Source organism: Flavobacterium psychrotolerans, assembly GCF_003097635.1.
Lineage (GTDB): Bacteria > Bacteroidota > Bacteroidia > Flavobacteriales > Flavobacteriaceae > Flavobacterium > Flavobacterium psychrotolerans.
The window spans coordinates 57,672-115,342 of the sequence record NZ_QCZI01000008.1 but is presented as its reverse complement, the minus strand read 5'-3'; the positions used below and the strand labels follow the sequence as shown (position 1 = coordinate 115,342).

Sequence of the window (57,671 nt, the reverse complement as noted above, 5' to 3'; positions counted from 1 at the left end):
ACGGAAACCGGCACGTTTCTCTAAAACGGCTAAGATCATATTCAGTCTTTTGGCGTTATAGCCCGTTGTACTTCGTTGTGGGGTTCCGTATACTGCCGTGCTCACTAATGCCTGAATTTCAATCATCAACGGTCGCATGCCTTCTAGTGTGGAGGCAATTGCGGTACCTGAAAGCGTTGCGTCTTTATGGGAAATCAATATTTCTGACGGATTGGATACTTCTCGCAAACCGCTTCCGAGCATTTCATAAATTCCCAATTCGGCCGTAGAGCCAAAACGGTTTTTCAAGGAACGCAAGATGCGATATACGTGATTTCTATCGCCTTCAAATTGTAGAACGGTATCTACCATGTGTTCCAGAATTTTGGGGCCTGCGATGTTTCCGTCTTTAGTAATATGGCCAATTAAAATTACGGGGATATTGGTTTCCTTAGCAAATTTGATTAATTCGGCAGTGGTTTCCCTAATTTGGGAAATGGTTCCGGGTGACGCTTCGATGTATTCTGTATGCAAGGTTTGTATCGAATCAATAATGACAATTTCGGGTTCAATTTCTTGAATTTGCCTGAAAATGTTTTGCGTTTTGGTTTCTGTGAGAATATAACAATTGTCACCATTTGTCGTAATTCTTTCTGCCCGCATTTTAATCTGCTTCTGGCTTTCTTCCCCAGAAACATATAGCGTTTTGTAAGGCAGTTTTAATGAAATTTGGAGTAGTAAAGTGCTTTTCCCAATTCCGGGCTCTCCGCCCAAAAGGATTAAGGAACCCGGAACGATTCCGCCGCCGAGCACCCGATTTAGTTCACCGTCACGCGTGTCCATCCGAACTTCTTGAGTCGAATCGATTTCATTAATTTTTAACGGTTTTGAGTTTTTTTTGGTTTCTGAACTGGCCGATTTCCAAACCGACTTTTCTTCTTTTTGGATAATTTCTTCGGCTATTGTATTCCATTCTTTACAGGAATTACATTGCCCTTGCCATTTGGCATATTGTGCGCCACAATTTTGACAAAAAAAAGAAGTTTTTACTTTTGACATAATGGGTTTACTTTTTCATAAGTTCTTCTTGTTTGCTGAGCATCATGTCTTTGGTTAAATCTCCAATTTCTTCTTTTTGAAACGCATTTTGATAGGACTTAATGGCTTTCCTATAATCGTCCATTTTTTCATACATGGTTGCCAAGTGAAAATCGCTGAGCATCGTTTTTGGGTAATTTTTCTTCGCCAAATCTGACAGTTTGCTAAATTCGCCGTACGCTTTGTTTTTAAGAATTGCGGCTTCTATGGCTTTGAAATCATTTATGCGAATGGGCATTTTTATTTTTAAAGTTTTTTCCAGTAAATCATATTTATTTATTAAATAGTCTACATAACCAGAAGGAAGAGAGGCGATTTTTTCTGTAAATTCAGAGGTCGAAATGGGTTGGAATGTGGCAAAGATAGTATACAAAGCATTTGGAATGGAATGCAGCACTAACGAATAATGTGTTGCACCTTTAAAATCATCAAATTTGTAGTTTAGAGTTGGTTTCTTGAGGACTTTTATAGCATTATCAAGGTCTCTTATCCTAGTTTGCATTTTTTTGACATCGCCATCAGCCGTAGATTGATAGTAAAAAATAGGTTGGTTTATTGCCATCAATCGATCCGGTATTTGTTCTTCCATTCCTTCCGGCAATTCTGGGCTTAAGGAAATATAAGCATTGAATATAGGTTGATCTTTATAGAGGAAAAAATTCAAAAAACCTGCTGTGGTGTCGTGTCCCACTATAACTTTAAATGGTGCAATTCTGTATTTTTTTTGGATGTAGGGCATTAATTCAGTACTTATAAAATCGAAAAATTTTGCGCCTTTATCGGCAGGCAAATTAGTTTCTTCATCAACGGTACAATCTGCTTCGCGTTCGTTATTTTTATTTTGACTGATTCCTACGATAATGACTTCAGGCAAATCATCCCAATAAGCGCCATAATTAAGCGCTCCTTGAAACGGATCAAATAAGTAGTCTCCATCCAGTAACACTAATAATGGATAGCTTTTTCCTGATTTTTTTTCATAAGAAGCTGGCAAACCAATCGAGATTTCCCTGTCTTCTTTGAGTACCGAAGACGAGATGGTTTCTATGGTTTTTTGTGAAAAAAGGTTGATGGAACTAACAAAAAGCAGCAGTAAGAATATTTTTTTCATATAACATTTGGTTGGTTGTTTAATAGCTTTTCAAAAACACCAGCAATGTAATGAATTATTTCTTTCTATTAAATATTGGTAAAAATAAAAAAGACAAGGCTCCAACAACTAGCACCAATAGCATCTGTGAAGTCCATACAATCCAGCCAAAGGCGCTACCCGCAGTTTCTGAAACGGCGTAAAAAAGAAGTATTTTTGATATTAAAAAAGGGTAGGAACCAAAACCGCTATTGGTAAAAGAGATGGCAATACTGCCCACGACAAATGCGGTCATAATCGCGCCAATGGATAAATCACTTGTTTCCGGAATTACAAAAAGGGTAATGTAGAACGTAAAGAGGTACGAAAACCAAATAAACGCAGTGTGCAAAAGATATTCCACCTTCTTTTCCATGTGAAGGATACTAAAAACACCTTCTTTTAATCCTGAAATTTTTTGTTTGATTGTTTGTACCCATTTTGCTTTTGAGTAGAAATAAATTAAAAGTAAAATGGCAAATATCGAAAAGGATAAAACCCCAAAAAACAACAATTTTCGAAAAGGGATTTTGTCCAAAATAAATGATTTTACAATGTCGAACTGTAAAAAAACAGCCAGTGCCATAAAAAACAGCAGCACCAACATGTCAATAATTCTTTCGGCCACTATTGACCCAAAACCTTTGTCAAAAGGGACGTTTTCGTATTTTTTTACGATTAAGGCTCTGGAAATTTCCCCAGATTTTGGCACCGTTAGATTCAGTAAATAGCCAATATTCACCGCCATGAAATTATTGAAAAAAGAAGTGCTATACCCCATGTGCTCCAAAGTGAATTTCCAGCGATAGGCTCTGGAAGCATTGCCTAAAAAAGCTACAACCAATCCCATGTAAATATAAGAATAATCAGCGTTTTTAAAGTAGCTTTTTATTTCGATTATCTGCTCTGGAGTGAACTTATTATAGGAATAGACAATCAAGAAAACCCCCAATAGAATTGGGAGAAGAATGGAAAGCCATTTGCTGATTTGTTTTTTCAAAAGACTAAGTTAAAGAGTTGTCTTTTTCATTCGGAAAAATCAATGAAGGCTTGAATGTTTTTGCTTCCTCAAAATCTAAAATTCCGTAAGCAATGATAATGATGATATCGCCTTTTTGAACTTTTCGGGCAGCTGGGCCGTTGAGCGTAATTTCACCACTGTTTCGATTGCCTTTTATGGCATAAGTCTCAAGTCGTTCCCCATTATTGATGTTGACAATAGCCACCTTTTCACCCTCAAGAATATTGGAAGCTTCCAGCAAGGCTTCATCAATGGTGATACTTCCGATATAATTTAAATCGGCTCCCGTTACCGTAACACGGTGAATTTTCGATTTTACGACTTGAATTTGCATAAGGCAAAGATAATTAATTTAATGAAATCGTATCAATCAATCTGATTTTGTTAACAAATACGGCTATAAATGCACGGTATTTTTTGTTGTTCTTTTTTCTTAGGCAAGGTCTTAAAGTAATCTCCTCTGCAATTTGGAAATATTCTAATTTAAAGCTTGGAATACTATTAATTTTTTTGTCCACCCAATGAGTGATAGCCGTTGCACTATTAGTTTCAAATTTTATTCTCGCTTGTAGAATGGTTTTATAAATTATGGCAGCATCTTGTTTTTCTTTTTCGGACAAGCGTTCATTTCTAGAGCTCATAGCAAGTCCGTTTGGTTCTCTAAAAATAGGGCAGCCCACCACATTTACGGGAATTTTAAATTTTTCGACTAATTTTTTTATGATTTGTAATTGCTGGAAATCTTTTTCGCCAAAATAAGCATTCGTTGGTTTTACAATTTCAAAAAGGCATTTTACAATAGTGCCCACTCCGTCAAAATGTCCCGGCCTGAATTGACCCTCCATCTGATTTTCTAATCCGTCAAAATCAAAATGCTGAGAAACGGTTTTCCCTTGGTAAATATCATCGACCGCTGGTGCATAAACAATGATTTTATCCGAAACGGTTTTGATTTTTTCGAGATCCTTTTCCAGTGTTCGGGGATAGTTGGATAGATCTTCGGAATTGTTAAACTGGGTAGGATTAACAAATATACTGACGACAGTAAAGTCATTATTCAGATTGGATTCTTTCAATAAAGACAAATGACCTTGATGTAAAGCACCCATTGTTGGCACAAACCCAATAGTGGTTTTTGAATTGGAAATTGCTGTTAAATGCGCTGCTATTTCGACCTGCTTATTGAAAACTAACATATGTATCGTATTGAAATGGGTGCAAACTTAAGATTATTAGTTATTAACTGCATAAATTTTCGTAAATTTGCACTGTTTTTGTTGACAATTAAGTAAAGTAAATTATAATATGGAGGAAAAGAGGATATTATACGTATCATCTGAAGTGGTGCCTTATCTAGCTGAAAATGAAGTTTCATTGATGTCTTATGATGTTCCGAAAATGATTAATGATCAAGGTGGACAGATTCGGATTTTTATGCCACGTTATGGAAATATTAATGAAAGAAGACACCAGTTGCATGAAGTAATTAGACTTTCTGGGATGAATTTGGTAGTCAATGATATAGATATGCCATTAATTATTAAAGTGGCTTCTATCCCTAAAGAACGAATTCAGGTTTATTTTATAGACAACGATGAATATTTCAAGAGGAAAGCAACTTTCACGGATGAAGATGGTGTCTTATACCCCGACAATGACGAAAGAGCGATTTTCTTTGCTAAAGGCGTTGTAGAAACGGTTAAGAAACTTAACTGGGTTCCAGACATTATCCATGTTCACGGCTGGATGGCTGCCATGTTGCCTATTTATATGAAACATTACTACAAAGATGAGGCTTTGTTTGCAAACACTAAAATAATTACTTCGGTGTACAGCCAATCTTTTGAGGGGAATTTGGATATAGAAATGATCAACAAAGTGAAATTTGACGACGTTCCTGGTGAAGCCATTGCTGATTTAGAAATGCCAAATTATGAAAACATAATTAAAGCTTCTATCTTGCATTCTGACGCGTTGATTATTGCTTCAGACAACCTGTCTTCAAGTTTAACAAAATTTATAGATTCTTCAGGAAAACCTTTTTTACCTTTCACACCGAAAGATAAATTCGCTGAAGCGTACACTGCCTTTTATAAAAGCATTATCCTATAAATAATTTTTTTAAAGACACACATGAACAATAATTCATTTTTAAAACACATTCTATTTGCTCTAACTGTGGTCTTTTTGGCTTCTTGTGACAGAGACTTTAATTCAATAGGAACAGACATTATCGGGGCAGATAATTTTGCTTTTGGCACGCCAAAAGCATATGATGTTGTTGCATTCAATCAAAATTCGGGGGTCGTTCAATCCAGCAACCTCCCTACAAACGCATTGGGAATTTACTATAACCCCGCTTTTGGCACAACAACTGCCAATTTTGCGACTCAATTAGAGTTATCTACCGTAAACCCTACCATTGATGCTACCTTACTGCCCGTGATAGAAAGCGTTGTTTTGACAATTCCTTATTTCAGCACTAAAACAGGTCTAAAAGATGATGGAGTAAGCGGGATTTATGAATTGGATTCTATTTACGGACCAAAAACTTCAAAACTAAAACTTGGCGTTTATGAATCGGGCTATTTTATGAGAGATTTAGATCCGAGTACCCAGGAAACCCAACAGTATTACACGAATCAGAATTCTCTTTTTGACAATGTTAAAGGGCCACTTTTAAACAATGAAGCCGTTGCAACTCAAAACGACGAATTTATTTTTAGTGATGCGGAATTAACAGAAACTGTAACGGCTACAGATGGGACGGTAACCACCACTAGAACAGCTCCGGGAATGAAACTAAATTTAGACACCACTTTTTTCAAGAATAAAATTATTGATGCTCCATCCGGCAAATTGACAACCAATGATGTCTTTAAAAATTATTTTAGAGGACTGTATTTTAAAGTGGAAAAATCAGGTGCAGCAGATACAAATCTGGCAATGCTTAATTTTAAAGGGGGAACCATTACTATCAAATACAAGGAAAATACCTCTGCTACCGTCAAAACAAGAGTTGATAAATCCATAATCCTTAATTTAACTGGAAATTCGGTAAATTTATTGCAAAATGATTATTTGTCGAGTTATACTGATGGAATTGCATCACCAAACCTTACAGATGGTGACCCAAGATTATTCTTAAAAGGAGGAGAAGGCTCTATGGCAGTTATCAATCTTTTCGGAGGTCAAGATCTAAAAGGATTGGATTCAGATGGAAATCTAACAAATATCCCTAATCACGTTTCGGATGATTTGGACGAATTAAGAGCCAACAGTTTGCTCATTAACGATGCCAGCTTGACGTTTACTATTGATAATAATTCTATGAGTAATGCTTTGACAAGCGAGCCAAACAGAATCTATTTATATGATTTAAACAATAAAAAACAATTAACGGATTATACTACTGATCTAACAACAAGAACGGCTCAGAAATATAACAAATATATTCACGGTGGAATCATTGAAAAAGTGGCGGGTAAGGGAACTCAATATAAGATCAAACTGACCAACCATATTCGCAGTCTCATCAAAAACGATACTGTGACTAATGTTAGATTGGGATTAGTCGTTACGGAGAACATCAACGACGTCAGCAATAAAAAACTTAAAAACAGTTTCAACCTTCCGGGAATTTTGGGCGGGAATCCGTTTGAAGTGAAGTATTTGCCAACTTCCTCGGTAATGAATCCGCTGGGAACTATTTTATACGGAAGTAACCCAAGTGTCCCAGAGGACAAAAAATTGAAATTTCAAATTTATTATACAAAACCTAATTAATCAAAAATTATGTGTGGAATAGTAGGATACATAGGATTTAGAGAAGCGTACCCGATCATTATTAAAGGACTGAAAAGACTGGAATATAGAGGGTATGATAGTGCGGGATTAATTTTATTTGACGGTTCTGATTTAAAACTTTCCAAAACAAAAGGGAAAGTTTCAGATTTGGAAGATATATCAAAAGAGATTACCTTAAACGGAAATATAGGAATGGGTCATACCCGTTGGGCAACACACGGAGTTCCTAATGATGTAAACTCACATCCCCATTTGTCTAATTCTGGAAATTTGGCTATCATTCACAATGGAATCATTGAAAATTATGCTCCATTAAAAAAAGAATTAATAAAAAGAGGCTACATTTTTCATTCTGATACCGATACCGAAGTTCTGGTTAACTTAATTGAGGAAGTTCAGAAAAAAGATAATTTGAAATTAGGGAAAGCAGTTCAGGTGGCATTAAACCAAGTAGTCGGAGCCTACGCGATTTGTGTTTTTGACAAAAAAAATCCTGACGAGATTATTGTTGCAAGATTAGGTAGCCCACTGGCAATAGGCGTTGGGGAAAATGAATTCTTCATAGCTTCGGATGCTTCGCCATTTATTGAATATACATCAAACGCCATCTATCTTGAGGATGAGGAAATGGCAGTTGTAGGGCTCAATAAACCTTTGAAAATTAGAAAAATCAAAGACGATTCATTGGTCGATCCTTATGTACAGGAATTGAAAATGAATCTGGAACAAATAGAAAAAGGAGGTTACGATCATTTCATGTTAAAAGAAATATTCGAACAACCCAGTGTAATTAAAGATACCTATAGAGGAAGACTTCACGCTAATCTTGGTCTTATCCAAATGGCTGGTGTAGAGGATAATTTAGAAAAATTCCTAAATGCAGAAAGGATTGTAATAGTAGCTTGTGGAACATCATGGCATGCCGGTTTAGTTGCTGAATATATCATTGAGGAATTTGCCCGGATATCAGTAGAGGTTGAATATGCTTCCGAATTTAGATACAGAAACCCAATTATCAACAAAAATGATGTTGTAATTGCCATATCCCAATCAGGAGAAACGGCCGATACTCTTGCGGCAATTAAATTAGCTAAAGAAAAAGGAGCATTTGTATTTGGAGTTTGCAACGTTGTAGGGTCCTCCATTTCTAGAGAAACTCATGCCGGGGCATATACTCATGCCGGCCCTGAAATTGGCGTGGCTTCAACGAAAGCATTTACGACTCAGATTACCGTTTTAGCCATGATTGCTTTGCGCTTGGCAAAAGCAAAAGGAACACTTACCAATTCCGATTTTCACAGGTATCTTCAAGAATTAGAACTTATTCCTGATAAAGTGGCAGAGGCATTAGGGACAAATGATAAAGCGAAAGAAATTGCTACCATCTTTAAAGATGCTCCGAATTGCCTTTATTTAGGTAGAGGATATAATTTCCCGGTGGCTTTAGAGGGAGCTCTAAAATTAAAAGAAATATCCTATATTCATGCAGAAGGCTATCCCGCTGCAGAAATGAAACACGGTCCAATCGCTTTAATTGACGAACACATGCCTGTTGTGGTTATTGCCCCAAAGCAAGGACATTATGACAAAGTGGTAAGTAACATTCAGGAAATTAAATCAAGAAGCGGGAAAATTATTGCAGTGGTTACGAAAGGCGATACGCAAGTTCGTGAATTAGCGGATTATGTGATTGAAATTCCAGATACTTCGGATGCCCTTTCACCCCTATTAACTACAATTCCATTGCAATTACTCTCCTATCATATTGCAGTAATGAGAGGATGTAACGTAGATCAACCTCGAAATCTGGCTAAATCAGTTACTGTAGAATAATTTACAGTTCCATTTTTTATAAAAAGCGTTCGCCTAAAGTGAACGCTTTTTTTGTGAATAATTTAAATTTATTCCTGTTTTATAGGCGTGCATACCATTTTACATATTGATTACCCATAAACGTTAATAAAAATTTAAAAAACGAAGTGATGCTAAATAACTAAAAATCATCAAAATAAATGGCAATTATCAAATAATATTGGCGCTTTTTTTAATAATATTAAAAAAAATTGTACTTTGGCGACATAAACCAACAAAATCACAACCTAATGAAAGTGTATTTATTTATTTTGTCATTGTTTTTTTTCGGCATTACTTTCGCTCAAAACACAATTTCAGGTTCCGTTACCAATGGTAATAAACAGCCTATTTCTGAAGCCAATATTAAAATTGTTGGTGGTGACGCTAGTACAATAACCGATAGCGATGGTAAATTTATTTTGAATTCTTCCAAAAAACTACCCTTTACTATCGAAGTTTCCAGCGTAGGTTATGAATCTCAAAAGATAAGTATTTCATCTGAAGATCAAAAAATAAATATAAAACTCACCAATGAAGAAACACGACTGAATGAAATTGTTGTTTCTGCTTCAAGAACACCAGAAAAAGTAAAAGAATCCCCCGTAACCATCGAGAGAATGAGTATTAAGGATATCAAAAAAACAGCTTCACCATCCTTTTATGACGGTTTAGAAAACCTGAAAGAGGTTCAAATGAATACCAGTAGTATGTCATTCAAATCCATAAACACGCGTGGCTTTGCAACCGTTGCCAATACGCGTTTTATGCAGTTAGTGGATGGCATGGACAATTCTTCTCCATTGCTGAACTTTGTTTTAGGAAACTTAATCGGAATTTCTGAAATTGATGTTCAAAGTGTAGAATTGTTACCCGGGGCATCCTCAGCTTTGTATGGTGCCAATGCATTTAATGGAATCTTATTCATGAACAGTAAAAATCCATTTACAAGCCAAGGGATAACTGCTTATGCAAAATATGGTCAAACCAGTCAACATGCTGCTGGCACAAACGATTATTATGATTATGGAATAAGAGTAGCTCATGCTTTTAGTTCAAAATTTGCTGCAAAAGCCAATTTTAGTTTCATGAATGGTACCGATTGGTACGCAACAAATTATAATGATATAACAGTTAACGGAAGAGATAGAAGCCACTATGGCTATGACGGAATAAATGTTTATGGAGATGAGGCGTCAGTAAGAATTAAGGCAGCAACATTGCCAAACGATAAGATATCAAGAACAGGTTATAACGAAACGGATTTGACAGACAATAAAGTAAGTAATGCCAAAGTTGATTTCTCTTTACATTTTAAACCGTTTGCCAATGATTTTGAAATCATATGGCAAAGTAAGTTTGGTATTGGAAATACCGTTTATCAAGGAGCAAGTAAATATTATTTAAATAACTTTTTTATGGAGCAACATAAAATCGAATTTAAAGGCAAAAACTTTTTTGTAAGAGGCTACACAACTACAGAGGATGGGGGGAATTCATATGACATGACTTTTACTGCTCTTAACATCAATAGAACTTGGAAAGCAGATAAAAACTGGTTTACTGATTACGGAAAAGCGTATGCACTATCAACTTTATTATTAGGGCAAACGCCAAATGATGCACATAAAGGAGCGAGAAATTTTGCTGATTACAACATTTCGCCAGCCGGTCTAGGATTAACACCTTATGTAGATCCTGCAAATCCAACAGCGGCAAATGGAATAAGGTATGCAGCTGGAACGCCGGAATTTGTTAAAGCATTTAAAGATGTTACTTCCAACCCAAATATATTATCCGGTTCGAAATTGGTTGATAATTCAAGAATATACCATTCCGATGCCAATTATAATTTCAAAGATGTTGTTAAATTTGCTGAAATTCAAGTTGGAGGTTCTTATCGATTGTATGAATTGAATTCTCACGGTCGAATTTACACAGATGCACTAAGCTCAATTAATTATAATGAATATGGAATCTACACTCAAGTTCAGAAAAAATTAATGGAAGACCGATTAAAATTAACAGGATCGGTACGTTATGACAAAGCGAAAAACTTTGACGGTAATTATTCTCCAAGAATTTCATTTGTATATTCGGCAGGAGAACAAAAAAGTCATAATTTCAGAGGTTCATTTCAAACCGGTTTTAGAAATCCAAGTACGCAAGACCAATATATTGGTTTTGATATCGGAAGTCGTGTCCTAATTGGTTCTGCTCCGGACAATTTAACAAGGTTTTCTGAAACCAGGGGGAATAACATCAACGGCAGTGGCGAAATATCGACTTTAGGACAAATCGAGCTAAATGGTTCAAATACCAAAACTTTGAATGGATCTGACGCTTATTATAATTCATACACAAAAGCATCTTATGCGGAATTTGACGCGACTTATCCGACAAATCTTCCACTAGCGGGTTCAATAAATTCTCCAGGTCTAGCAAATGCTGCTGCTTTATTGAAAAAAGCAAATGCACCATTAGTAAAACCAGAAACTGTAAAATCTATTGATTTAGGATATAGAGGTAGTTTTGAAGGCTTTTCTTTTGATATTAATGGCTATTATAATATCTATAATAATTTCATAGGAAATCTTTCTGTTGTAACACCGTATTATGGTACAGCTGTTGATGCCCCAGACACATCAACAAACCATTCGGCTTACGCTCTTGCCGTAGGGGATTTCAGAGAATACCAATTATACACCAATACCGACATCGAAATCAAATCCATGGGTCTTGGAATTGGACTTTCGAAAAAAATAATAGCCGATTTTGAATTAGGAGCAAACTACAATTATTCTCAATTTGATTTCGACCAAGCCAAAGATCCGAGTTTTGAGGCCGGCTTCAACACTCCAAAACAAAGAGTGAAAGTGTCTTTAGGGAATGATAAATTATTTAAAAATTTCGGATTTAATGTTAGTGGTAGATGGAATAGCCAATATTTATGGCAATCTACTTTTGCTGATGGTATGATTGCTGAGGCAACTGTAATTGACGCACAAATTAATTATAGCATTCCAAAATTAAAATCGACGCTAAAAATTGGAGGCGCTAATCTTGGCGGAAAAGAATATGCCCAAGTATTAGGAGCTGGTGCAATTGGAACGCAAGTTTTTGCTTCTTGGACAATTAATCCTTAATTAGTTTAGTCAAAATATATAAATATAAAATTATGATGAAAAATTTCAAATGGCTATTATTGGTTTCGTTAACCTTTGTAGCATGTAATAATGATGATGCAGTCACTACGGTTTCAAATTCATCAGACGGGTTACCACTTACAGCGGGAACAGCCGATTTCTCAAAATTTGTTGCCTTAGGGGATTCATTTGCAGCAGGATTTAGCGATAATGCATTATTCAAAACAGGGCAGGCTGGTGCCTATACCAACATTATGGCGCAACAATTTGCACTTGTTGGTGGGGGCGATTTCAAAATCCCATATACGAAAGACGATATTGGAGGGTTTTCAATGGGTGGAAACCAAATTCCACAATTTCCAACAAGATTGTATTTCAATGGTGCAGCTCCCGTTAATGTTTCGGGGGTTACAACTACTGCAATTACCGACCATTTAACTGGGAGTTACAACAATTTGGGGATTCCGGGCGCAAAAAGTTTTCACTTAACATATTCGGGCTACGCATCTGCAAATCCCTATTTTGGAAGATTTGCTTCATCCACGACTGCAACCGTTCTAGGAGATGCTTTGGCACAAACGCCAACTTTCTTCTCTTTGTGGATTGGCGGAAATGACGTTTTAGGATATGCCACAAATGGTGGGGTTCCAACGTCTCAAGATGCAACCTTAGGAAATGATATTACACCACCAACTACTTTTGAGGCGGTATATACGGGAATGGTGACCCAACTTACCGCAGGTGGACGTAAAGGTGTTGTTGCAAATTTGCCATACGTTAATACTTTGCCATATTTCACAACAGTGCCTTACAATCCGCTACCACTTGACGCTTCCACTATCGCACTTTTGATGAATACTACAACCGGTTATGGAAAATACAATGGAGGAATCCAATATGTATTATCTCTTGGTTTAATCTCACCAGCCGAAGCAGCTAAAAGAACCATCGCGTTTCATCCAGGAAATGGCAACGCTGTTGTCATTGAAGACAGTTATTTAACTCCTTTAACTGCTTATGGAATACCGTCATACAGACAAGCAACTTCAGATGACTTGGTTGTTTTGCCTGCCCGAAATTTTATTGGAACAACAATTGGAGGAAATCCATTATATGTAAACGGTGTTTCAGTTCCTCTAGCCGATAAATGGGTACTTTCAAAAGAAGAAATTGACGAAGTTCGAACAGCGACTGATGCTTATAATGTTACCATACAAAACAATGCCACCACAAATGGATTGGCATTCGTAGACACTAAGGTAATCATGAATCAACTAATTAGCGGTGGAATCGTAGCCAATAGTTTTTTAGTGACATCTGCTTATGTAACCGGCGGAGCGTTCTCTCTTGATGGCGTTCATCCAAGCCCAAGAGGTTATGCTTTGATTGCAAACAAATTTATTGAAGCCATTAATAAAAAATACAGTTCAAATCTAAAGGGTGTTAGTCTGGCAGATTATAGAATTTTATATCCTGCTTCTTTGTAAAAAGAGCCAAATGATATTTCCAAAAACCACCGCACCCCAATGTGGTGGTTTTTTTTGTTTAACAAACATTTTCATTGATTAAATTCCTGTTTGCAAACAATGCTTCAAAAATTACTTCATTTTTTATAGAAAAAGTATTGATTTTTATTTTATAAAAAATTACCTTTGCGCTCTTAAAACATACACAGTCGATTCGTTTCGACTCATTGTCATTCACAAACCTGAATAGCTGTTTAATAAATACATACGTAATGTCAAAAGTAATAGGAAAAGTTGCCCAAATTATCGGTCCAGTAGTTGACGTTGTTTTCAACGGTAAGGATGTTGAACTTCCAAAAATATACGATTCGTTAGAAATCACAAAAAAAGATGGTACCTTATTAGTACTTGAAGTACAATCTCATATTGGTGAAAACACAGTTCGTACAATATCAATGGACTCAACAGACGGTTTGAGCAGAGGTTATGAAGTAGTTGGAACAGGAAACCCAATAAAAATGCCAATTGGAGCAGATGTTTACGGACGTTTGTTTAACGTGATTGGAGATGCAATAGATGGTTTAGGAAATTTACCCAAAGATGGTGAAAACGGAATGTCTATTCACCGTCAAGCCCCAAGATTCGAAGATTTATCAACTTCTTCTGAAGTTTTATTCACAGGTATTAAAGTAATCGATTTGATTGAACCTTACTCAAAAGGGGGTAAAATTGGATTGTTCGGTGGTGCGGGTGTTGGTAAAACAGTATTGATTCAGGAATTGATCAACAATATTGCTAAAGGTCACGGTGGACTTTCTGTATTCGCAGGAGTAGGAGAAAGAACACGTGAAGGAAATGACTTACTTCGTGAGATGTTAGAGTCAGGAATTATAAAATACGGTGAGGAATTCATGCACTCTATGGAAAATGGAGGATGGGATTTGTCTAAAGTAGATATGCCAGGAATGAGAGAGTCTAAAGCTACTTTCGTTTTCGGACAAATGAATGAGCCACCAGGAGCTCGTGCTCGTGTGGCACTTTCAGGATTGTCTATTGCAGAATATTTCCGTGATGGTGCAGGTTCTGATCAAGGGAAAGACGTTCTTTTCTTCGTTGATAATATCTTCCGTTTTACACAAGCAGGTTCTGAGGTTTCGGCACTTTTAGGTCGTATGCCATCTGCGGTAGGGTATCAACCAACGTTGGCTACTGAAATGGGTGCGATGCAAGAACGTATCACATCTACAAACAAAGGTTCTATCACATCGGTACAAGCGGTTTACGTTCCTGCAGATGATTTAACGGATCCGGCACCAGCAACAACATTTGCCCACCTTGATGCAACTACAGTATTGTCTCGTAAAATTGCCGAGTTAGGTATTTACCCAGCAGTGGATCCATTGGATTCTACTTCTAGAATCTTGACTCCACAAATTATTGGTGATGAGCATTATGACTGTGCGCAAAGAGTAAAAGAAATCCTTCAAAAATACAAACAATTGCAAGATATTATCGCGATACTTGGTATGGAAGAACTTTCTGAAGACGATAAATTAGCAGTTTCAAGAGCGAGACGTGTACAGCGTTTCTTGTCTCAGCCGTTCCACGTAGCAGAACAGTTTACAGGTTTAAAAGGAGTTTTGGTTGACATTAAAGACACCATCAAAGGATTCAACATGATCATTGACGGAGAATTAGATCATTTGCCAGAAGCAGCTTTTAACCTTAAAGGAACAATTGAAGACGCTATCGAAGCAGGAGAAAAAATGTTGGCAGAAGCTTAATTAAAGGACAATTAACAGTTGACAATTGACAATTATCCATTGTTAATTATCAATTATCAATTAAAAAATATGTTATTAGAAATAGTATCACCCGAAGCAAAATTATTTTCAGGAGAAGTAACCTCGGTTTCTCTGCCGGGAGTTGAGGGTAGTTTTCAAATATTGAATCACCATGCGCCTATAGTGGCTACTCTAAAAGAAGGCGTTATAAAAATGGTTGCTCCAAGTTTTCTTTTTAATAAGGAAATAGAAGGTGAATTCACTAAAGTAAACGATCAAAATTACACACTTGCCATCACCTCTGGAACCATTGAGATGAAAGACAACAAAGTAATTGTTTTAGTAGACTAAATAAATTCGAAATAAAAACAGAAAGCCAAGCATTATTGTTTGGCTTTTTTTATTTTTGGGTATGAAAGAAAGAAATGAATTTGAATTAATTGTTTCTCAGCCAAAGAATTCACTTTGGAAAATCATTGTTTCGGGTCTATTCTATGCGTTTGCAGTGCGTGCTATTCTATGTATTGTATTTTTACAGCATTATTCCAGACTGGATCCAGATGAAGCTGAATTTTTTAATAAGAATATTATGGTAGCGATGATATGTCTTGTTGGAGGTATTTATTTTTCTGTAAGACTTACTATCTTAATTGATACCGCCAATAGCAAATTAATTTCTAGATATTTCCTTGGGTTTTTCTCTGTCAACTTCAAAACTGAAATTCCAGAACTCAAATATGTATCAATTTCCAAAAATGAAGACGAGATTTACCTAATTGACCTTTGGTATAGAGCCAATAAATATTATAATATGTGCTATTCAGAAGAAAAAGATTTAGCCTTTAAATTTGCTGAAATGGTTGCTGAAAAACTGCACATCAATTTTCTTGATGCTACCGAAAAAGGAAATTCTAAATGGATAGAAAAACCAAATTCATGAAAAAATTCCCGAAAAATCTTTCAGAAAAACTAGAAATTCGAAAACAAAACAATGCTTTGAGGCAATTGCAGTCAAACAACAAGGGCATTGATTTTTCTTCCAATGATTATATAGGATTTGCTAAATCAAAAACCATTTTCGACAAAACACATCGATATTTAACCGATAATAACTTCATTCAAAATGGTGCCACCGGTTCCCGACTAATTTCCGGGAATCATTTGCTTTACCAAGAAACAGAAAATTACATCTCCAAATTTCATCAAAGTGAAGCAACGTTAATTTTCAATTCCGGATACGATGCCAACGTTGGGTTTTTTAGTTCCGTTCCCCAAAAAGGGGATTTTATCCTATACGATGAATTGAGCCATGCTTCCATTAGAGACGGCATCCAATTGTCTCATGCTAAGTCCTATAAATATCAGCATAACGATTATGAAGATTTAGAAAAATTGCTTTTACGTTGTCAAACCCAACTTGTCGAAATCTACATCGTTACCGAAAGCGTTTTCTCTATGGATGGAGATTCTCCCGATTTGGAACAATTGGCACAACTATCCCAAAAATACAATTGTCGATTGGTCATCGACGAAGCACATGCACTGGGTGTTTTTGGAGCAAACGGACAAGGATTAGTACAAGAATTGCAATTGCAGAATAGTTTTTTTGCAAGAATCATGACATTCGGAAAAGGATTGGGTTGTCACGGCGCTGCAATATTAGGTTCAGCGACTTTGAAAGAATATTTAGTGAATTTTACACGCAGTTTCATTTATACAACAGGACTTTCGCCACATTCCGTTGCTACCATTTTAGTGGCGTATCAACATTTGGAAAATGGAACAGATATTCAAAAATTACGGGAGAATTGCATTCATTTCAATCAGGAAAAAAATATATTGGGGATAAAACCTCTTTTTGTAAGAAGTAAATCGGCCATCCAGTCAGCTATAATACCCGGAAACGAAAAGGTGAAATCCATAGCCAAACAAATCCAAGACAAAGGCTTTGATGTGAAGGCAATCTTATCGCCCACCGTTCCTGAAGGGCAAGAGCGTTTGCGATTTTGCCTGCATAGTTATAATTCAAAGGAAGAAATTTCTGAAGTCTTGGGATTGTTGCGTACTTTAGCGCTTTGGGAAACCGATATTGCATCCATCCCAGAATAATGGAGAGGATAACTTTCATATACGCATATATATAGTCAAAAATTTGATCTCTTATGGGTTAATTCTTTCAATATTACTATTATGACTTGCTCTCAAAATCAAAGGTTTGAATAAAAAATAAGGACATCAACACCAAGATTTTTACTAATTTTTTTAACATTTGTATCAATAATACATTAATTACTAACAAAAAGCAATTGGCTCTCGGAAAATGTATTTTGTTAAATATTTAAAAAAATATTTAAAAACAATAAATATCTATAACTTTATCCCCGAATTAAACTTAAAACCAATTGGTTTGAAAGATTTTACCACGTTTTATGCAATACAAAATTACCTCTTCATTAATGAAAAAGACATTTTTTATCCTATTTACACTATTATTATTTAGCTATTCATTTTCACAAACATATACCATGAACAATGGCGCAAATGGTAAAGTGACTAAATGTGCCGGAGTGTTTGTGGATAATGGTGGTATAGGGTCAAAATATTCATCCAATCAGAACAGCACAATAACTTTTTGCCCAACTTCTCCAGGCGATAAAATTAAAATTAGCTTTACGTCTTTTGAAACACAAGACCTAGATAATAATAATAACCCTACCGATTATTTGGATGTTTGGTATGGAAGTACAATAGGCACGGCAGGCACACAGAACGAAAGCTTTTCGGGAAATCTAGCTGCTTTTACCATTACATCTACAAGCCCTGACGGATGCATCTCCTTAAAATTCACATCGAATGGAACTAGTACCTTTCCTGGTTGGGTTGCAAACATCTCTTGTATCACGCCGTGTACCACGCCAATAGCCGCAATGGTAAACACTACAACTGTGGATGTCTGTCCTCCTTCTTCCACGAACCCAGGCTCCTTGTCGATTCCTTTTGATGCTTCAACTTCAACGACTGCTTCGGGGAATATTGTTAAATACGAATGGGATTGGGGTGACGGAACAAAATCTATAACTTCAACTGCAAAGACCTCCCATGTTTTCCCTAATTTAGGGATTTTTATCACTAAGCTTAGAGTCCGAAATGACAATACGAATGTTGATCCTCTAGGATGCCAGAGCACCAATTCGGTTACCAAAACGATAAGAGTAATGCCGTCTCCCATTTTTACCGGATCTTCTGCTAGTACGGTCAATATTGCATGTGGCGATTCTACTACTTTGGTTGCAGCTGTTACCTCCCAAACCATATCACAGCAAACCCCGAGTGTAGTGTCTGGAACCGTAAGTTTACCTGATGGCTCTGGAGATAGTTTTACATTAGGAATTGATTATGCAGGGTTTTTCCCGGTTGGATCGACTGTTACTTCAGGATGCTACCCAACTTTGAAATTTAATTTAGAACATTCTTACGCTGGAGATTTATCTATAGACCTAATTTCACCTTCGGGTCAAACCGTTCGGGTATTTACCAATGATGGGATTGATAATGATAATAAATTTGGAACTTGTGCCAATACGAATGATGATGGTGTTCCTGGCTGTGGCGCAAACTATACTGTTGTGAATTCTGGAGGTTTTAACTGGCCTTCAGCTGGAGCTTCGGGGACAACTAGTGCAACAAAAACGTGTGCTAGTTATACTGGAAGCTGTGGATCAGGATCCTATTATAAATCACAAACCTATAACTCTGCAAATCCATTTTCAGCATTCAATGGTGCTGATTTAAATGGTGTTTGGACCATAAAAATTACAGATAATCTGAAGGATGATGATGGGACTCTATTTAGTTGGTCCCTTGATTTTCCGCAAACTTGTTATGTAAGTTTAGCGACAGTAACCCCAAATATAGCGACAGCAACTTGGTCGCATAGTGGTTCGGGACCAGTTATTCCAGCTCAGACAACCACTAGTTCTGTAATTACAAATCCTGGACCTGGGACATGCCCATCTCCAGGACCGTGTTTGGGAAATAAGCTAACAAATTCTGTCTCCGTAGGACCTTTCCCTACAGCTGGTACTTTTGTTTATAATTCAACTGCTGTTGACCAATTTGGTTGTCAGTACGTAAATCCAGTTACGGTTAATGTGACGTGTTCATCATGTCCAACTGCAACAATTAAATATGCTGCAAACTCTTTTTGCGTTTCTGATACAACTGCACAAATTGTTACGTTAACAGGGACTGGAGCATTTCTAGTAGGCACTTACAGTTCAACTCTCGGATTAAAAATAGACCCAATAACGGGTTCCATTACCCCAAACTTGAGTACTGAAGGAATCTATACCGTAAAGTATACTATTGCTACAAGTGGTGGTTGTCCAGCATATACCGCTTCTACAATCGTAACTATAAATGCAATACCAGCACCACCTCTGTTTAAGATAATCCAGCCTTCATGTGCATTACCAACTGGTACTGTTACGATAACAGGCATAATAGGGGAAACATACAGTTTTGATTCGGGGGCTTATAACACGACCTTGGTGTATGGCGGATTGGTGGCAGGATCTTCTCATACTCTTCAATCTAAGAGCGTAGCGGGTTGCATTTCAACGGTTGCCAATATTACTTTAAACACACCAGCAACAGCACCAGCAATTCCAAATGTTACACTAACTGAGCCAACTTGCCAACTTGCCACCGGTACCGCAACAATAACCGCAATTGCTGGAGAAACATATAGCTTTGATTCAGGGGCTTACTCAATCACATTAACCTATAGCGGATTAGCGGCTGGTTCTTCCCATACGGTGTTTGCAAAAAATGCGGCTGGTTGTATTTCATTGGCTGCCAATATTACTTTAAAGTCACAACCTGCATTGCCAAGCAATCCAGCCATTACAATTACACAGCCTACTTGTACATTTGCAACAGGTACGGTTACGATAACCCAGATTGCTGGAGAAACCTACAGTTTTGATTCTGGTGTTCACTCCTCCACATTAATCTATAGTGGATTAATAGCTGGTTCTTCCCATACCCTAACCACAAAAAATACATTGGGTTGTATATCTACAGTTCTCAATATTCCAATTAATACACAACCCGCAACACCAACAGCACCAATAGTTGCACTAACACAACCTGACTGTGGAGTGGCAACTGGTTCAGCTACTATTACACAGGCTATGGGAGAGACTTACAGCTTTGATTCCAGTGCTTATTCTTCTACATTAACCTATAGCGGATTGGCTTCAGGGTCTTCTCATACTGTAAAAGCAAAAAATACTTTTGGTTGCATTTCAACAGCAACCACGATTGTAATTAGCGCTCAACCCAAAACACCAATAGTAACTGCGACACCCAAATTGAAATCTATCTGTTCTGGAAGCGCTACTGCTATAGCGCTATCGAGTACCGAACTGGGGACAACTTATATTTGGAATGCAATCCAAACCAATGTAAACGGAGCTGTTGCTGGTTCCGGTGACACCATTGCACAGGTCTTGACAACCGTAGGAAATAAATCTGGAGAAGCGGTTTATGCCGTTACCCCAACCGCAAATAGCTGCAGGGGAACAACACTTCTAGTGGTTGTAACGGTAAACCCAATACCCGAGGCTTCAGCCAATCCTGCGCAAGAAACCATTTGTTCCGGAAATGCTGCCAACATTACTTTGACAAGCAATGTCGTAGGTACTGCCTTTAATTGGACTGCTGTTCAAACAGACGTTTTAGGGGCCATTTCAGGAAGTGGTAATATCATTGCCCAATCACTAAGAACGGCGGGTAAGATACAAGGAAAGGTGGAGTATACGATAACACCAACCATTAACGGTTGTACGGGAATACCAATTATCGTAACGGTAACAGTAGACCCTTCACCAGAAGTTTTTGCTTCTTCAGGAACTGTAATTTGTAGCGGAGAGTCCTCTAACATTACATTATCTCCAAATATTCCCGGAACTACATTTGCATGGACTACTACACAAACAGGTGTAATCGGAGCAACTCTAGGTGCGGGAGATGTGATCGACCAAATTCTTGAAGCAGACGCGAACTTGGGCACAGCGGTTTATACGATAACGCCTAGTTTGAAGGATTGCGTTGGAAAATCCATAATGATTACCGTAAACGTAAATCCGGCACCGTCGCCAGCAATTGCAGAAGGCATAATTTGTGTAGATCAAGTCACGAACAGTACCTTTAAATCCCATACTTTAGCCACTGGTTTAAACAACACCAAGCATGATTTCGAATGGTTTTTAGACGGGGTTCTTATTGATGGGGCAGTTGCGAGTAGTTATGAAGCTACAAAAGTTGGAAATTATTCTGTAATCGTGACGAATACCTTAACCGGTTGTGTTTCTAAAGAAGTGCTTGCCACAGTTGTTGCCAACTATCCAGCAGACAATCCTTTTTTGACAACGGTAACTGATGCCTTTACACAGAATGGCATTATTACAGTAATGGTAGAAGGCGGAACTGGTCCGTTCCTTTATCAACTGGACATGGGAGCGTTCCAAAGCGATAATGTATTTACTGGAGCAAGCAGTGGATTGCATACTGTGACAGTCGTAGATCCCCAAGGATGCACTAACATGAGCCAAAAAGTGACGGTCATTGACTATCCAAAGTATTTTACACCAAATGGAGACGGAATTAACGACACTTGGAATATCGGAGCATTAAACGACCAACCCAATGCTATTGTCTACATATACGATTCATACGGAAAACTGATTAAACAAATCAGTACCGAAGGACAGGGATGGGATGGGACCTATAATGGAAAACCATTGCCTTCGTCCGATTATTGGTTTACAATAAACTATTTAGAAACCAATACCAATAAATTATTTAAAGCGCACTTCTCGTTGAAAAGATAAAATTCAAAACGGCCATTACAAAAAAGAGCTCCCAAAAATTGGGAGCTCTTTTCTATATGTGACTGCAATAATTACCGCTTTAAAATCTCTAAAACAGTGCCTAACATCACATTGGCTCCAATGGTTAAATCCTCATAAGAGGAATACTCTAATGGGTTGTGGCTGATGCCGTCTTTGCAACGAACAAATATCATTGCGTAATCGCAGGCGTAAGATAGAGCCAAAGCATCGTGGAAGGGGCCACTCATCAATTCAGGTGCATCCAGATGCAGTGATTCACATTCATTATGAATAATTTTCTTCATCCAATCGGCACAGTAACGCGGGTCGCTTTTGGTATCTTCCGAAATTTCATAAGCCAATTGGTGTTTTTCTGTAATGGCTAAAATTCGATCTCTCAATTGCTTTTCATAACGGTTGCGTCGCTCCAAATCAATATCCCTTAAATCGATTGTAAAGGTGACTTCTTCCGGAATAATATTTCGGGATGCGGGGAAAACATTTATTGTTCCCACTGTTCCCACAGTTGGAGCGCCAGGAATTTGAGTAGCAATTTCGTTTACTGCAACAATAATTTCAGCAGCACCTACCAAGGCATCTTTCCGAATAGGCATCGGTACAGAACCAGTATGTCCCGCCATTCCCTTCAGTTTTATTGTCCACCACAATGGGCCTGAAATTCCAGATACCACTCCGATGGGTTTGTGTGCCATATCCAGCACAGGACCCTGCTCAATATGCAATTCCAGAAAGCAAAAAATGCTACCCGGTTTGTATTCTGATACTTTGAATTGGGTTACATCGCAACCAAAATCAGTCAATGCTTGTGCTCTGGTAATGCCATCTTTATCGGCTCTTTCGAGTTCACCCTCTTCTAATTTTCCTAATATACCGCGGGATCCGAACAATCCCTTGTTGAAACGCCAGCCTTCTTCGTCGGCAAACGAAATGACTTCGATGCCTCTTTCTGGTTTTATCCCATTTTCCGATAGGGTGGTTGCCACTTCAATAGCGCACAAGACTCCGGCAACGCCATCAAAACGCCCCCCGTAGGGTTGAGAATCCAAATGGGACCCCATCATTAGTATAGGCAATTCTGGGTTTGTGCCTTCTAATCGGCCAATCAAATTCCCGAAATTATCAATGTGCGTGGTCATTCCTGCTTCCTTCATCCAGGAGGCGGCAATTTCAAATCCTTGTTTTTCTAAAGTCGTGTGCGCAGGACGACAGGTACCCGTTTCCCCTATTTTTCCAATAAGGCTCATGGCTTCAAAATGTTGTTGTAATCGTAAAGAATTTATTTTCATTTTAAAATTTATTATGATCAGAACCCTATCAGTGGGAGTTCGACTATTAACTTGTATTTCTAGGCTTTTCTAGCTGCCATGAGACTACTCTTAAACTTTGTATAGGTATAACCTACATAATTTGTAGGTTATACCTATACTTTATGCAAGTTACACCTATACTTCATATAAGTTACACCTACACTTTATGTAGGTTATGCCTATACTTTATATAAGTTATACCTACACTTTATGTAGGTTAAGCCTATACTTTATATAAGTAACACCTATACTTTATGTAGGTTATGCCTATCCTTCAAAGGCTTTAGCTGCATTTATATATAAAAAAAGCTGTTTTTAATGATCGTTCAACGGCAATCCTTGTGCTTGCCAGTCTTTCCAGTTAATGTACTCTGGAGCCACACGATGTTCTTCCATGGTGATGCAGTCTTCTACTGGGCAAACCAATTTACATAAATTACAACCCACGCATTCTTCTTCTTTAACGGTATAATTGTTATGAGGATTCCCTTTCTCAATATTGATGGATTGGTGAGAGGTGTCTTCACAAGCAATGTAACACAAGCCACAGTGAACGCATTTGTCTTGGTCTATTTTAGCAATATGGTGATAGTTGATGTCCAAATCTTCCCAATGGGTGATTTTTTCTACTGATTTTCCGATGAAATCTGTTGTTTTTTCGTATCCTTTTTCATCCATCCAATTGCTCAATCCTTCACACAAATCTTCCACTATTCGGAAACCGTGCGTCATGGCCGCAGTGCAAACTTGTACCGAAGTAGCTCCCAAAAGCATAAACTCCGCTGCGTCTTTCCACGTACTAACCCCGCCAATTCCGGAAATAGGCACTCTTGATGCTACGGGATCTTGAGATACTGTAGTCAACATTTTTAAAGCGATTGGTTTCACGGCTGGACCGCAATAGCCTCCAAAAACACTTTTCCCGGCCACGTACGGATTGGGCACTAAAGTATCCAAATCGATACCCGTTACACTTTGAATCGTGTTGATTAAACTCAAGGCATTAGTTCCGCCTTCTACTGCGCCACGTGCTGTTGGTACAACGGAGTGTACGTTAGGAGTTAATTTTGTGATCACGGGGATCGTCGCTTTTTCCATAACCCATTCCACCACCATTTTAGCAATGGCAGGATCTTGGCCTACGGCAGCTCCCATTCCTCGTTCAGTCATTCCATGCGGGCAACCAAAATTCAATTCAAATCCCATCGCCCCGGCGTCTTCACATTTCATAATGAGTTCATGCCAAGATTTACGATCGTTATCCGCCATTAGCGAAACAATCATCGCACGATCGGGAAACATTTTTACAACTTCTAAAATTTCTTTCAGGTTAATTTCTAAAGGTCGGTCGCTGATTAATTCAATATTATTGAATCCCATCATGCGTTTTCCTCCATAATTTACAGAAGAGTAACGAGAAGAAACATTTTTTACTTGAGACCCTAAGGTTTTCCATACTACCCCGCCCCAACCTGCTTCAAAGGCACGAACGACATTAATTAGTTTATCTGTAGGTGGCGCACTGGCCAGCCAAAAGGGATTTGGTGATTTTATTCCTAAAAAATCGGTGGATATATCTGCCATGTTTTTATTTTTTTAATGTTGAATTATTTAATTAATAGAAAGAAAATCCATGATTGATTTTGCACCGTCTTTTCCAGCTTGTACTGCATCGACTACTTCTCTTCCGCCATTCACGCAATCGCCTCCGGCAAAAATGCCTTCTAAATTGGTAAGAGATTTGTCTTTCACGTCGATTTTTCCTTTGCTGTTTTCTATTTTATTGCTGTTGACCAATGTTTCAAAAGGCATTTGTCCTGCCGCTTTGATGATCATGTCTACGTCCAGCGTAATGGTTTCCCCGGTTGCAACTGGACTTCTTCTGCCACTGGCATCAGGCTCGCCCAATTTCATCGTGTTGCAAACCAATTGGGTTACTTTTCCGCCCACGCCAAGCACTTCTTTCGGAGAAGCTAACCAAATGATGTTGCATCCATCCAGTTTGGCGATGTTCAACTCATGCTCGGTACACGGCATTTCTTCTTGTGTTCTTCTGTAAAGTAAAGTAACGTCCTTTGCTCCCAATCTTTTGGCTTGTGTAGCGGCATCAATAGCTGTCATACCCATTCCGATAACGGCCACTTTATCTCCCACGGCAATCGACGAATAATCGTTGGTTCTTAATTCATAAATAAAATTAATCGCATCAATAACCCCGTCCAAATGTTCTCCTGGAATTTCAAGTTGTCTGGCTAAACCTACTCCAAAAGCCATATATACCGCATCATAGTTGCGTTGCAATTCTTCCACCGTAATGTTTTTTCCTAACTCTTGGTTGTATTTGATGTCAATGCCTCCAATTGAAGTAATATAGTTTACCTCATCTTCACAAAATTCTGGCGTTACTTTGTAAGCGGCTATTCCGTAAGTCATCAATCCGCCCCCTTTACTTTCTTTTTCATAAATAGTGACATCCACTCCTTCTCTGCTCAAGGTGTGCGCACAACTTAATCCAGCAGGTCCCGCACCAACAATAGCCACGCGTTTCCCCGTAGATGGTTTGCGTTCAAACAACTGCCATTTATTATCCATTGCTTTTTCGGTAGCATAGCGTTGTAATTTGGCAATATGAATTGGCGTTTCGTGCATGAAATTATACACACAGGCTCCTTCACATAATTTTTCAACCGGACACACTTTACTACAGCCCGCACCCATGATGTTGGATGAAAAAATAGTATGTGCCGAACCTTTCAGGTTGTCTGTGGCGATTTGTTTGATAAATTTCGGAACGTTAATAGACGTTGGACACGATTTCATGCACGGAGGATCGTAACAAAATAAACAACGGTTGGCTTCTATCAATGCAGCATCTTGTGTTTCAAATGGCGGATGAATATCCGAAAAATTCAGCTCGTATTCTGGAGCGGTTAAGTGATTGTTTTTTATACTCATATTCTTCTAGTTTAAATTTTTTTGGTGGTATCTTTTTATGTGTTTGTATTAAGGTGCTGTAATTTCAGCATAGGTTTCGGGTCTTCGGTCGCGATAGAATTGCCATTTGCTTCTAACCTCATCAATTAAATCCAAATCGAATTCGGTTACCAACAATTCGTCTTTGTCTTCCGAAGCACAAGCGATGATTTGCCCAAGTGGATTCACGAAATAAGACGTTCCGTAAAAACGGCCCAAGTTCCATGGTTTCTCTTCCCCAACCCGGTTGATGCATCCCATAAAATAGCCATTGGCCACGGCATGCGCTGGTTGTTCCAATTTCCAAAGATATTGGGATTGTCCCACGGTAGTGGCAGATGGATTAAATACAATCTCCGCTCCGTTTAACCCTAAACATCGGGCGCCGTCAGGAAAATGACGGTCATAGCAGATGTAAACGCCCACTTTGGCGTACTTGGTTTGGAAAACAGGGTAGCCCAAATTCCCTGGCTTGAAGAAAAACTTCTCCCAGAAACCGCCCGTTTGCGGAATGTGATTTTTGCGGTATTTTCCCAGATAGGTTCCGTCAGCATCAATAACGGCGGCTGTATTGTAATATACTCCAGCCTGTTCTTTTTCATATATCGGAACAACAATTACCATGTTGTATTTTTTGGCATAGACTTGCATGCGTTCTGTTGTAGGGCCTGGAACCGTTTCTGCCGATGCGTACCAAGCGCTGTCTTGTCCCGGGCAAAAATAGGGTGTGTTAAAAATTTCCTGAAAACACAAGATTTGAACGCCTTGCCTTCCCGCTTCTTCAATATACGGAATGTGTTTCTGCATCATTGCTTCCATGATTTCAGCAATCGTCCCTTCACCTTCCGTTTTCGCCAAACTCAATTGAATGAGTCCTGATTTTACTATTCGTGCCATCGTATATTATTTTAGGATTGCGATTTATATTTTTCCCTCTACTTTATTTCTCTTGATAAAACGGCCATATCCTTTAGCCACTTTGCATTCATTGTTATCAATAACCACTTGACCTCTAAGTAAAACGGTTTTTACTTTTCCGGTTAATTCCCAACCTTCATAGCCGCTGTAATCCACATTCATGTGATGCGTTTTGGCAGACAGCGTGTGTTTTTCATTGGCATCAAATAAAATAATATCAGCATCGCTACCTACAGCAATCGTTCCTTTTTTAGGGAACATCCCGAATATTTTGGCAGCATTCGTACAGGCCACTTCAACATATTTATTCAAGGAAATTTTTCCCTTATTCACGCCTTCACTGAAAAGCAATTCCATACGGTTTTCTACTGCGGGATGGCCATTCGGAATTTTAGAAAAATCGTCTACACCTATCAGTTTTTGTTCCCACATGAATGGGCAATGGTCGGTTGCTACCACATTCACCAATCCTTGATTCAAACCCGCCCATAGGGTTTCTTGGTCTTTCTTTTCCCGCAATGGCGGACTCATGACCCATTTCGCCCCTTCAAAATTTTGTTCATATAAAGAAGCATCCAAAATCAAATATTGAATACAAGTTTCCACAAACACGTTTTGATTTCTTTTAGTAGCGTCTCTTACTGCATTCAATGCCCCTTCACAAGTTAAATGCACAATGTAGCCCGGACAGCCGGTATAGTTGGCCATATCGGTAAATCGTCCGCTTGCTTCAGATTCGGTTACTTCGGGTTGGGATAAATAATGATATAGTGGAGAAAGTTTCCCTTCGGCTCTGTGCTTGGCAATCAAAAAATCAATCATGTCCCCATTGGTCGCATGCACATTAATCAAACCGCCGTGTTTCTTTACTTCCTGCATCAGGCCAATCATCTGGCTGTCATCAATCATCAAAGCGCCTTTGTAGGCCATGAACGTTTTGAACGAGGTGATACCTTCCTCTTCTATAAAATGTTGGATTTCTTTCTTGGTGTCATTATTAAAATCGGTCACTGCCATGTGAAAACTGTAATCGCCCACGGCATTGTTGTCGCTTCTTCCTTTCCATTCCTCTAAGGCCGATTGCAAACTTTTACCCTGTTTTTGCAATATAAAATCAATCACCATGGTGGTTCCTCCAAAGAGAGCCGCACGGGTTCCGGTTTCATAATTATCACTGCTGGAGGTACCCATAAATGGCATGTCCAAATGCACATGCGGATCAATTCCGCCTGGCATCACCAGTTTTCCTGTGGCATCAATTTCTGTATCGGCATTAACCTTTAAATTTTTCCCAATCGCGCTGATGGTTTCGCCTTCTATAAAAATATCAGCCACATAATCGTCCGTGGCAGTAATTATTCTTCCGTTTTTTATTAAAATACTCATGTTATTATTTTTTATTTTTCATTAATCCCCAATACACAATTCCGCTAATTCCGAATCCCACAAACCAGGCATAATGGTATAATCCCGAAATCCATTCTGGGAAAGCATCCATTGGCACCACTTGAATTGTGGTCAGGAAACCAGGTATATTCGGCACAATCCCAATCAGTAAAGCGAGGATTGCATTTCTGTTAAATCCATTTGAAAAACTGTAAATCCCAGTATTGTCATACAAATCATCCAAAATCAATAATTGTTTTCGGATGAAATAATAATCCACAATCATGATGCCTCCAACAGGACCCAACAGACTGGAATAGCCTACCAACCAAGTAAAAATATACCCCGTTGGGTCGGCAATTAGTTTCCAAGGAAAAATTAAAATTCCAATTATCCCCGTGATGTATCCTCCTTTTCTAAAATCGATTTTTGATGGGGCAAAGTGCGCAAAATCATTGGCTGGACTCACAATATTAGCAGCGATATTCGTGGCCAAGGTTGAAAGGGCCACTGCAATCATGGCAATGCTCACCAAGAGTTTACTTTCAAATTTACTGGCTAAAATAACCGGATCCCAAATGGTTGTCCCAAAAACAATGGTCGTTGCCGATGTAACCACGACACCCACAAAGGCAAATAGGGTCATCGAAGTTGGCAATCCATAAATTTGTCCTTTTATCTGTGCGTTTTGGGATTTGGCATATCGGGTAAAATCGGGAATATTTAAGGAAAGTGTCGCCCAAAACCCCACCATGCCCGTTAAGGCAGGGAAGAAGAAATGAAAGAAATCCGTCGTGTTCGTGAATTTGGATGGTGTTTGTAAAATGGGTCCTAAACCGTGAGCGGCATTAATGGCCCAAAACAACAACGCCAAGGCCGCCACCGGCAAAAAGAAGGCTTTAAAAACCAATAATTTCCTAATACTGTCCACGCCCAAAAACACCACATACATATTAACGAGCCAAAACACCACAAAACAAATCGCGGGACCGGTTTGTAACCCCCAAGTATCGGGGAAAACTTGGGGTAACGTTTCCAAAGACGGCATCCATAACCGCGCCATCTGAAAAATTGCGAAACCGCCTATCCACGTTTGAATCCCAAACCAGCCGCAAGCAACAATGGCTCGCAACAAAGCAGGAATGTTAGCTCCTTTGGTCCCAAAACTGGCTCTAGCAAATACTGGAAAAGGAATCCCGTATTTGGCTCCCGCATGACCGTTTAACAGCATCGGAATTAAAACAATGGTATTTCCCAAGAAAATAGTTAAAATGGCTTGCCACCAATTCATCCCACCTTGAATCAAAGAACTTGATAACATATAAGTAGGGATACAAAGGCTCATGCTAATCCATAAGGCTGCATAATTCCAGGTACCCCAAGTTCTTCGATGCTCTGGAATAGGAGCCAAGTCTTTACTATACAACGAAGAATTCGTGTTTTTTAGGTTATTGTCAGTCAAAAGTTGGGGTGGTATTTAATAGTTTTTTACCTCGTTCCCATTTATAAAAGCAAGGGAAAGTGGTGTTGTCCTCATAGTAATCTTGAATAAATAGGATAATGACAAAGCACTACCCACCGTTGGACTCCCAACATTGCTGCTGCAGACCAATAAATTGAGTTTATGAATTGCTAAACATTCCATCTATTCTATACTTATTCTGTAAAAATTTTCAATAAAAATAGTGACTATTTTGATATAAACAAGTTTTTTTTGATAAATAATTCAAAACGCTCTTGGAAATCAATTGTTATAAAATTATGAATTGCCATAAAAAAAGCATGAAAAACAAACAAATCCTCTTCTGAAAATCGCTATTTTTTCCTGTAGAAAAAATATCCTCCATATATAGCAAAAATCCTATCTTTGATAAAAATTCTCACATGAAAAAGATAGTGTTCCTATTCCCTGTGCTATTACTCCTCAATTGCAACAAAGCTGAAAACGTCACCCCGCCCGTTAACAATCCACTCAAAACAGAACTGTTTAACCTCAACGACGTGCCATCTATAACTCTAGAATTTACTCTTGACGACTGGAACAAATTACTTGTAAATTATGACCTTAACCCTAAAAACGAAAAAAAAGTGGTCTCTCATTTTTCATTTACCCTTAACGGATCAACAGTAGAGCTAGACAGTATTGGGCTCAAAATGAGGGGTAACACTAGCCGCCGCCGTCCCGAAGGCGACACGGGACAACTGCACAATGCCACCAATCCCGATTGGCACCACTGCCACTTTGCCCTTGACTTCTCTAAATTCAAAGGCGCTCAACGATTTGAAGGACTCAACAAAATCAACCTAAAATGGTTCAAGGACGATGCAACCTATACCCGAGAAATATACAGCTACGATCTTTTTAAACGTTACGGATGCTGGTTAGCCCCACGTGCCTCTTATTGCAAAGTCACCATCAAGGTAAAAGGCGACATCAAGCCGGCCTATTTCGGTGTATATGCCATGATTGAAAACATAGATGAGGATTATCTCGCCAAACACCAAGATCAGTGGGGAGCCACTACCGGGTTTCTTTGGAAAAACTACAATATTGGCAGTGCCAAAGCCGACTATGTATCTACGGCAAGTATGGGAATGGAAGACGTGAAAATGGATCCCTCGCTTTCGCAATACTACGCCTATGATTTAAAAACACGGGACACCGAATTAGCTGCTGCCAAAGTAGAACTCACACAATTCATCACCGACCTTAATACTAAAACTGGTGCCGTTTTTCAAAACTGGATTGCCCAAAAAATGGACGTCAATCTCTTTCTAAAAACATATGCCACCAATGTTATCCTTGGTATGTGGGACGATTACTGGGTCAACTGCAACAACTTTTATTTCTATTTTGCACCCAACGGGAAAGCCTATTTCATCCCTATTGATTACGACAATTCCTTGGGGACTTCTCAAATCCTGGCCAATTCCGGAACCCAAAACCCACTCACTTGGGGTAACATGACCCAAAGGCCTTTAATTACTAAAATCCTGGCCATACCCCAATATCAAGCGCTGTACAAAAGCTACATTAAGGAACTCGTCAACCCCAACAATGACCTTTTTTCCTCAGGAAAAAGTATTAGCCGCATACAGATTTGGCAAAACAAAATTGCCAATGGCGTCTCTAACGACACCGGTGAAGATATGGCCTTGGAAGATATACCCGCTTACTGGGGCAACCAACCCAATTACCGCTTGAAGTCTGGCAACGCTCAAGGTGGCAGCAATGGCGCTGCTAATTATTTTACGACACGAACCGCAACCATTCCGTGGTAAAATAAAATCACTTATAGTTCTAAAAAAAACATCCAAAAGCTAGGTGTTCAGTTTTTTTATGCTTTGGAATTGAAGTATTTTAAAAAAAGGGAAAAAGAGTTCCCTTAAATTGTTCTTCGTAAGATTTTTTTGTTTCTTTATGGATGGGATTCAAAATTTACTTTTAGATTTGTAAAGTGACTGTATATAAACACTAGGCTATTTATGAGAACTAAAAAACAAAAAGCATTTCTAATCGCTAAAATAGTTAGCGTCTTTTTTGTATTAGTTATTGTTGGACTTTTTGTCTTTCGTGATGCGCTTTTACAGAAGACGTTGGTTAGCATTTCACGAAAAATGGAACAGGATTTCAATAGTTCTTTTTCTGTAAAAAAGGCCATCTTTGTTGGTGTTACGGGTGTGGAAATGGATGATGTTTTATTAGTTCCCAAAAATGCGGACACGCTATTTCGGATTGAAAACATAAAAACAAGGATAAGTTTTTGGCATTTGCTTACAGGTACCATTCGGTTGGAAAGCTTGGATGCAAAAAATGGATATGTACAATTAGTAAAAAACGAAAACGGTCGCAATTTTGACGCTTTCTTGCTTAAAAAAAAGGATTCAACAAATACTGGTGATAAACCCAATTACGCCAAATTAGCTTATAGGATATTGAATAGAGCCTTAAACCTCGTGCCAACCGACATGCGTTTAGAAAACCTCTCGTTGCGAATGAACGATATGGGGCACAAATCGACTATAAGTCTTCAAAAATTGGAATTAGTTGATAAAAAATTGGAGTCTTCAATACAAGTTCAAACCAATACTTTTAACCAACGATGGAAAATAAAAGGAATTGCAGATCCAAGAAACAAACAAACGGATATCCGATTTTTTAATATTGATACGGGAAAAATTAAAGTTCCTTATTTTGATGAACGCTACAACATAAAATCCAGTTTCGATTCGATTCGATTGAATGTTTCCAATATTGATATGGATAATGGGGAATTGCACATTGATGGTTTTACCTCAATTTCAAATTTTACAGTAAATCATCATAAAATTGCCAGTAAAGACGTAGTAATAAAGAATGCCCGTTTTGATTATCATTTGTTATTTGGGGAAAATTTCATTGCAGTGGATAGCAGTTCGACGGTACTATTAAATCAAATAAAAGTCAATCCCTATGTTTCGTATACTAATGAAACGGATAAAATTTATACCTTAAAAATGACGATTCCAAAAATGAAAGCACAAGATTTCATTTCTTCTCTGCCGGAAGGATTATTTACTCATTTTAAGGGTATGGAAGCTAATGGGAATTTTGATTATCATTTGGATTTTGTCTTTAATAAAAATAAGCCAAATGCGGTAGTTTTTGACAGTAAACTCAATAAAGAAAATTTACAAATCACAAAATATGGCGAAGCCAACATAGACAAACTTAATGGTGAATTTGTATATCGGGCAATAATTAATAATGTTCCACAGCGCCCTATTTTAGTGGGTTCTGGCAATCCTAATTATACGCCTTTAAGCCGAATTTCCCCGTATTTAAGAAAATCGGTGCTCACTACCGAAGATCCATCTTTCTTTTCGCACAAGGGATTTATTAATGAAGCATTCAAGCAATCGATTGTGAAAAACATCCGGACCAAGAAATTCTCCCGTGGCGGAAGCACCATCAGCATGCAATTGATAAAAAATGTTTTTCTTACCCGTGAAAAAACGTTATCCCGAAAACTGGAAGAGATTTTGCTGGTTTACATCATGGAAAACAACAAAATTGTGAGCAAAGAACGCATGCTTGAGGTTTATTTTAATATTATTGAATGGGGACCCAACGTGTATGGTATTGGAGAAGCGTCTTCGTTTTATTTTCAAAAAAGCCCTTCGGAATTAACGCTAAACGAATGCTTGTATTTAGCCAACATTATTCCGAGTCCACGAAAGTTCATGTATCAATTCAATAGCGAAGGAAATCTAAAATCATTTGCCGTCAATAGAGACAAACAACTCAAAAGGTTGATGATGCGAAGGGGAATTATCGTAAGCGAAGACACCATTTATCAAATGCCAATCCTGATAACTGGTTCGGCCAGATCATATATAAAAACTAAGGTTGAGGAGGTTCCAACGGAGATTGAACAGCCCACTTCAATTGAAGAATTTGATTTTTAATTCCATTTTGGCTTTTTAATTTTTTTTATAGTTAATTCATTATTAATGAATTAACTATTTTTTTTGGTTTTGATTATCTTTATGATATGGAATCATAAAAACTTTAGAATGAAAACTGTTTCTATTTTTTTAGTATTGCTTATTCCTTTATTTTTATGTTCTCAAATTGTTGGAATTCAATCTTTTGCAACTGGATTTACAAGTCCCATAGAAGTTGCCCATCCTGAAGGAGATTCCCGATTATTTATCGTGGAACAAGGGGGGAAAATAAAGATTTTAAATTCAAATGGAGAAACTAATATAAAGTCATTTCTAACGCTTACGACCTCTACGATATCTACAGGAGGCGAAAGAGGCTTGCTTGGTTTGACATTTCACCCAAAATACAGTACCAACGGTTATTTTTATGTGAATTACACCAATATCTTTGGAAATACTGTGATTGCCAGGTATTCGGTATCTACTGATCCAGATGTGGCTGATGCCTCAAGCGGGACTATTTTGCTAACTATAAACCAGCCGTTTGCGAATCATAACGGAGGAAGTGTCAAATTTGGCCCCGACGGTTACTTATATATAGGAATGGGTGATGGAGGTAGTGCCGGAGACCCCGGAAACAGAGCCCAAAACCCTAATGAATTGCTTGGGAAAATGCTCCGCATCGATGTGGATTCCGATTTTCCATATGGAATTCCGCCCACCAATCCTTTTGTGGAATCTCTATCTTTTCGCAAAGAGATTTGGGCAATTGGACTGCGAAATCCTTGGAAATTTTCATTCGATAAATCAAATGGCGATTTGTGGATTGCTGATGTGGGACAAAATCAAATTGAAGAAATCAATAAAGTAAGTTCCACCGTTGCCGGACTCAATTATGGATGGAATTGTTATGAGGGAAATAGTGTTTATGCGGGCTGTACAGCACTGCCCATTACCTATACCTTTCCTTTGGCTCAATATACGCACAGTTTTGGATGTTCGATTACTGGCGGTTATGCTTATGCAGGTACCACTTATCCTAACTTTCAAGGGAAATATTTCTTTGCCGATTATTGCAGCAATAAAATAGGAATGTTGGATTCTTCAGGAACAATTGTATGGTCTACAGCATTTAAGGGAACTAGTTTTGCCACTTTTGGAGAAGACTATGCTGGGGAACTTTATATTGCTGGATCTGCAGATGGAGTCATTTATAAAATTATCGACACTTCTCTTGGCGTAAATGGGTTTCACAATAAAAAAATTGAACTGTATCCAAACCCAGCCACTACCGAATTTTTCATACAAACAAAAGCGGTTCATTTACCCGCGTTTATTACAATTTCTGACGTTACCGGAAAACTTTTACTGTACGAGTCACTGGAGGCGGAAACAAGTTCAATCTCGATTTCAACTTTACAGAGTGGATTTTATTTGGTAAATATTAAGAGTAACAATGGAGAGAATTTCAGTTCGAAATTGACAATTAAGCAGTCTTTTTAAGATAAATTTAAGGTGCGGGATCTGGAATTACATTTTGAACCTTTTCTATTTCACGCAAAATATCTTCTGATAAAAGTACCTCAATTGATTTGATGTTTTCCTCTAGTTGTTTCAAAGTTGTTGCTCCAATGATGGTGCTAGTCACAAAAGGCTGTTGGTTTAAAAAAGCCAAGGACATTTCAGTCAACGTCAAGCCATTTTTGCTTGCGATTTCCTGATACAATCTTGTGGCTTCGGCACACTGGGCGCTGTTATATCTTGAAAATTGCGGAAACAATTTGATTCTGGAGTTGGGATGTTCTTTTCCGTTCAAAAATTTCCCGGATAAAACCCCAAAAGCTAATGGGGAATAGGCTAACAAACCCACATTTTCTCTTAGGCAAACTTCGGCAGAACCATTTTCGAAAAGCCTGTTTAACAAAGAATAAGGGTTTTGAACCGTTTTTATTCTTGGTAAATTATGATGTTTGTTTTCTTCCAGAAAACGCATTATACCCCAAGGCGTTTCATTAGAAAGGCCAACATGATTTATTTTTCCTTCTTTTATAAAACGGTCTAAAGTTTCTAAAACTTCATGAATGTTATCTTCCCAAGCATCATTTTGCACTTTGAAACCACGTTGCCCGAAAAAATTGGTTTTTCGTTCTGGCCAATGCAATTGATACAAATCGATATAGTCCGTTTGTAATCGGGTTAGACTTTTTTCAATAGACAGGGCGATACTTGCAGACGAAAAATCCATGTTTTCTCTAATATATGACAAACCGGGATTTGGCCCTGCTATTTTAGAGGCTAAGATTACTTTATCTCTATTTCCTGATTTTTTAAACCAGGTTCCAATGATTTTTTCGGTACTTCCATAAGTTTCTTTTCTGCCAGGAACCGAGTACATTTCGGCAGTATCAATAAAATTAATGCCGTTTGCTAATGCAAAATCCATTTGGGCATGACCATCGGCCTCCGTGTTTTGTTCACCAAAAGTCATGGTTCCGAGGCAAATTTTACTTACTTCTATATTTGTGTTGGGCAGGATAGTATATTTCATTTTTAAGGTGCTAAAATTCTATGGTTTTGAATCGCAAAGATAAAGTTTAGATAACAGGTCTGGTTTTTGTTAACATTTTTTTGGTATCGTTTGATCACTTTCGTTTACAAAAAAGGTTCAAAGTTTAAACTCTGAACCCGATTGTTTTGTAATGGAATTGCTGTTCAAATAGTGCTACAACTCATTCAACATCTTAGATATTTCATCCAGTTTTGGGGTCAAAATAATTTCGATTCTCCTGTTTTTAGCTTTTCCGTCAGGTGTTGCGTTGCTGGCTAAAGGTGCAAATTCACTTCTTCCCGCAGCAGTTAAATTTTGTTTGTTGATGGTTTTGTTTTCTCCCAAAACATTCACGATAACGGTTGCCCTTTTGGTGGATAAATCCCAGTTATCAGCGATAGGGCCGCTACCGCCATAAGCGTCATCATCGGTATGTCCTTCTATGAGAACCGAAATGTCCGGGTTTGCAGCAAGCACTTTTCCTACTTCAACAACAGCACGTCGTCCTTCTGCCCCAACGGCCCAACTTCCGGAACTGAACAGCAGTTTGTTTTCCATGGAAACGTACACTTTTCCGTTTTTTTGTTGCACAGTCAATCCTTTTCCTTCAAAACTATTCAGCGCTTTGGAGAGTGTTTCTTTCAGTTTTTTCATGCTGGCATCCTTGGCGGTCATCAAACTTTCCAGCTCGGACAATCGTTGGGAACTGGCTTGTAAATCGCCTTTTAATTTGTTCCATCTTTCTTGCTCATTGGCTAGTGCTTTTTGCTTTAATTCTAATTGCGCCAACAGTTCGCGGTTTTTATTCATGTTGGTTTCTAAAGCTTCGTCACTGTTTTTTTCTAAGGCATTGTAGGACGCCTGAAGTGTTTTTAGGTTTTTGTCGGAAGCAGTGTAATCGGACAATAATTTGTCTCGTTCCGATTTGGTTTTGCCTAATTCTGATTGTAAAGCGGTATTGGCTAAATCCAACTCGTTTTTAGCTTTCGTGCAATCCTCGCCTTCATCCTGTAATTTCCGATTTTCTTTTTTTAAGTCGGTGTATTTGTTTTCTAAATCGGTGTACACTTTTTTAGAGACGCAGGATGCCGTCAAGGCTAAAACGACGATTGCGGTGGAGATTTTTTTAATCATATTTTTAAATTTTAATTCAGGTTTAATGTCAAAAATTATTCAATTTCTACCAATGCAGGACAATGGTCAGAATGTTTGGCTTCCGGTAAAATTACGGCTCTGGTGATTCTGTCTTTTAAGCTTTCGCTAACCAAACAATAATCGATGCGCCATCCTTTATTGTTTCCTCTGGCTCCCGCACGATAGCTCCACCAGGTATAGTTGTGTGGTTCTTTATTAAAAAGTCGGAAACTGTCTATGAATCCGGTTTTCATAAACCCATCGAGCCAGGCTCTTTCCTCCGGTAAAAATCCGGAAACAGTTTTATTGCGAACAGGGTCGTGAATGTCAATCGCTTCGTGGCAAATGTTATAATCCCCACAAATAATGAGATTGGGGATTTCTTTTTTCAGCTCGTTGATATACTTTTGAAAGTCATCCATGAACATGAATTTGTGGTCTAATCTTTCAATATTTGTACCTGAAGGCAAATACAAACTCATAACGGAAAAATCATCGAAATCAATGCGAAGATTTCTACCTTCAAAATCCATGTGATCTATTCCAGTGCCAAAAACGATATTGTTGGGTTTTACTTTTGATAAAATGGCCACTCCACTGTATCCTTTTTTTGTTGCCGGAAACCAGTAATGATAAGGGTATCCTGCAAGTTCTATATCTAAGGTTGGGATTTGTTCTGGAGTTGCTTTAATTTCCTGAAGGCAAATTACATCGGGGTTTGCTTGTTGCAACCAGTCGATGAATCCTTTAGATATTGCGGCTCGAATTCCGTTTACATTGTAGGAGATGATTCTCATTATCGATTTTTTTTTGTGTTTTATATATGTAAAAATTATTTTGACTTTGTCATATATAGAATCGCCTTTTTATTGGTGTTTGCTCACGCAAACAGTTTGTTAATAGCGATTTCAAAAGTAATGAAAAATAAAAAGCATACCGCAAAAAAACAAAGAAAATCAGACGGTGCCATTGTCAGATAATGGAGTTTTTTTCTATCTTTGCCCATCGTCAAATAAACAAAAACTACATGGGTTTAGTAACCGCTAAGGAAGTCGCAAAAGCAATAAATACCGACAAATATGGGGTTTTCGGAACTTTTTCGGGCTGGCTCTTGATGAAAGTGCTGAAAATTTCTACCTTGAATAAAGTTTATGACAGAAACAAGCATTTGAAAGATCTTGACTTCCTGAATGCTATTTTGGAAGACCTGCAAATAAAATTCGAAATTCCGGAGGAAGACTTAAAACGCTTGCCTAAAGACGGGGCTTACATCACCATATCCAACCATCCCTTGGGAGGGATTGACGGAGTTTTGCTATTGAAATTAATGCTTGAACGGGAGCCCAATTTTAAAATCATTGCCAATTTCCTGTTGCATAGAATTGAGCCTCTGAAAAAATACATCATGCCCGTAAATCCTTTTGAAAACCATAAAGACGCTAAGTCCAGCGTGGTAGGCATTAAGGAAACGTTGCGCCATTTAAGCGACGGAAAACCGTTGGGAATGTTTCCTGCCGGTGAAGTTTCTACTTATAAAGACGGAAAATTGATGGTTGACAAACCGTGGGAAGAAGGTGCGATTAAAGTAATTAGAAAGGCCCAAGTTCCCGTAGTTCCCATTTATTTTCATGCTAAGAACAGCCGATTGTTTTATTTGCTTTCCCAGATAGGAGGGACGCTTCGTACGGCAAAATTACCGTCTGAAGTCTTTAGCCAAAAACACCGAGTGATTAAAGTTCGTGTTGGAAAGCCCATTTCGGTAAACGAACAAAACGAATACAAAACCATCGAGGAATATTCGGAATTTTTAAGAAGAAAAACCTACTTGCTGGCCAATCCTTTTGAAAAAGAAAGCAAGTTGTTGCCTACTCCAAATCTAAAAATTTCCAAGAGCCCAAAACAAATTGTTACTGCGGCAAGTCAGGACAATATGATTGAAGAAGTAGACTTATTGCGCGCTTTGGATTGTAGGCTGTTGCAAAGTAAAAATTACGAAATTTTCTTTTCGGAAGCATCCAAGATACCTAACATTCTCCATGAAATTGGAAGATTACGTGAAATCACTTTTAGGGAAGTGGGAGAAGGAACGAATGAATCTATAGATTTAGACAAGTTTGATCAGTATTATGACCACCTATTTTTATGGGATGATGATGCCAAAAAAATTGCGGGTGCTTATAGAATGGGATTGGGTTCCAAAATTTTCCCCAAACATGGGATTGAAGGTTTTTATTTGAACGACCTCTTTCGGTTTGAACCTGAATTGTATGACATGATGCATAAATCCATTGAGATGGGTCGTGCCTTTATCGTCAAAGAATACCAGCAAAAACCGATGCCTCTTTTCCTGCTTTGGAAGGGAATCATTCATACCACATTGCGTTATCCGGAACATAAATTCTTGCTTGGAGGCGTGAGCATCAGCAACCAATTCTCTGATTTTTCAAAATCGTTGATGATTGAATTTATGAAATCGAATTATTATGATCCCTACATTGCGCAATATATTCATCCCAAAAAGGAATATAAAGTAAAATTGAAAGATGCCGATAAGGACTTTGTTTTTGATGAAGCCGAATCGGATTTGAACAAATTTGACAAAATCATTGATGAACTCGAACCGGGAATTTTGCGTTTGCCTGTTTTAATTAAAAAATACATCAAGCAAAATGCGCGAGTGGTTGCTTTTAACGTCGATCCGTTGTTCAATAATGCGATAGACGGTTTAATGTACATTCGTATTGCCGATATTCCTGAAAGCACCATGAAACCGGTAATGGAAGAGTTTCAGGCAGAATTGGAGCGGAAATTAGCGGAGAAAGGGGAGGGTTGATTTTGACTGTTATACTCATAATAAAGAAGGGGCAAATTTAGAAATTTGCCCCTTCTTTATTTTAAAACCAACCTCTTTTATTGGTTTGATAAATATGATAAAACTCTTCGTCCGATTTTGTGAGATAAATTATTCCTTCAATAAATGGAACAATTCCTGCAATGCCACAAGTTACAATGGATAAAATGATTTGTATAATTCCTTCCTTCGTGTATCCCAGAATAAATTTATGAATCCCTAAAGAGCCGAAAATAAGGGCTAAAACGCCGGCTACTATTTTTTTGTTTTCGGGCTGAAAATCAGTTTGGGGTTTATTCCAGTCTTCTTGTTTTGAATTTTCCATACGTTTCTTTTTTATTTTATAAAAATAGGGATTATTTGGTTTGAATTGTTAATTCCCTTTCCAGTTTTAAATGTTTTGCCTTAATTGTATTGACAATATCCTCAGTGAAGTGTTCTTTCGTACTAAAAAACTCCGCAAATGCCTTCCTTTGCAGATGTTTAATTTTAAATAAAAGTATAAAAAAATTCCGCAAAGTCAGGAGACATTTGCGGAGCTTTTCATAGGAACTCTTTGCGGAGCGGGGTTATCTTTTCTGATATAATTAATTTATTGACAAAGCCATATGAAGTATATATTAGGAGTATTGTCATTAAAACAACTTTAACTTTTAAATTTTTCATTATTCAAATAAACTATTGCTGTTTTAAATATATTATAGTTTCCATTCTTCCAACAGGAGTTAATGATAAAATATTACTATTATTTTCATTAATACCATTTATATACTCGCAATATTCCGATTGATCGTTTCCATCGATAATTTTTAAAATTAAATCTCCATTGGATAAAGTTTCTCCTCCACATTCATTAGAAATACTATACAAATCATCCGATTCTAAAATATTATTTATATATGTTTTAACGTGACCATCATTAGTAAACTCTCGCTTATTATTTTGTTCATTTTCCATTATCCAAACACCTAAAATTTCTTGTTCAGGAGAAATAGATTGTGTTTTAGAAACCTTCAAGTTGTTACAATTCTTTATAAACCCAAAAGTCACTAAACAACTCATTACTAATATTGTTACCAATAAATATTTATTTTTCATTTTCATGTTTTTATATATTAACAATTTATTTTATTTTTTGCGCTTTCGAAAAAGCTCTCTCTTTTATCTAATGCTTTTAATCCTGAATTAATTTTTTTTGTCACATCTTTAACACTTGTATTAGCATCGATTGTCATCTTATCTAAAACCCGATATTTAAAATACCACATTGCACTTAAAACACTGTGCAATCCAGATGAAATATTATCAGGTTCTTGATAAAAATTACTAAGCCCAATTCTTGTCAAATAATTATGATATCCTTCATAATTAGACCTTCCTGTTAATTGCATAAAACCTCTACCTCTAAATGTCCAGCCGTCCCCAGCTCCGCAAAGTTTTCTATTGTACCGAAGTGCTCCGCAAATGCCCCTGCTCCGCAAAGAGTTGAATGATAACACTACGCTCCGCAAATGTCTCCTGACTTTGCGGAACAACATCAATCATACTGCTATTTTACAATTGAATTTTAGCTTAAAACATTTACAAAAAATAGCTGAACCATCTCAACCTTATTTTATAGCTATTTTTTTCGAAGATACAATTTTTATAGAAAAATTCCGCAAAGTCAGGAGACATTTGCGGAGCTTCTCATAGAAACTCTTTGCGGAGCTGGGGAAAATATTAAAGCACACCATTTTTTAATTATAAATTGCCATAATCTTATCGACAATTACCTGTGCCAGTTTTTTGTGGCTTTCATAAGTCCAACCTGCAATGTGTGGCGTAAGAATAACATTGTCAGCATTTAATAAATATTGAAAAGCTTCAGGAATAGTTCCGTCTTGAAAAAGAGATTCAAAAGACCCTTTTTCGTATTCCAAAACGTCCAAACCTGCCCCCAGTATTTTTCCGGATTTTAACGCTTCGACCAAATCTGCCGTGACCACATTTTTACCGCGGGAAGTGTTGATGAGCCAAAACGGTTTTGCAAAAGCATTAATAAATGTGGCATTCACCATTTTGTCCGTTTCCGGAGTCCAAGGAATATGGAGACTCACGACATCTGCTTTTTGTTGCAATTCTTGAAGGGAAACTTGTTTCGCATTGACATCTCCAACATTTTCTAAAATATCATAACACAAGACTTCAACTTCAAAACCTCGTAGTTTTTTGGCAAATGATTTTCCCATATTGCCATAACCAATGATGCCTACGGTTTTTCCATCTAATTCATGACCGCGGTTGCTTTCGCGGTTCCATTGTCCTGATTTGATTTCGTTATTCGCCTTGGTAAGATTGTTGAAAAGGGACAATGCCATCCCTAATGCATGTTCGCCCACGGCATTGCTGTTGCCTTCCGGAGCGGCAATAAGTTGGATGTTTTTGCTTAAAGCATACTCACAATCGATACTTTCCAAGCCAGCACCCACGCGAGCGATGAATTGCAAATTAGTGGCTTTGTTTAAAAATGTTCTATCGATTTTGAATCGGCTGCGAATGACAATTCCTTGGTAATCGTGGATTTTTGCTTCAATTTCCGCTTTGGATGAGGTGAAATCTTTATGGTTCACAAACCCGGCTTGTTGCAACTGTTCCCAAAGCAAAGGATGGTTGCTGTCGATGTGGAGGATTTTTATGTTGGGTATTGGGTGTTGAGTGCTGGGAGCTGGCATGAATTCATTGGGATTTAGTGTTCTGCAAATACATGAATGTAAACGGAATTGCATTAGGGATGGCAGTGGAGCTCTTTTTTGAGGCGATTTTTATTCGCCTCAAAAAAAGCGGGAACGTACAGCCCGACCGAAGGGAATGCCCAAAAAAATTATCCCTTGATTTGTTTCAAAGAAGTTTTTATTCCTCTAATCAATGACGAACTGAATCCGTGCATTTCCATTTCGTTCAGTCCGGCAATGGTACAGCCTTGTGGCGTTGTAACCCGATCTATTAATTGTTCTGGATGTCCTTTTTCTTCCAAAAGCATTTCGGCGGCTCCTTTTACGGTTTGTGCAGAAATGGCCAAGGCAGTTTGCCAGTCAAATCCAATTTCGATTCCGGCTTGCATTGAAGCGCGAATGTATCGCAAGGCAAAAGCCGTCCCGCTAGCTGCCAAAACCGTGGCTGCATCCATTAATTTTTCGTCAATAATAGGCGCCGTTCCCAGTTCTTGGAATAATGCAACAACATTTTGCGCATTCTCTTTGTCTTTTTCCCGAAAAGCGATGCAGGTTGCCGATGCCCCGAACTGAGCCGCAATATTGGGCATGATTCGGATGGCGCTGTTTGAATCACCAATTTTATTTTGCAAATGCTCTACGGACAATCCGCTTACCGCCGATGCAATGGTTTTGTTGGAGATTTTTGGAAGTATTTCGCCTAAAACGGTATCCACTTGGTACGGTTTTATGGTAAGGATAATGAGGTCTGCTTCCTCTATTTGATGCGTGTTATCGGAAGAAACCGTAATGCCTAAATTTTCAAGATGCAGGATGCTTGCCGTGTTCCTTCTTGTTACGGTAACTTGGTTGTTTTTTGAAAATTTTGCAATTCCCAATGCTACGGAAACGCCTAAATTACCGCCTCCAATGATGTGTATTTTCATTTTTTGTATGTATTTTCCTCTCCCCAACCCTCTCCAAAGGAGAGGGAGCTGATATGGGAACGTGTTAGTTTTAAATTTATTTTATCTCTTTTTAATTAGAATCCTAAAATCATTTGTGCAATCCAAAAGTACAGAATTATTCCAAATACATCATTTGTAGTTGAAACAAATGGTCCTGTTGCTATGGCAGGATCGATTTTGTTTTTGTGCAGAAAAAGCGGAACCAATGTGCCCAAAGTCGCCGCAAATAAAATAACAACAATTATAGAAATGGAAATGGCCAAGCCCACTTGGTATTGCTGGTACATAAACGAGTGATAGCCCAGCAGCAACAAGGAAATTATGGTTCCCGAAATCATGGCAACGGCAATTTCTTTGCTGAAATAACTTCGACTGAATTTCTTCAAGGTTCCGTTAGCCAATCCTTGCACTACAATTGCGGAGGCCTGAACACCAATATTTCCAGCCGTTGCGGAAAGCAATGGTACAAAAATGATTAAGGTGGAATATTTCTGGAAAGCACTTTCGTTACTTTTTAATACAAACGATGCTATGATTTCAATAACCATTCCTATCAACAACCACGGCAAACGAGCTTTTGTGAGTTCTAGAATGCTGTCATTGGCCTCAACGTCTTGGGTGATACCGGCAGCCAACTGGTAATCTTTGTCGGCCTCGTCTTTAATTACGTCAAGGATATCATCAATGGTAATTCTGCCCACCAATCGTCCCAATTCATCTGTTACCGGAATGGCTTCCAAATCATATTTTTGCATAATTCGTGCCACTTCAACGTCTTCAGTGTCGACTTTTACGGAATTTAATTTTCTAATGTAGACTTCGCTAATGGGTGTTTTGGTAGAAGTTGTCAATAAATCTTTGAGGGACAAACGACCTTTCAGTCGATCCTCATCATCCACAACGTAAATAGAATGTACTTTGGAAATGTTTTCGGCCTGAACACGCATTTCTTTTACACAGGTGAGCACATTCCAGTTTTCGTTCACTTTTACCAACTCCTTGTGCATAATTCCACCCGCAGTATCTTCTTTGTAACGTAGCAAATCAACGATGTCCTTGGCGTGTTCAGCGTCCTGAAGTTCAGAGATTACTTCTACTTTACGGTCTTTGGAAAGTTCGGCAATAATGTCTGCGGCATCATTGGTTTCCAGTTCATCGAGTTCCTCGGCAATTTCTTTTGGAGAAAGACGGCTCAAGATATTTTCTCTTAAATCGTCTTCTAATTCCAGAAGAATTTCGGCTGTTTTCTCACTGTCTAAAACCTTAAAAATGTATGTTGCTTCATCAAAATCGAGCTCGTCAAGAATTTCGGCAATATCAGCATGGTGCAAATCATTCAGTAAAACTTCCAGTTGACGGTCGTCTCTATTTTGAATTAATTGCTCTAATTGTTGGATTAGATCTTTACTGATTTTAAATTCCATCGGCTTCTATTTTTTGTGTAAGTCCAATAAATTGTTCTACGGATAATTGTTCTGGTCGGAGGTCAAAGATAGTATCTTCTCTCAGATTATCCGACAAATTTAATGTTTTTAAACTGTTACGTAATGTTTTCCTTCTTTGTTGAAAAGCGGTTTTGACTACGGTAAAAAATAGTTTTTCGCCACAAGGCAAACTGTAATTTTCTTTTCTTCGCAATCGCAACACGCCCGATTTCACTTTGGGAGGCGGAATAAAAACATGTTCGTCAACGGTAAACAAATATTCGGCATCAAAAAAAGCTTGTACTAAAACGGATAGGATTCCGTAAGCTTTGCTTCCTTTTTTCTCGCAAATCCTTTGGGCCACTTCTTTTTGGAACATGCCAGCAAACTCTGGAATTTGGTTCCGGTATTCTAACGCCCGAAAAACGATTTGTGTCGAAATATTGTAAGGAAAGTTTCCAATAATGGCAAATTGTTTGCCCTCGAAAATTTCATTGATGTTGTATTTCAGAAAATCTTTAGAGATGATCTTGTCCTTCAATTTTGGGTAATTTTCATCTAAATAGGTAACCGATTCCGAATCAATTTCAATGACATAGGTATTTATTGGTTTGTCTAATAAGTATTTGGTTAGCACTCCCATTCCTGGCCCAATTTCCAGCACATCGTCATATCCTTCTAAATTTAAAGTGTCAGCAATGTCCTTGGCGATACTTTCGTCTTTCAGGAAATGTTGTCCGAGATGTTTTTTGGCTTTTACTTTTTCCATTTTGTTTTTGTTTTGCCACGAAGGCACAAGGGCACAAAGGTTTATATTTTCTCTTAAATCCCGATAGCTATCGGAATCCATGCGTGATTTTTCGGTTTGGTTATCAACTAAAGATAGGCCTCAGTTACTAATTACTGGGCACTTACCAAGGAATAATGTTCGCTTACATATTCCAATTCGGTTCTGAAAGAAAAGGCTTTGTCCCCAAATAATTGCATCGTTTTTTCCCGCAACCGTGGCGCATCTTCTTGGTAATATTTTTCTAGTTTTTCTTTGCTGTCTGTGGTGTATTGAACGGCATAGGTAATTCCTCCCATTTCCTCTTCGATAAGAACCCGTACCATTCTGGCCGACGTAAATTTTCCTGTGGCCAATACCTCCGGAATATGCTTTTCCTGCATCCAAGTCAACCATTGATCGTGAGCGCTTTCGTGTATGTTTGTGGTTACGTTATAAATTATCATAGGGTTTGGTATTTTAGTTGTTTAAATCACAAAAGTCGGTATTACAAGTTGGTATCGCCTCGTAATTGTCTGTATTTTTTTCTGGCGTCAGTAAAATAAATGCTGTCTTCGTGATGAAAAATAATTTGTTCGTAAGCTGATTTGGCTTTCTCAATGTTCTTTAGCTGCTTATTGTAAATTTCTGCCGAAAAATAATAGGCTTCGTCAATATAAATTCCGTCATTGTGCCGATCAATTATTTCCTGATATTGGCTTAATGCCGAAATATAATCGCCAGATTTCTCATAGATTTTTCCCAGTCTAAAAAGTGTTACGCTTTCAATCTCCTGGCCTTTAAAACTTTTTAAAATGGATTGAAATACATCCAAGGCTTCTTTGTTTTTATTTTGATATAACAAATAATCGGCATGCGCAAATTGTTTCAGAGCCGTTTGGGTCGAATCGGCAACCGTGTTGTCATTTATTAAAAGAAAATATTCGAGTGCATCATTGGCAATTAGTTGTGTCGAAGCCGACTTGAGTTCTTTGAACTGCTTTTGCGCCCATTGAAAATCGCCCTTAAAATAGCTGGTTTTGGCTGCTTTTAAACTGGCTTCATGGCCTACAACATCGTTTTTTAAATCCTCTTCAATTTGGGAATAATAGATTAAGGCTTGGTTGAATTTTTCTTCAAACAACAAAATATCGGCCAATTCCATTTTGACATCTGCCTTTTGATATTCGTTTAATGGCAAATCTATAGCCGTTTTTAATATTGTTTTTCCTTGTTCTGGATTCTTTAAATGAAAGGTAAGGAAATGGGCTTGTATAATCTGTAAGGACAAGGAATAGGGGCTGATGCCAAATTGCTTCAAGAGTAAATCCAAGTCGGTTTCAATTGTTTTAAAATCATTTTCCTGCGCCGAATCTATGCGCATTTTAATCAAAAAAGTATGGGATTGAATGAGTAATTCGGTGTCCTTGGTGTTGTCTAAAACAAAAGTCAAAATTTCTTTAGCGGTTTCTTTTTCGCCGGCTTCAATGGCCAATTGCGCCAGATTTACTATATTGGAAAATGTTTCCGGATTGCGCTTATAAATGGCTTTTTCTTGAATAAAGGCTTTGCCGTATTCTTTTTGTTGAACGTAAAACCAACTCAAATATTCGTTCCAAAAAACATCCTGATTCTTCTGAGCCCTTACTAGCAAAGCTTTTCGAAGCGATTCGTTAAAAGTTGCATTAGCATCTTCCATCATAAAACGCGACAACTGGTTTTGAATCATAATGGAATTTTGAGGATTCGCGTAGGCTTCCGTCAGGAATTTTTCAATCATCATGTCGGTATTGCCTAACTGTCCGTAAAGCATTGCCATTTGATAGTTGAAATTGAAACGGGGCTCAACAGTAATCGCCAGTTCATAGGATTGCAAAGCGTAATCCAACAATACTTTTCTCTCAAAAGTCGAAGCGACTCCATAAACCTCACTGGGGTTTTTCCTGATTTTATCCAAAGCCTGTTCGTAGTATTTTTTGGCTTTGTCAACATTTTTTTGCAATTGATAATTGTAGCCCAATTCCACCAGCAGACTGGCTTGTTTGTATTTGTCCAACCGTTCCTGAATGGCTTTTTCGGCAATAGCGAATTGTTGTAATTGCTGGTAACAATCTATCACTTTCTGAAAATAATTCCCATTTCCAGGTTGTGATTTTAGTAATTCTTCGTAACTTATTTTTGCTTTCTCGAAATCGCCTTTGTCAAAATAATTCTGTGCCAATTGTTCGTTTTGTGAAAAAACAATTAGGGAGAAAAAGAGATGGATGCAAAGGAGCAGTTTTTTCATTTATTTTCAGTAAAAACGACAATGTACTAAAGTAACACTTTTGTGTCAAATTAGTACATCGTTTAAAAAAGATTAACTTTTTAATTGATTATGTCAAACCCACAGTAGGAACGCAATACATCAGGAATCACGATGCCTTCCGGAGTCTGGTAGTTTTCTAAAATCCCGGCCAAAACTCTTGGCAAAGCCAATGAACTTCCGTTTAACGTATGCGCCAATTGGTTTTTTCCGTCCTTGTCCTTGAAACGCAATTTCAAACGATTGGCCTGAAACGTTTCGAAGTTAGAAACAGAACTGATTTCCAACCAACGATCTTGCGCCGTAGAAAACACTTCAAAATCATAGGTCAATGCCGATGTAAAACCCATGTCCCCTCCGCATAAACGTAAAATTCGGTACGGCAACTTTAATTCTTGCAAAATATTTTTTACATGTTCTACCATGCTATCTAAGGCTTCGTATGATTTTTCGGGATGTTCCACACGAACGATTTCGACTTTGTCAAATTGGTGCAAACGGTTCAAACCTCGAACATGCGCTCCGTATGAACCTGCTTCTCTCCTGAAACATGGCGTATAAGCCGTGGTCAAAATCGGCAATTCGTTTTCGTTTAAAATCACGTCGCGAAACAAGTTGGTTACAGGCACTTCGGCGGTTGGAATCAAATACAAATCATCGGTAGCATCATGGTACATTTGTCCTTCTTTGTCCGGCAATTGCCCCGTCCCGTATGCAGAAGCCTCATTTACCATGTGTGGTACTTGAACTTCATTATAACCGGCTGCCGTGTTTTTGTCCAGAAAATAATTAATTAACGCCCGTTGTAATTTGGCTCCTTTTCCTTTATAAACCGGGAATCCAGCTCCCGTTATTTTTACGCCCAACTCAAAATCGATGATATCATATTTTTTTACCAATTCCCAATGCGGTTGCGCTCCATCATGCAAAACGGGAATGTCGCCTTCTTGAAAAATATTCAGGTTTTCCTCTGGCGTTTTCCCTTCGGGAACAATATCCGCAGGAAGATTAGGTAACGTATATAGTTTTTGCGTCAATTCATTGGCTAAAACCTCCGCTTTTTCAGACAGTTCTTTGCTTTTTTCTTTCAACAAAACCGTTTTTTCTTTCAGAATTGTGGCTTTTTCTTTTTCGCCACTTTTCATCAAATCGCCAATGGCTGCCGATAATTTATTAGATTCCGATAAAATGGTGTCTAATTCTACTTGAGTAGCACGACGTTTTTCATCCAATTGCACCACTTCTTCCACAACAGCTTTGACATCCAAATTTCTTTTGGCCAACGCTTTGATCACTTTTTCTTGGTTTTCTCTAATAAATGCGATTTGTAACATGTTTTTATTTTTATAATGTGCGCAAATTTAAGGAATTCATTTTTATTAAAAGTCGCAAAAGAAAAAAGATGCTTTTAACTACAACAGATGCCTAAATTCACCTTTGCCGTTAAATTAACATTCATTCATTTAATTATTCCTTAAATTCGCAGAAACCATTGAACATAATGAAAAAAAATGCCCTCCTTGTTGTACTACTTTCTTTAGCGCCTTTGTACGCTCAAACGCCAAGCAAAGAGTTGGATGGGATTGCACATTCGGAAAAGCAATCAGCTCATAATAGGATGGTTTTGGTTGCCAATCCGGATACAGATAATTATGATATTACTTATCATAAATTAGAATTTAAGGTTGATCCAGCCGATTATTTCATTGCTGGAAAAGTGACCACGACTTATACGGCATTGGCAAACCTGTCAACGGTTATTTTTGATTTGGCCAATGAATTAATGGTAAGTGCCGTTAAAAAAAACGGAATGGATTTGGCTTTTACGCAAAACGGAAATAATGAATTGGTCATCTCCTTGCCCGCCACACAAGGGACAGGGACCGAGGCTACTTTAGAAATAACCTATTCTGGGGCGCCTCCCACTAACGGATTTAACGCCTTTACCAGTTCAACACATAATGGATCGCCTGTTATTTATACCTTGTCTGAACCCTTTGGGGCAAGGGACTGGTGGCCCTGCAAACAAGACTTGAACGATAAAATTAATAGTATTGATGTTTATATTACGGCTCCCTCCCAATATGTGAGTGTTTCTAATGGTTTGGAAACTACGGCTCCTGTTATTGAAGGCACTCTCAAAACCACTCATTTTCATCACGGGTATCCAATTCCTGCCTATCTCATTGCCATTGCGGTAACTAATTACAGTGTTTATACACAAGAGGCTGGAACGGCACCAACACAATATCCCATAATTAATTATATCTATCCGGAAAGTTTAGCTACAGTTCAGCCGCAATTGGATCAAACGCCTTTATTGTTGGATTTTTATGAATCTATTTTTACGCCATATCCTTTTAGAGACGAAAAATATGGTCATGCGCAATTTGGATGGGGTGGAGGAATGGAGCATACCACGGTTTCTTTTATGGTTGGTTTTGAGCGAGGATTGATTGCTCATGAAATGGCCCATCAATGGTTTGGAGACAAAGTGACTTGCGGTTCTTGGAAAGACATTTGGCTAAACGAAGGATTTGCAACGTATTTGGCCTCCATGGTTATTGAGCATTTTGATGGAGAAGATGCTTTTATTTCAGATAAAAACAACATGATAAGTTCTATTACTGGTTTCAGCGATGGGGCTGTTTATTTGACTGATGCAGAAGCCACTGATGTCGATCGAATTTTTAGCAGTAGATATAGTTATAAAAAAGGAGCTATGGTTTTGAATATGCTTCGTTTTAAATTGGGGGATACTGCCTTTTTTCAAGGGATAAAAAATTATTTGAACGATCCATTATTGACATACGGATACGCTAAGACACCAGATTTACAAATGCATTTAGAAACGGCATCAGGAATGGGTTTAACCGAATTTTTCAGTGATTGGGTTTACAATCAAGGCTATCCCAGCTATGTAATCTCGGCCAATAACAGTGTGCCTAATCAGGTTCAAATTACAATCAAGCAAACACAATCCCATTCTTCAGTTTCTTTCTTTGAAATGCCAGTTCCCATTCGATTGGTTGGATCGGGCGGAGAACAAAAAGACATTGTTTTAGAGAATACCATAAATGGACAAACATTTCTTGTTGATGTGCCTTTTATAGTAACGGATGTAATTTTTGATCCCCAAAAAGATATTATTTCAAAAAACAATTCGGTTAATTTAGGGGTGGGTTATTTTGATTTAAAAACGGATATTACCTTATATCCGAATCCCGCTATGAATCACTTGACATTAAGTTTGCCACAAGGAGTAACTACAAAAAAAACTGTTATTTTTAATAATTTAGGACAAAAAACCATAGAGTCTACTTTTGAAACGTCTTGGGATATTTCCGCTTTGGCAACTGGGGTTTATTATGTTAAAACAATCACTAATTTAGGAATGAAACAATTGAGTTTCATTAAAAATTAGATAAAAATCACCAAAAAAATTAGGCTATAGCTTTAATCCTTGAAACCATTAAGGCGATTAGGATTCCAAAAACACCTATGAAGGCAAATGAAAATCGCAAACTCGACAATTCGGCAATGTAGCCAATGACGGGCGGTCCCATTAAAAAACCTAAAAAGCTCACGCTTGAGACTATCGTTAGCGCTTCGCCAGGTGGCACTGATGGGTTTTTTCCTGCAACACTATAAACAGTGGGCACAATCGTAGAAACGCCAAGCCCCACTATCATAAACGAAAGTGTACACGGGATGATGTATGGAAAAAATACGGCTATGAATAGTCCAGTTGAAATCATAAAACCACCAATTTGTATTACAGGCTTTCTTCCGAATTTACGTATTAACCCGTCCCCTAAAAATCGTCCGCTAGCCATCATAATCATAAATGAAGCATATCCTAGGATAACCAATGGACCTGGAGCTTTAACGATTTCTTTAAAATAAACACCACTCCAGTCAAACATGACTCCTTCGCTTGCCATGCAGCAAAATCCGATGACGCCCAACCAAAGGAGCGCACTATCTGGTTTCGTGAAAAACTTTTTACTTTCAGGTTTGATTTTATCTTTGGTTGGAATCAAAAACCGATAGTTAAAAACCATTAACAACAATACGATTACCGCCACTATCAAAAAATGGATGTAGGGTGATAAACCAAGAGCCAACATTCCCAAGCCAAGGATGGCTCCAGAAAACCCTGCAAAACTCCATGCTCCGTGAAAAGACCCCATAATGGTTTTTTTAAAAAGGACTTCGGTATAAACTCCTTGGGTATTTACGGCAATATTACAAAGATTTCCAAAAACCCCAAATGCAAACAATCCTAAGGCCAAATTCCAGGATTGAGTGGCGAGCCCAAGATTAGTCAAACTAAAAACATATAATAACAAAGAAAAGACCAAGACTTTATAGCTGCTAAATCGGGTAACTAATTTTCCCGAAAAAGGCATAATAACTAATTGACCTAAAGGCAAGGCAAATAAAATAGTGCCTAAATCGCCTTCACTCAAATGAAGCGCCGTTTTTATATCCGGAATTCTACTGGCCCACGTGGCAAATGTCAATCCCATGGCGCAATAAAATAGAGATACCGCCCATCGAATCCGATTCAGATAAGAAGCTTTTGCGTTCTTATAGCTCTTTTCGTATTTGGTTTTTGTCTGGAAACGGGTAATAAAATTTAAATCTATCAAATCAACTCAGTATTAAAATTTGGAATTCAAAAATATGAAAATCAAATCATTGCAGTTCGTTAGGAGCTGCATGAAAATCAGAACTTTTATAAAACTATAAAAACATTACCCTTTTTTCTTGATTACTTTGTATGGAAGCTTCAATAATTTGCATCACTTTTAGTCCATCTTCCGATGTCACCGGTACTTGTTTGTCGTAAACAATAGCGTCATGCAGGCCCTCAAAAAAGTCATAATAATTTCCCGAAAGCGTGGGCACTTTTTTATGAATAATCGCGCCGTCTTTTTCAGTATGCAAAATGCCTTCCTGAGCAGGTGTTTCTTTTCCCCAGTGTATTAAATCGGGTTTTTTTCCAGCCTTTAAATCATCTTCCTGAACATCCCCACGAGATTTTAAAAAAGACCCTTTTTTGCCATGAAGAACATATGAAGGAATGGCCTCTCGAACAAAAAAACTGGCTTTCAATCGCACGCTAAAACTGGAATAATACAATAATAGATCAATATAATCGTCAACTGCCGAGTGGCTACGGGTAATTCGGATATCTGCAAAAACAGCATCGGGGAACCCAAACAAATGTAGTGCTTGGTCGATAAGATGTGGGCCTAAATCTTTTAAAATTCCGGCACCTGGATTGCGTGATTCTTTATGTTGTTTTGGGCTTAAATTGGGATTGTATCGGTCAAAATGGAATTCAGCTTCAACTAGATCTCCTAAAATGCCTTGAGAATAAATGGCTTTCACCGTTTTGAAATCACTATCCCATCTTCTGTTTTGAAAAACGGCCAATTTCAACCCTTTTGATTTTGCCAGGGCGTGTAGTTCTTCGGCTTCGGCAACAGTTGTAGTAAAAGCTTTTTCCACCACAATGTGCTTTCCGGCAAGCAATGCTTTTTTTGCATATTCAAAATGGGTTTCGACTGGCGTATTCACGATGACCAAATCAATATCATCTTCCAACAAAGAGTCTAATGACGAATAACTTTTGGTGTCGGGATATTCTTCCTGAATCTTTTTTTGGCTTCTTTCCCAAGAACCAACCAATTCAAAACCGGTATGGAAACTCAAAAATGGCGCGTGAAACACTTTTCCCGACATTCCGTAGGAGAGTAGTGCGGTTTTTACTTTTTGCATCTTATTTTGTTTTTGCTCTTTCATATTGTTTAGGCCAAGTAACGTCGGCTTCTAGTTCTTCGGCAAAGGTTAAAGCCAAATGCGGATTCCGCAATGATTCTCTTGCAAACAAAACGAGATCCGCTTTGTTGGTGTCAATAATCGATTCTGCCTGACTTGCTTTAGTAATTAAACCCACTGCTCCAGTCAATATTCCAACTTCATTTGTAATTCTTTCGGCAAAAGGAACCTGATAATTTGGCTCTATCGGAATTTTTTGGTGCGATACCACCCCTCCGGAAGATACATCAATTAAATCTACTCCTTTCTCTTTTAATATTTTACAAAGTTCTACGGATTCTTCGATATTCCAGCCTCCAGCTGCCCAATCCGTTGCGGAAATTCTAACAAATAAGGGAAGATCCACAGGCCATTCTGATTGTACTGCTTCTAAAACCTCCAAAACCAAACGAATTCTGTTTTCGAAGTTTCCCCCATAAGAATCGGTTCTAAAATTGGATAATGGCGAAAGAAACTGATGCAATAAATAGCCATGAGCGGCATGAATCTCTAATACTTTATAGCCAGCAAGTACGGCTCTTTTAGTAGTCGATTTAAAATCGGAAATGACTTTTTGAATGCCAACTTGATTCAACGAAACAGGGATTTTCTCATTATCGTGATATCCAACGGCACTTGGCGCAACTGCATTCCAACCACCCTGACTTTCGTCTAATTTTTTATTGCCGTTCCAAGGAGCGGAAACACTTGCTTTTCTTCCCGCATGCGCCAGTTGGATCCCGGGAATCGCATCTTGTTCAATAATAAAACGGCAAATGGATTGTAGTTTTTCGATATGTTCGTCTTTCCACAGTCCCAAATCGCCAGGCGAAATTCTGCCTTCTGGAGAAACCGCAGTCGCTTCCTGAATGATTAATGCCGCACCGCCAATGGCACGACTTCCAAGGTGTACCAAATGCCAATTGTTAGCAAAGCCATCTTGGGCGGAATATTGGCACATGGGAGAAATAACAATTCTGTTTTTAAACGTAACGCTTTTTATTTGGAGAGTTGAAAATAATTTTGACGACATATAAAGACTTTTTAATAAAAAAAACAATTCTGAAAAAAAAGTAAAGTTACAAGAGATAGGTTGCAGTTTAAATCCAAATTTCCATATTTAACAAACATTTAAAACCGTACGGAAATAATATACCACAATAAATAAATAGAAAACCTTACTTTTGTGCGTTATTTAGAAACAGAAAATTAAAAAATGGAAATAGTTATCAAGTTATCTCAATTTTTATTGAGTTTGTCCTTACTGATTATACTGCACGAATTGGGACATTTTATTCCTGCTAAGTTGTTTAAAACCAGAGTAGAAAAATTCTACTTGTTCTTCGATATAAAATATTCCTTATTGAAAAAGAAAATTGGCGAAACCGAATACGGTATTGGTTGGTTGCCTTTGGGTGGATATGTGAAAATATCGGGAATGATTGACGAAAGCATGGACAAGGAACAAATGGCCTTGCCTCCGCAACCTTGGGAATTCCGATCTAAACCAGCTTGGCAACGCTTGATTATTATGTTGGGTGGTGTCACCGTAAACTTTATTTTAGCCTTTATCATTTATATCGGAATGACATTTGCTTATGGCGATTTGTATCTCAACAATTCAGAAGTAAAAGATGGTGTTTGGATATCTAATCCCGTGGTGGAAAAAATTGGATTAAAAACCGGAGATAAAATCCTCGCTGTTGATGGCAATAAAATAAAAAAATTTGACGAAATCAACGAAAAAATCCTTCTTGGAAAAGAAGTAACTGTTGAACGTGCCGGAGCAGAACAAAAAATTGCCTTACCAGTTGATTTTATTGACAAACTATTGAAGGGCGTAAAAATTTCGATTGTGGAATTAAGAGTGCCCTTTGTTGTGACTGGTACAGAAGAAAATTCGCCTAACAAAACAGTTGTTCAGCCCAAAGACATCATCACCAGTTTTAACGGAACGTCCATCAAATACGCCGATGAATTGTTTGCTTTAGTAAAAGAGGTAAAAGGAAAAACGGTTCCCGCCATCGTAAAAAGAAAGGATAAAGAAGTTGCTATTTCACTAACTGTTAATGACAGCGCTAAAATGGGAATAGGATATGCCGGTAGATTGCCTTATGACAATTTGGAAAAATTAGGGTTGTACCATGTTAGTAAGCAAGATTATGGGTTCTTCGAATCTTTTCCGATTGGTATAGAAAAAGGAAAAAATCAATTGGTTGGTTACGGGAAACAACTAAAAATGATCTTCAATCCAAAAACGGGAGCTTACAAAGGTGTTGGTGGTTTTGCTGCGATTTTTAATATTTTCCCTAACACTTGGAGCTGGGAGGTTTTCTGGAGTATTACCGCTTTACTTTCTATTATGCTTGGTGTGATGAATCTATTGCCAATTCCCGCACTTGACGGCGGACATGTGATGTTCTTGTTGTATGAAATGATCAGTGGCAAAAAACCAAGTGACAAGTTTATGGAAAACGCCCAAATGGTTGGTTTCGTTTTACTTATCACGTTGTTGTTATTTGCAAACGGAAATGATATTTATAAAGCAATTGTAGGGAAATAATTTTTTTTGAAATTTTATCGCATTTTGTTTGCGAAAATTAAATTTCGCACTATATTTGCACCGCTTTAAAAGTGAAACACACTTTCCTTCTTAGCTCAGTTGGTTAGAGCATCTGACTGTTAATCAGAGGGTCCTTGGTTCGAGCCCAAGAGAGGGAGCAAGCAACAATAAGCCTTTACAGAGATGTAGAGGCTTTTTTGTTTTAGCCCCGTGTTCAGCGGATTTTTTTTTTGTTATTGAATTTGGTAAATTCGAAAAATAATATTTATTTAGTGGAAGAGTACAAAAAAAGTAGAACCCAGCCACATAAAATCCTGATTGTATTATGAAAAAAATCCATGTTCATTTTCTGTTAATCGCATTGCTTTTTTCTTTGATTTG

The 57,671-nt window shown here is 38.0% G+C and carries 44 protein-coding genes and 1 tRNA gene (2 of these 45 cut by a window edge); 18 read left to right on the top strand and 27 right to left on the bottom strand.

The genetic code is table 11. From position 1 onward, the window contains the following. The 5 genes in view from radA to panC are tightly spaced (at most 55 nt apart) and all read right to left on the bottom strand, a layout consistent with a single transcriptional unit that may run on beyond the window. Nucleotides 1-1,038, bottom strand: the 5' portion of a protein-coding gene (radA, locus tag DB895_RS07980) for a DNA repair protein RadA (RefSeq protein WP_116724835.1). It extends 324 nt beyond the left edge of the window; 1,038 of the gene's 1,362 nt are visible here — the first part of the coding sequence; it begins with the start codon at nucleotides 1,036-1,038; its stop codon lies beyond the left edge, outside the window. A 7-nt stretch (nucleotides 1,039-1,045) separates the two neighbouring features. After that, nucleotides 1,046-2,188: an alpha/beta hydrolase gene (locus tag DB895_RS07975; RefSeq protein ID WP_116724834.1), complete on the bottom strand. Its 1,143-nt coding sequence runs from the start codon at nucleotides 2,186-2,188 to the stop codon at nucleotides 1,046-1,048. A gap of 55 nt (nucleotides 2,189-2,243) precedes the next feature. Further along, on the bottom strand, nucleotides 2,244-3,206 hold the full coding sequence (locus DB895_RS07970; protein WP_116724833.1) for a lysylphosphatidylglycerol synthase transmembrane domain-containing protein: 963 nt from the start codon (nucleotides 3,204-3,206) through the stop codon (nucleotides 2,244-2,246). A 4-nt stretch (nucleotides 3,207-3,210) separates the two neighbouring features. Beyond that, nucleotides 3,211-3,561, bottom strand: coding sequence for an aspartate 1-decarboxylase (gene panD / locus DB895_RS07965; RefSeq protein ID WP_116724832.1), 351 nt, complete (start codon nucleotides 3,559-3,561; stop codon nucleotides 3,211-3,213). 13 nt (nucleotides 3,562-3,574) lie between these two features. Continuing rightward, entirely contained in the window at nucleotides 3,575-4,423 is an 849-nt protein-coding gene (gene panC, locus DB895_RS07960) for a pantoate--beta-alanine ligase (RefSeq protein ID WP_116724831.1), read from the bottom strand. Nucleotides 4,424-4,532: 109 nt separating this feature from the next. Here panC and DB895_RS07955 point away from each other — a divergent pair, with 109 nt between their 5' ends. The 10 genes from DB895_RS07955 (at nucleotide 4,533) to DB895_RS07910 (ending at nucleotide 22,177) form a co-directional block, all read left to right on the top strand. After that, the gene (locus tag DB895_RS07955) at nucleotides 4,533-5,339 is read left to right on the top strand and encodes a glycogen/starch synthase (protein WP_116724830.1); all 807 of its coding nucleotides are present in this window, start codon (nucleotides 4,533-4,535) and stop codon (nucleotides 5,337-5,339) included. Between the two features lie 21 nt (nucleotides 5,340-5,360). Continuing rightward, a complete protein-coding gene (locus tag DB895_RS07950; protein WP_116724829.1) occupies nucleotides 5,361-7,013 on the top strand; it encodes a DUF4270 domain-containing protein in 1,653 nt (550 codons plus the stop codon). Between the two features lie 9 nt (nucleotides 7,014-7,022). Further along, complete coding sequence (gene glmS / locus DB895_RS07945; RefSeq protein WP_116724828.1) at nucleotides 7,023-8,867, top strand: glutamine--fructose-6-phosphate transaminase (isomerizing); 1,845 nt, start codon at nucleotides 7,023-7,025, stop codon at nucleotides 8,865-8,867. A 269-nt stretch (nucleotides 8,868-9,136) separates the two neighbouring features. Beyond that, entirely contained in the window at nucleotides 9,137-12,031 is a 2,895-nt protein-coding gene (locus DB895_RS07940; protein WP_116724827.1) for a TonB-dependent receptor domain-containing protein, read from the top strand. Nucleotides 12,032-12,063: 32 nt separating this feature from the next. Continuing rightward, nucleotides 12,064-13,518, top strand: coding sequence for an SGNH/GDSL hydrolase family protein (locus DB895_RS07935; protein ID WP_116724826.1), 1,455 nt, complete (start codon nucleotides 12,064-12,066; stop codon nucleotides 13,516-13,518). Nucleotides 13,519-13,769: 251 nt separating this feature from the next. Beyond that, the gene (atpD, locus tag DB895_RS07930) at nucleotides 13,770-15,281 is read left to right on the top strand and encodes a F0F1 ATP synthase subunit beta (protein ID WP_116724825.1); all 1,512 of its coding nucleotides are present in this window, start codon (nucleotides 13,770-13,772) and stop codon (nucleotides 15,279-15,281) included. A gap of 69 nt (nucleotides 15,282-15,350) precedes the next feature. Next, on the top strand, nucleotides 15,351-15,632 hold the full coding sequence (locus tag DB895_RS07925; protein ID WP_116724869.1) for a F0F1 ATP synthase subunit epsilon: 282 nt from the start codon (nucleotides 15,351-15,353) through the stop codon (nucleotides 15,630-15,632). A gap of 61 nt (nucleotides 15,633-15,693) precedes the next feature. Next, a complete protein-coding gene (locus tag DB895_RS07920; protein WP_116724824.1) occupies nucleotides 15,694-16,221 on the top strand; it encodes a hypothetical protein in 528 nt (175 codons plus the stop codon). Beyond that, the gene (locus tag DB895_RS07915; protein ID WP_116724868.1) at nucleotides 16,218-17,390 is read left to right on the top strand and encodes an aminotransferase class I/II-fold pyridoxal phosphate-dependent enzyme; all 1,173 of its coding nucleotides are present in this window, start codon (nucleotides 16,218-16,220) and stop codon (nucleotides 17,388-17,390) included. Before DB895_RS07920 ends, DB895_RS07915 begins: the two co-directional genes overlap by 4 nt. Before the next feature lie 347 nt (nucleotides 17,391-17,737). Further along, complete coding sequence (locus DB895_RS07910; protein WP_166426948.1) at nucleotides 17,738-22,177, top strand: T9SS type B sorting domain-containing protein; 4,440 nt, start codon at nucleotides 17,738-17,740, stop codon at nucleotides 22,175-22,177. A 71-nt stretch (nucleotides 22,178-22,248) separates the two neighbouring features. Here the strand turns inward: DB895_RS07910 and DB895_RS07905 are convergent, their stop codons facing one another. The 6 genes from DB895_RS07905 to DB895_RS07880 all read right to left on the bottom strand — a co-directional run bounded on the left by DB895_RS07905 (nucleotide 22,249) and on the right by DB895_RS07880 (nucleotide 30,208). Beyond that, nucleotides 22,249-23,484, bottom strand: coding sequence for a M20 family metallo-hydrolase (locus DB895_RS07905; protein ID WP_116724822.1), 1,236 nt, complete (start codon nucleotides 23,482-23,484; stop codon nucleotides 22,249-22,251). A gap of 336 nt (nucleotides 23,485-23,820) precedes the next feature. After that, a complete protein-coding gene (gene preA, locus DB895_RS07900) occupies nucleotides 23,821-25,089 on the bottom strand; it encodes an NAD-dependent dihydropyrimidine dehydrogenase subunit PreA (RefSeq protein ID WP_116724821.1) in 1,269 nt (422 codons plus the stop codon). A 27-nt stretch (nucleotides 25,090-25,116) separates the two neighbouring features. Then, nucleotides 25,117-26,460 (bottom strand): NAD(P)-dependent oxidoreductase, encoded by a 1,344-nt coding sequence (locus tag DB895_RS07895; RefSeq protein WP_116724820.1) that lies wholly within the window; start codon nucleotides 26,458-26,460, stop codon nucleotides 25,117-25,119. 48 nt (nucleotides 26,461-26,508) lie between these two features. Continuing rightward, the gene (locus tag DB895_RS07890) at nucleotides 26,509-27,375 is read right to left on the bottom strand and encodes a nitrilase-related carbon-nitrogen hydrolase (RefSeq protein ID WP_208012148.1); all 867 of its coding nucleotides are present in this window, start codon (nucleotides 27,373-27,375) and stop codon (nucleotides 26,509-26,511) included. Between the two features lie 24 nt (nucleotides 27,376-27,399). Further along, nucleotides 27,400-28,782, bottom strand: a complete 1,383-nt coding sequence (hydA, locus tag DB895_RS07885; protein ID WP_116724819.1) for a dihydropyrimidinase — start codon at nucleotides 28,780-28,782, stop codon at nucleotides 27,400-27,402. Nucleotides 28,783-28,786: 4 nt separating this feature from the next. Next, a complete protein-coding gene (locus tag DB895_RS07880) occupies nucleotides 28,787-30,208 on the bottom strand; it encodes an NCS1 family nucleobase:cation symporter-1 (protein ID WP_208012146.1) in 1,422 nt (473 codons plus the stop codon). A gap of 458 nt (nucleotides 30,209-30,666) precedes the next feature. On the opposite strand from DB895_RS07880, the gene DB895_RS07875 reads away from it, so the two are divergent. The 3 genes from DB895_RS07875 (at nucleotide 30,667) to DB895_RS07865 (ending at nucleotide 35,712) form a co-directional block, all read left to right on the top strand. Then, nucleotides 30,667-32,064, top strand: coding sequence for a CotH kinase family protein (locus DB895_RS07875; protein WP_116724817.1), 1,398 nt, complete (start codon nucleotides 30,667-30,669; stop codon nucleotides 32,062-32,064). A 204-nt stretch (nucleotides 32,065-32,268) separates the two neighbouring features. Then, nucleotides 32,269-34,230 (top strand): transglycosylase domain-containing protein, encoded by a 1,962-nt coding sequence (locus DB895_RS07870; protein WP_116724816.1) that lies wholly within the window; start codon nucleotides 32,269-32,271, stop codon nucleotides 34,228-34,230. A 108-nt stretch (nucleotides 34,231-34,338) separates the two neighbouring features. Then, nucleotides 34,339-35,712 (top strand): PQQ-dependent sugar dehydrogenase, encoded by a 1,374-nt coding sequence (locus DB895_RS07865; RefSeq protein ID WP_116724815.1) that lies wholly within the window; start codon nucleotides 34,339-34,341, stop codon nucleotides 35,710-35,712. 7 nt (nucleotides 35,713-35,719) lie between these two features. On the opposite strand, the gene DB895_RS07860 is transcribed toward DB895_RS07865, so the two are convergent. From DB895_RS07860 to DB895_RS07850, 3 genes are all read right to left on the bottom strand, one after another. Then, nucleotides 35,720-36,757, bottom strand: a complete 1,038-nt coding sequence (locus DB895_RS07860; protein WP_116724814.1) for an NADP(H)-dependent aldo-keto reductase — start codon at nucleotides 36,755-36,757, stop codon at nucleotides 35,720-35,722. Between the two features lie 174 nt (nucleotides 36,758-36,931). Then, entirely contained in the window at nucleotides 36,932-37,891 is a 960-nt protein-coding gene (locus DB895_RS07855) for an OmpA/MotB family protein (protein WP_116724813.1), read from the bottom strand. 35 nt (nucleotides 37,892-37,926) lie between these two features. Then, nucleotides 37,927-38,688, bottom strand: coding sequence for an exodeoxyribonuclease III (locus DB895_RS07850; protein WP_116724812.1), 762 nt, complete (start codon nucleotides 38,686-38,688; stop codon nucleotides 37,927-37,929). Nucleotides 38,689-38,918: 230 nt separating this feature from the next. On the opposite strand from DB895_RS07850, the gene DB895_RS07845 reads away from it, so the two are divergent. Next, nucleotides 38,919-40,724, top strand: coding sequence for a GNAT family N-acyltransferase (locus DB895_RS07845; RefSeq protein ID WP_116724811.1), 1,806 nt, complete (start codon nucleotides 38,919-38,921; stop codon nucleotides 40,722-40,724). A 61-nt stretch (nucleotides 40,725-40,785) separates the two neighbouring features. Here DB895_RS07845 and DB895_RS07840 read toward each other — a convergent pair whose 3' ends face one another. The 10 genes from DB895_RS07840 to serS form a co-directional block, all read right to left on the bottom strand. Further along, complete coding sequence (locus tag DB895_RS07840) at nucleotides 40,786-41,067, bottom strand: TM2 domain-containing protein (protein WP_116724810.1); 282 nt, start codon at nucleotides 41,065-41,067, stop codon at nucleotides 40,786-40,788. Between the two features lie 353 nt (nucleotides 41,068-41,420). Beyond that, a complete protein-coding gene (locus DB895_RS07835; RefSeq protein ID WP_133242659.1) occupies nucleotides 41,421-41,840 on the bottom strand; it encodes a hypothetical protein in 420 nt (139 codons plus the stop codon). 17 nt (nucleotides 41,841-41,857) lie between these two features. Continuing rightward, nucleotides 41,858-42,133 (bottom strand): hypothetical protein, encoded by a 276-nt coding sequence (locus DB895_RS07830; protein ID WP_133242658.1) that lies wholly within the window; start codon nucleotides 42,131-42,133, stop codon nucleotides 41,858-41,860. A gap of 348 nt (nucleotides 42,134-42,481) precedes the next feature. Further along, entirely contained in the window at nucleotides 42,482-43,456 is a 975-nt protein-coding gene (locus DB895_RS07825; protein WP_116724807.1) for a 2-hydroxyacid dehydrogenase, read from the bottom strand. Nucleotides 43,457-43,605: 149 nt separating this feature from the next. Continuing rightward, entirely contained in the window at nucleotides 43,606-44,382 is a 777-nt protein-coding gene (gene proC / locus DB895_RS07820; RefSeq protein WP_116724806.1) for a pyrroline-5-carboxylate reductase, read from the bottom strand. A 95-nt stretch (nucleotides 44,383-44,477) separates the two neighbouring features. Further along, nucleotides 44,478-45,827 carry a magnesium transporter gene (gene mgtE, locus DB895_RS07815; RefSeq protein WP_116724805.1) on the bottom strand — a complete coding sequence of 450 codons (1,350 nt, stop codon included), beginning with the start codon at nucleotides 45,825-45,827 and terminating at the stop codon, nucleotides 44,478-44,480. After that, nucleotides 45,817-46,596, bottom strand: a complete 780-nt coding sequence (gene rsmA, locus DB895_RS07810) for a 16S rRNA (adenine(1518)-N(6)/adenine(1519)-N(6))-dimethyltransferase RsmA (protein ID WP_116724866.1) — start codon at nucleotides 46,594-46,596, stop codon at nucleotides 45,817-45,819. The genes mgtE and rsmA overlap by 11 nt, the downstream gene beginning before the upstream one ends. A 131-nt stretch (nucleotides 46,597-46,727) precedes the next feature. Then, nucleotides 46,728-47,060 (bottom strand): DUF4286 family protein, encoded by a 333-nt coding sequence (locus tag DB895_RS07805; protein WP_116724804.1) that lies wholly within the window; start codon nucleotides 47,058-47,060, stop codon nucleotides 46,728-46,730. A 41-nt stretch (nucleotides 47,061-47,101) separates the two neighbouring features. Further along, entirely contained in the window at nucleotides 47,102-48,880 is a 1,779-nt protein-coding gene (locus DB895_RS07800) for a tetratricopeptide repeat protein (RefSeq protein WP_116724803.1), read from the bottom strand. Between the two features lie 80 nt (nucleotides 48,881-48,960). Next, entirely contained in the window at nucleotides 48,961-50,232 is a 1,272-nt protein-coding gene (gene serS / locus DB895_RS07795; protein WP_116724802.1) for a serine--tRNA ligase, read from the bottom strand. 167 nt (nucleotides 50,233-50,399) lie between these two features. Here serS and DB895_RS07790 point away from each other — a divergent pair, with 167 nt between their 5' ends. After that, nucleotides 50,400-52,322: a M1 family aminopeptidase gene (locus DB895_RS07790; protein ID WP_116724801.1), complete on the top strand. Its 1,923-nt coding sequence runs from the start codon at nucleotides 50,400-50,402 to the stop codon at nucleotides 52,320-52,322. Between the two features lie 19 nt (nucleotides 52,323-52,341). Here DB895_RS07790 and DB895_RS07785 read toward each other — a convergent pair whose 3' ends face one another. The 3 genes from DB895_RS07785 to DB895_RS07775 form a co-directional block, all read right to left on the bottom strand. Continuing rightward, entirely contained in the window at nucleotides 52,342-53,553 is a 1,212-nt protein-coding gene (locus tag DB895_RS07785) for an MFS transporter (RefSeq protein WP_116724800.1), read from the bottom strand. A 94-nt stretch (nucleotides 53,554-53,647) separates the two neighbouring features. Beyond that, nucleotides 53,648-54,688 carry a Gfo/Idh/MocA family oxidoreductase gene (locus DB895_RS07780; RefSeq protein WP_116724865.1) on the bottom strand — a complete coding sequence of 347 codons (1,041 nt, stop codon included), beginning with the start codon at nucleotides 54,686-54,688 and terminating at the stop codon, nucleotides 53,648-53,650. A gap of 1 nt (nucleotide 54,689) precedes the next feature. Beyond that, nucleotides 54,690-55,760, bottom strand: coding sequence for an NADH:flavin oxidoreductase/NADH oxidase (locus tag DB895_RS07775; protein WP_116724799.1), 1,071 nt, complete (start codon nucleotides 55,758-55,760; stop codon nucleotides 54,690-54,692). Between the two features lie 183 nt (nucleotides 55,761-55,943). Here DB895_RS07775 and rseP point away from each other — a divergent pair, with 183 nt between their 5' ends. The 3 genes from rseP to DB895_RS07760 all read left to right on the top strand — a co-directional run. Further along, nucleotides 55,944-57,290, top strand: a complete 1,347-nt coding sequence (gene rseP / locus DB895_RS07770) for an RIP metalloprotease RseP (RefSeq protein WP_116724798.1) — start codon at nucleotides 55,944-55,946, stop codon at nucleotides 57,288-57,290. 84 nt (nucleotides 57,291-57,374) lie between these two features. Beyond that, nucleotides 57,375-57,448, top strand: a tRNA-Asn gene (locus DB895_RS07765). 167 nt (nucleotides 57,449-57,615) lie between these two features. Beyond that, nucleotides 57,616-57,671, top strand: the start of a protein-coding gene (locus tag DB895_RS07760) for an alpha-amylase family glycosyl hydrolase (RefSeq protein ID WP_116724797.1). Its footprint extends 1,300 nt past the window's final position; only the first 56 of its 1,356 coding nucleotides appear in the window; the start codon lies at nucleotides 57,616-57,618; the stop codon falls past the right edge of the window.

Excerpts from the sequence above, each read along its gene's own strand:
- rseP (WP_116724798.1), top strand. The coding sequence starts at position 55,944 with ATGGAAATAGTTATCAAGTTATCTCAATTTTTATTGAGTTTGTCCTTA.
- panC (WP_116724831.1), bottom strand. The coding sequence starts at position 4,423 with ATGTTAGTTTTCAATAAGCAGGTCGAAATAGCAGCGCATTTAACAGCA.
- hydA (WP_116724819.1), bottom strand. The coding sequence starts at position 28,782 with ATGAGTATTTTAATAAAAAACGGAAGAATAATTACTGCCACGGACGAT.
- DB895_RS07955 (WP_116724830.1), top strand. The coding sequence starts at position 4,533 with ATGGAGGAAAAGAGGATATTATACGTATCATCTGAAGTGGTGCCTTAT.
- DB895_RS07865 (WP_116724815.1), top strand. The coding sequence starts at position 34,339 with ATGAAAACTGTTTCTATTTTTTTAGTATTGCTTATTCCTTTATTTTTA.
- DB895_RS07890 (WP_208012148.1), bottom strand. The coding sequence starts at position 27,375 with ATGGCACGAATAGTAAAATCAGGACTCATTCAATTGAGTTTGGCGAAA.
- DB895_RS07935 (WP_116724826.1), top strand. The coding sequence starts at position 12,064 with ATGATGAAAAATTTCAAATGGCTATTATTGGTTTCGTTAACCTTTGTA.
- DB895_RS07800 (WP_116724803.1), bottom strand. The coding sequence starts at position 48,880 with ATGAAAAAACTGCTCCTTTGCATCCATCTCTTTTTCTCCCTAATTGTT.
- DB895_RS07845 (WP_116724811.1), top strand. The coding sequence starts at position 38,919 with ATGGGTTTAGTAACCGCTAAGGAAGTCGCAAAAGCAATAAATACCGAC.
- DB895_RS07915 (WP_116724868.1), top strand. The coding sequence starts at position 16,218 with ATGAAAAAATTCCCGAAAAATCTTTCAGAAAAACTAGAAATTCGAAAA.
- DB895_RS07790 (WP_116724801.1), top strand. The coding sequence starts at position 50,400 with ATGAAAAAAAATGCCCTCCTTGTTGTACTACTTTCTTTAGCGCCTTTG.
- DB895_RS07860 (WP_116724814.1), bottom strand. The coding sequence starts at position 36,757 with ATGAAATATACTATCCTGCCCAACACAAATATAGAAGTAAGTAAAATT.
- preA (WP_116724821.1), bottom strand. The coding sequence starts at position 25,089 with ATGGCAGATATATCCACCGATTTTTTAGGAATAAAATCACCAAATCCC.
- DB895_RS07855 (WP_116724813.1), bottom strand. The coding sequence starts at position 37,891 with ATGATTAAAAAAATCTCCACCGCAATCGTCGTTTTAGCCTTGACGGCA.
- proC (WP_116724806.1), bottom strand. The coding sequence starts at position 44,382 with ATGAAAATACACATCATTGGAGGCGGTAATTTAGGCGTTTCCGTAGCA.
- DB895_RS07850 (WP_116724812.1), bottom strand. The coding sequence starts at position 38,688 with ATGAGAATCATCTCCTACAATGTAAACGGAATTCGAGCCGCAATATCT.
- DB895_RS07870 (WP_116724816.1), top strand. The coding sequence starts at position 32,269 with ATGAGAACTAAAAAACAAAAAGCATTTCTAATCGCTAAAATAGTTAGC.
- DB895_RS07780 (WP_116724865.1), bottom strand. The coding sequence starts at position 54,688 with ATGCAAAAAGTAAAAACCGCACTACTCTCCTACGGAATGTCGGGAAAA.
- DB895_RS07840 (WP_116724810.1), bottom strand. The coding sequence starts at position 41,067 with ATGGAAAATTCAAAACAAGAAGACTGGAATAAACCCCAAACTGATTTT.
- rsmA (WP_116724866.1), bottom strand. The coding sequence starts at position 46,596 with ATGGAAAAAGTAAAAGCCAAAAAACATCTCGGACAACATTTCCTGAAA.
- DB895_RS07835 (WP_133242659.1), bottom strand. The coding sequence starts at position 41,840 with ATGAAAAATAAATATTTATTGGTAACAATATTAGTAATGAGTTGTTTA.
- panD (WP_116724832.1), bottom strand. The coding sequence starts at position 3,561 with ATGCAAATTCAAGTCGTAAAATCGAAAATTCACCGTGTTACGGTAACG.
- DB895_RS07830 (WP_133242658.1), bottom strand. The coding sequence starts at position 42,133 with ATGCAATTAACAGGAAGGTCTAATTATGAAGGATATCATAATTATTTG.
- DB895_RS07825 (WP_116724807.1), bottom strand. The coding sequence starts at position 43,456 with ATGCCAGCTCCCAGCACTCAACACCCAATACCCAACATAAAAATCCTC.
- DB895_RS07775 (WP_116724799.1), bottom strand. The coding sequence starts at position 55,760 with ATGTCGTCAAAATTATTTTCAACTCTCCAAATAAAAAGCGTTACGTTT.
- DB895_RS07950 (WP_116724829.1), top strand. The coding sequence starts at position 5,361 with ATGAACAATAATTCATTTTTAAAACACATTCTATTTGCTCTAACTGTG.
- DB895_RS07905 (WP_116724822.1), bottom strand. The coding sequence starts at position 23,484 with ATGAAAATAAATTCTTTACGATTACAACAACATTTTGAAGCCATGAGC.
- serS (WP_116724802.1), bottom strand. The coding sequence starts at position 50,232 with ATGTTACAAATCGCATTTATTAGAGAAAACCAAGAAAAAGTGATCAAA.
- DB895_RS07940 (WP_116724827.1), top strand. The coding sequence starts at position 9,137 with ATGAAAGTGTATTTATTTATTTTGTCATTGTTTTTTTTCGGCATTACT.
- atpD (WP_116724825.1), top strand. The coding sequence starts at position 13,770 with ATGTCAAAAGTAATAGGAAAAGTTGCCCAAATTATCGGTCCAGTAGTT.
- DB895_RS07895 (WP_116724820.1), bottom strand. The coding sequence starts at position 26,460 with ATGAGTATAAAAAACAATCACTTAACCGCTCCAGAATACGAGCTGAAT.
- DB895_RS07910 (WP_166426948.1), top strand. The coding sequence starts at position 17,738 with ATGAAAAAGACATTTTTTATCCTATTTACACTATTATTATTTAGCTAT.
- mgtE (WP_116724805.1), bottom strand. The coding sequence starts at position 45,827 with ATGGAATTTAAAATCAGTAAAGATCTAATCCAACAATTAGAGCAATTA.
- DB895_RS07920 (WP_116724824.1), top strand. The coding sequence starts at position 15,694 with ATGAAAGAAAGAAATGAATTTGAATTAATTGTTTCTCAGCCAAAGAAT.
- DB895_RS07975 (WP_116724834.1), bottom strand. The coding sequence starts at position 2,188 with ATGAAAAAAATATTCTTACTGCTGCTTTTTGTTAGTTCCATCAACCTT.
- glmS (WP_116724828.1), top strand. The coding sequence starts at position 7,023 with ATGTGTGGAATAGTAGGATACATAGGATTTAGAGAAGCGTACCCGATC.
- DB895_RS07925 (WP_116724869.1), top strand. The coding sequence starts at position 15,351 with ATGTTATTAGAAATAGTATCACCCGAAGCAAAATTATTTTCAGGAGAA.
- DB895_RS07805 (WP_116724804.1), bottom strand. The coding sequence starts at position 47,060 with ATGATAATTTATAACGTAACCACAAACATACACGAAAGCGCTCACGAT.
- DB895_RS07875 (WP_116724817.1), top strand. The coding sequence starts at position 30,667 with ATGAAAAAGATAGTGTTCCTATTCCCTGTGCTATTACTCCTCAATTGC.